At 44.3% G+C, this 57,671-nt stretch carries 56 protein-coding genes and 9 tRNA genes (2 of these 65 only partly in view); 33 read left to right on the top strand and 32 right to left on the bottom strand.

Features of this window, described 5'->3' with window-relative positions; all coding sequences use genetic code 11:
- The 19 genes from FKN05_RS07960 to rraB all read left to right on the top strand — a co-directional run.
- A protein-coding gene (locus FKN05_RS07960) for a GspE/PulE family protein (RefSeq protein ID WP_099611681.1) crosses the window boundary here: on the top strand, window positions 1-182 show its 3' end. Its footprint begins 1,543 nt before the window's first position; 182 of the gene's 1,725 nt are visible here — the last part of the coding sequence; the start codon falls outside the window, past its left edge; it ends in the stop codon at window positions 180-182.
- 15 nt (window positions 183-197) lie between these two features.
- A complete protein-coding gene (locus FKN05_RS07955; protein WP_170887204.1) occupies window positions 198-1,418 on the top strand; it encodes a type II secretion system F family protein in 1,221 nt (406 codons plus the stop codon).
- Between the two features lie 22 nt (window positions 1,419-1,440).
- Entirely contained in the window at window positions 1,441-1,863 is a 423-nt protein-coding gene (locus FKN05_RS07950) for an MSHA biogenesis protein MshF (RefSeq protein WP_157928698.1), read from the top strand.
- Window positions 1,864-1,943: 80 nt separating this feature from the next.
- Complete coding sequence (locus FKN05_RS07945) at window positions 1,944-2,513, top strand: prepilin-type N-terminal cleavage/methylation domain-containing protein (protein WP_161428220.1); 570 nt, start codon at window positions 1,944-1,946, stop codon at window positions 2,511-2,513.
- Between the two features lie 35 nt (window positions 2,514-2,548).
- Window positions 2,549-3,025 carry a type II secretion system protein gene (locus FKN05_RS07940; protein ID WP_170887203.1) on the top strand — a complete coding sequence of 159 codons (477 nt, stop codon included), beginning with the start codon at window positions 2,549-2,551 and terminating at the stop codon, window positions 3,023-3,025.
- A gap of 75 nt (window positions 3,026-3,100) precedes the next feature.
- The gene (locus FKN05_RS07935) at window positions 3,101-3,598 is read left to right on the top strand and encodes a prepilin-type N-terminal cleavage/methylation domain-containing protein (protein ID WP_170887202.1); all 498 of its coding nucleotides are present in this window, start codon (window positions 3,101-3,103) and stop codon (window positions 3,596-3,598) included.
- The gene (locus FKN05_RS07930; protein WP_170887201.1) at window positions 3,579-4,157 is read left to right on the top strand and encodes a type IV pilus modification PilV family protein; all 579 of its coding nucleotides are present in this window, start codon (window positions 3,579-3,581) and stop codon (window positions 4,155-4,157) included. The genes FKN05_RS07935 and FKN05_RS07930 overlap by 20 nt, the downstream gene beginning before the upstream one ends.
- The gene (locus FKN05_RS07925; protein WP_170887200.1) at window positions 4,157-4,954 is read left to right on the top strand and encodes a PilW family protein; all 798 of its coding nucleotides are present in this window, start codon (window positions 4,157-4,159) and stop codon (window positions 4,952-4,954) included. Before FKN05_RS07930 ends, FKN05_RS07925 begins: the two co-directional genes overlap by 1 nt.
- Window positions 4,929-5,390, top strand: a complete 462-nt coding sequence (locus FKN05_RS07920) for an MSHA biogenesis protein MshP (protein WP_170887199.1) — start codon at window positions 4,929-4,931, stop codon at window positions 5,388-5,390. Before FKN05_RS07925 ends, FKN05_RS07920 begins: the two co-directional genes overlap by 26 nt.
- Entirely contained in the window at window positions 5,383-9,405 is a 4,023-nt protein-coding gene (locus tag FKN05_RS07915; RefSeq protein ID WP_170887198.1) for a DUF6701 domain-containing protein, read from the top strand. Before FKN05_RS07920 ends, FKN05_RS07915 begins: the two co-directional genes overlap by 8 nt.
- Before the next feature lie 169 nt (window positions 9,406-9,574).
- Window positions 9,575-10,618 (top strand): rod shape-determining protein, encoded by a 1,044-nt coding sequence (locus tag FKN05_RS07910; RefSeq protein WP_099611689.1) that lies wholly within the window; start codon window positions 9,575-9,577, stop codon window positions 10,616-10,618.
- Between the two features lie 52 nt (window positions 10,619-10,670).
- Window positions 10,671-11,561 (top strand): rod shape-determining protein MreC, encoded by an 891-nt coding sequence (gene mreC / locus FKN05_RS07905; protein ID WP_170887197.1) that lies wholly within the window; start codon window positions 10,671-10,673, stop codon window positions 11,559-11,561.
- A complete protein-coding gene (gene mreD, locus FKN05_RS07900) occupies window positions 11,548-12,036 on the top strand; it encodes a rod shape-determining protein MreD (RefSeq protein WP_099611691.1) in 489 nt (162 codons plus the stop codon). Before mreC ends, mreD begins: the two co-directional genes overlap by 14 nt.
- Window positions 12,033-12,599, top strand: a complete 567-nt coding sequence (locus FKN05_RS07895) for a Maf family protein (RefSeq protein ID WP_099611692.1) — start codon at window positions 12,033-12,035, stop codon at window positions 12,597-12,599. The genes mreD and FKN05_RS07895 overlap by 4 nt, the downstream gene beginning before the upstream one ends.
- Before the next feature lie 22 nt (window positions 12,600-12,621).
- The gene (gene rng / locus FKN05_RS07890) at window positions 12,622-14,091 is read left to right on the top strand and encodes a ribonuclease G (RefSeq protein ID WP_099611693.1); all 1,470 of its coding nucleotides are present in this window, start codon (window positions 12,622-12,624) and stop codon (window positions 14,089-14,091) included.
- A gap of 12 nt (window positions 14,092-14,103) precedes the next feature.
- Complete coding sequence (locus FKN05_RS07885) at window positions 14,104-17,970, top strand: YhdP family protein (RefSeq protein WP_099611694.1); 3,867 nt, start codon at window positions 14,104-14,106, stop codon at window positions 17,968-17,970.
- 18 nt (window positions 17,971-17,988) lie between these two features.
- Window positions 17,989-18,822 (top strand): carbon-nitrogen hydrolase family protein, encoded by an 834-nt coding sequence (locus FKN05_RS07880; RefSeq protein ID WP_170887196.1) that lies wholly within the window; start codon window positions 17,989-17,991, stop codon window positions 18,820-18,822.
- Window positions 18,819-20,264 carry a metalloprotease TldD gene (gene tldD, locus FKN05_RS07875; protein WP_099611696.1) on the top strand — a complete coding sequence of 482 codons (1,446 nt, stop codon included), beginning with the start codon at window positions 18,819-18,821 and terminating at the stop codon, window positions 20,262-20,264. The genes FKN05_RS07880 and tldD overlap by 4 nt, the downstream gene beginning before the upstream one ends.
- 144 nt (window positions 20,265-20,408) lie before the next feature.
- Window positions 20,409-20,825 (top strand): ribonuclease E inhibitor RraB, encoded by a 417-nt coding sequence (gene rraB, locus FKN05_RS07870; protein ID WP_161427129.1) that lies wholly within the window; start codon window positions 20,409-20,411, stop codon window positions 20,823-20,825.
- 201 nt (window positions 20,826-21,026) lie between these two features.
- Here the strand turns inward: rraB and FKN05_RS07865 are convergent, their stop codons facing one another.
- Window positions 21,027-22,049, bottom strand: coding sequence for a Mal regulon transcriptional regulator MalI (locus FKN05_RS07865; protein WP_099611698.1), 1,023 nt, complete (start codon window positions 22,047-22,049; stop codon window positions 21,027-21,029).
- Window positions 22,050-22,285: 236 nt separating this feature from the next.
- Between FKN05_RS07865 and malX the strand changes: the two genes are divergently transcribed.
- The 3 genes from malX to FKN05_RS07850 all read left to right on the top strand — a co-directional run bounded on the left by malX (window position 22,286) and on the right by FKN05_RS07850 (window position 26,172).
- Window positions 22,286-23,857: a maltose/glucose-specific PTS transporter subunit IIBC gene (malX, locus tag FKN05_RS07860; protein ID WP_099611699.1), complete on the top strand. Its 1,572-nt coding sequence runs from the start codon at window positions 22,286-22,288 to the stop codon at window positions 23,855-23,857.
- A 90-nt stretch (window positions 23,858-23,947) separates the two neighbouring features.
- A complete protein-coding gene (locus FKN05_RS07855) occupies window positions 23,948-25,126 on the top strand; it encodes a MalY/PatB family protein (RefSeq protein ID WP_161427127.1) in 1,179 nt (392 codons plus the stop codon).
- A 245-nt stretch (window positions 25,127-25,371) separates the two neighbouring features.
- Complete coding sequence (locus FKN05_RS07850) at window positions 25,372-26,172, top strand: glycosyl hydrolase 2 galactose-binding domain-containing protein (RefSeq protein ID WP_161427126.1); 801 nt, start codon at window positions 25,372-25,374, stop codon at window positions 26,170-26,172.
- Between the two features lie 10 nt (window positions 26,173-26,182).
- Here FKN05_RS07850 and FKN05_RS07845 read toward each other — a convergent pair whose 3' ends face one another.
- The 5 genes from FKN05_RS07845 to argR form a co-directional block, all read right to left on the bottom strand.
- Window positions 26,183-26,587: a DUF2061 domain-containing protein gene (locus tag FKN05_RS07845; protein ID WP_099611702.1), complete on the bottom strand. Its 405-nt coding sequence runs from the start codon at window positions 26,585-26,587 to the stop codon at window positions 26,183-26,185.
- Window positions 26,588-26,721: 134 nt separating this feature from the next.
- Window positions 26,722-27,159 carry a universal stress protein gene (locus tag FKN05_RS07840; RefSeq protein ID WP_170887195.1) on the bottom strand — a complete coding sequence of 146 codons (438 nt, stop codon included), beginning with the start codon at window positions 27,157-27,159 and terminating at the stop codon, window positions 26,722-26,724.
- Window positions 27,160-27,247: 88 nt separating this feature from the next.
- Window positions 27,248-29,827 carry a TRAP transporter permease gene (locus FKN05_RS07835; protein ID WP_170887194.1) on the bottom strand — a complete coding sequence of 860 codons (2,580 nt, stop codon included), beginning with the start codon at window positions 29,825-29,827 and terminating at the stop codon, window positions 27,248-27,250.
- Window positions 29,828-29,994: 167 nt separating this feature from the next.
- Window positions 29,995-30,963 carry a TAXI family TRAP transporter solute-binding subunit gene (locus tag FKN05_RS07830; protein ID WP_099611705.1) on the bottom strand — a complete coding sequence of 323 codons (969 nt, stop codon included), beginning with the start codon at window positions 30,961-30,963 and terminating at the stop codon, window positions 29,995-29,997.
- 348 nt (window positions 30,964-31,311) lie between these two features.
- Window positions 31,312-31,782 (bottom strand): transcriptional regulator ArgR, encoded by a 471-nt coding sequence (gene argR, locus FKN05_RS07825; RefSeq protein ID WP_099611706.1) that lies wholly within the window; start codon window positions 31,780-31,782, stop codon window positions 31,312-31,314.
- Between the two features lie 317 nt (window positions 31,783-32,099).
- On the opposite strand from argR, the gene mdh reads away from it, so the two are divergent.
- Window positions 32,100-33,032 carry a malate dehydrogenase gene (gene mdh, locus FKN05_RS07820; protein WP_099611707.1) on the top strand — a complete coding sequence of 311 codons (933 nt, stop codon included), beginning with the start codon at window positions 32,100-32,102 and terminating at the stop codon, window positions 33,030-33,032.
- Between the two features lie 104 nt (window positions 33,033-33,136).
- Here mdh and ispB read toward each other — a convergent pair whose 3' ends face one another.
- The gene (gene ispB, locus FKN05_RS07815; RefSeq protein ID WP_099611708.1) at window positions 33,137-34,108 is read right to left on the bottom strand and encodes an octaprenyl diphosphate synthase; all 972 of its coding nucleotides are present in this window, start codon (window positions 34,106-34,108) and stop codon (window positions 33,137-33,139) included.
- Between the two features lie 271 nt (window positions 34,109-34,379).
- Between ispB and rplU the strand changes: the two genes are divergently transcribed.
- The 6 genes from rplU to folA all read left to right on the top strand — a co-directional run bounded on the left by rplU (window position 34,380) and on the right by folA (window position 38,277).
- Window positions 34,380-34,691: a 50S ribosomal protein L21 gene (rplU, locus tag FKN05_RS07810; RefSeq protein ID WP_078926510.1), complete on the top strand. Its 312-nt coding sequence runs from the start codon at window positions 34,380-34,382 to the stop codon at window positions 34,689-34,691.
- A 20-nt stretch (window positions 34,692-34,711) separates the two neighbouring features.
- Window positions 34,712-34,969, top strand: coding sequence for a 50S ribosomal protein L27 (gene rpmA / locus FKN05_RS07805; protein WP_078926511.1), 258 nt, complete (start codon window positions 34,712-34,714; stop codon window positions 34,967-34,969).
- A 212-nt stretch (window positions 34,970-35,181) separates the two neighbouring features.
- A complete protein-coding gene (gene cgtA, locus FKN05_RS07800; RefSeq protein ID WP_099611709.1) occupies window positions 35,182-36,351 on the top strand; it encodes an Obg family GTPase CgtA in 1,170 nt (389 codons plus the stop codon).
- A 149-nt stretch (window positions 36,352-36,500) separates the two neighbouring features.
- Entirely contained in the window at window positions 36,501-37,262 is a 762-nt protein-coding gene (locus FKN05_RS07795; protein ID WP_099611710.1) for a threonine/serine exporter family protein, read from the top strand.
- 2 nt (window positions 37,263-37,264) lie between these two features.
- Entirely contained in the window at window positions 37,265-37,738 is a 474-nt protein-coding gene (locus FKN05_RS07790) for a threonine/serine exporter family protein (RefSeq protein ID WP_170887193.1), read from the top strand.
- 38 nt (window positions 37,739-37,776) lie between these two features.
- Window positions 37,777-38,277, top strand: a complete 501-nt coding sequence (gene folA / locus FKN05_RS07785; RefSeq protein ID WP_170887192.1) for a type 3 dihydrofolate reductase — start codon at window positions 37,777-37,779, stop codon at window positions 38,275-38,277.
- Window positions 38,278-38,294: 17 nt separating this feature from the next.
- On the opposite strand, the gene apaH is transcribed toward folA, so the two are convergent.
- The 6 genes from apaH to lptD all read right to left on the bottom strand — a co-directional run bounded on the left by apaH (window position 38,295) and on the right by lptD (window position 45,325).
- Entirely contained in the window at window positions 38,295-39,110 is an 816-nt protein-coding gene (apaH, locus tag FKN05_RS07780) for a bis(5'-nucleosyl)-tetraphosphatase (symmetrical) ApaH (protein WP_161427218.1), read from the bottom strand.
- 10 nt (window positions 39,111-39,120) lie between these two features.
- Window positions 39,121-39,501, bottom strand: a complete 381-nt coding sequence (gene apaG / locus FKN05_RS07775) for a Co2+/Mg2+ efflux facilitator ApaG/CorD (protein WP_161427217.1) — start codon at window positions 39,499-39,501, stop codon at window positions 39,121-39,123.
- A 66-nt stretch (window positions 39,502-39,567) separates the two neighbouring features.
- Window positions 39,568-40,374: a 16S rRNA (adenine(1518)-N(6)/adenine(1519)-N(6))-dimethyltransferase RsmA gene (rsmA, locus tag FKN05_RS07770; protein ID WP_099611715.1), complete on the bottom strand. Its 807-nt coding sequence runs from the start codon at window positions 40,372-40,374 to the stop codon at window positions 39,568-39,570.
- A complete protein-coding gene (gene pdxA / locus FKN05_RS07765; protein ID WP_099611716.1) occupies window positions 40,364-41,377 on the bottom strand; it encodes a 4-hydroxythreonine-4-phosphate dehydrogenase PdxA in 1,014 nt (337 codons plus the stop codon). Before pdxA ends, rsmA begins: the two co-directional genes overlap by 11 nt.
- Window positions 41,367-42,662 carry a peptidylprolyl isomerase SurA gene (gene surA, locus FKN05_RS07760; RefSeq protein ID WP_099611717.1) on the bottom strand — a complete coding sequence of 432 codons (1,296 nt, stop codon included), beginning with the start codon at window positions 42,660-42,662 and terminating at the stop codon, window positions 41,367-41,369. The genes pdxA and surA overlap by 11 nt, the downstream gene beginning before the upstream one ends.
- 311 nt (window positions 42,663-42,973) lie before the next feature.
- Entirely contained in the window at window positions 42,974-45,325 is a 2,352-nt protein-coding gene (gene lptD / locus FKN05_RS07755; RefSeq protein ID WP_099611718.1) for an LPS assembly protein LptD, read from the bottom strand.
- Window positions 45,326-45,472: 147 nt separating this feature from the next.
- On the opposite strand from lptD, the gene djlA reads away from it, so the two are divergent.
- A complete protein-coding gene (djlA, locus tag FKN05_RS07750; RefSeq protein WP_099611719.1) occupies window positions 45,473-46,339 on the top strand; it encodes a co-chaperone DjlA in 867 nt (288 codons plus the stop codon).
- A 118-nt stretch (window positions 46,340-46,457) separates the two neighbouring features.
- Here djlA and FKN05_RS07745 read toward each other — a convergent pair.
- The 12 genes from FKN05_RS07745 to mutY all read right to left on the bottom strand — a co-directional run bounded on the left by FKN05_RS07745 (window position 46,458) and on the right by mutY (window position 50,385).
- Window positions 46,458-46,533, bottom strand: a tRNA-Asn gene (locus tag FKN05_RS07745).
- 11 nt (window positions 46,534-46,544) lie between these two features.
- Window positions 46,545-46,620 (bottom strand) — tRNA-Thr (locus FKN05_RS07740).
- 37 nt (window positions 46,621-46,657) lie between these two features.
- Window positions 46,658-46,733 (bottom strand) — tRNA-Asn (locus FKN05_RS07735).
- Between the two features lie 17 nt (window positions 46,734-46,750).
- Window positions 46,751-46,826: transfer RNA gene (locus tag FKN05_RS07730), tRNA-Thr, on the bottom strand.
- Window positions 46,827-46,878: 52 nt separating this feature from the next.
- Window positions 46,879-46,954 (bottom strand) — tRNA-Phe (locus FKN05_RS07725).
- Between the two features lie 389 nt (window positions 46,955-47,343).
- Window positions 47,344-47,419: transfer RNA gene (locus FKN05_RS07720), tRNA-Asn, on the bottom strand.
- A gap of 12 nt (window positions 47,420-47,431) precedes the next feature.
- Window positions 47,432-47,507, bottom strand: a tRNA-Phe gene (locus FKN05_RS07715).
- Between the two features lie 6 nt (window positions 47,508-47,513).
- Window positions 47,514-47,589, bottom strand: a tRNA-Thr gene (locus FKN05_RS07710).
- Window positions 47,590-47,642: 53 nt separating this feature from the next.
- Window positions 47,643-47,718 (bottom strand) — tRNA-Phe (locus FKN05_RS07705).
- A gap of 108 nt (window positions 47,719-47,826) precedes the next feature.
- Window positions 47,827-48,963: a membrane-bound lytic murein transglycosylase MltC gene (gene mltC / locus FKN05_RS07700; protein WP_170887191.1), complete on the bottom strand. Its 1,137-nt coding sequence runs from the start codon at window positions 48,961-48,963 to the stop codon at window positions 47,827-47,829.
- A 70-nt stretch (window positions 48,964-49,033) separates the two neighbouring features.
- Complete coding sequence (locus FKN05_RS07695) at window positions 49,034-49,309, bottom strand: oxidative damage protection protein (protein ID WP_099611721.1); 276 nt, start codon at window positions 49,307-49,309, stop codon at window positions 49,034-49,036.
- Between the two features lie 20 nt (window positions 49,310-49,329).
- Window positions 49,330-50,385, bottom strand: coding sequence for an A/G-specific adenine glycosylase (mutY, locus tag FKN05_RS07690; RefSeq protein WP_099611722.1), 1,056 nt, complete (start codon window positions 50,383-50,385; stop codon window positions 49,330-49,332).
- A 286-nt stretch (window positions 50,386-50,671) separates the two neighbouring features.
- Here mutY and trmB point away from each other — a divergent pair, with 286 nt between their 5' ends.
- Both trmB and glsB read left to right on the top strand, forming a co-directional pair.
- Window positions 50,672-51,391, top strand: coding sequence for a tRNA (guanosine(46)-N7)-methyltransferase TrmB (gene trmB, locus FKN05_RS07685; RefSeq protein ID WP_161427759.1), 720 nt, complete (start codon window positions 50,672-50,674; stop codon window positions 51,389-51,391).
- 134 nt (window positions 51,392-51,525) lie between these two features.
- The gene (glsB, locus tag FKN05_RS07680; RefSeq protein WP_170887190.1) at window positions 51,526-52,446 is read left to right on the top strand and encodes a glutaminase B; all 921 of its coding nucleotides are present in this window, start codon (window positions 51,526-51,528) and stop codon (window positions 52,444-52,446) included.
- Window positions 52,447-52,478: 32 nt separating this feature from the next.
- Here the strand turns inward: glsB and hemW are convergent, their stop codons facing one another.
- The 7 genes from hemW to FKN05_RS07645 are packed head-to-tail and all read right to left on the bottom strand — an operon-like array spanning window position 52,479 to window position 57,197.
- Window positions 52,479-53,648, bottom strand: a complete 1,170-nt coding sequence (gene hemW, locus FKN05_RS07675; RefSeq protein WP_099611724.1) for a radical SAM family heme chaperone HemW — start codon at window positions 53,646-53,648, stop codon at window positions 52,479-52,481.
- A 9-nt stretch (window positions 53,649-53,657) separates the two neighbouring features.
- Window positions 53,658-54,260 (bottom strand): XTP/dITP diphosphatase, encoded by a 603-nt coding sequence (locus FKN05_RS07670; protein ID WP_170887189.1) that lies wholly within the window; start codon window positions 54,258-54,260, stop codon window positions 53,658-53,660.
- Window positions 54,261-54,284: 24 nt separating this feature from the next.
- Window positions 54,285-54,716 (bottom strand): DUF4426 domain-containing protein, encoded by a 432-nt coding sequence (locus tag FKN05_RS07665; RefSeq protein ID WP_161427755.1) that lies wholly within the window; start codon window positions 54,714-54,716, stop codon window positions 54,285-54,287.
- A 36-nt stretch (window positions 54,717-54,752) separates the two neighbouring features.
- Complete coding sequence (yggU, locus tag FKN05_RS07660; RefSeq protein ID WP_099611725.1) at window positions 54,753-55,040, bottom strand: DUF167 family protein YggU; 288 nt, start codon at window positions 55,038-55,040, stop codon at window positions 54,753-54,755.
- The gene (locus tag FKN05_RS07655) at window positions 55,040-55,597 is read right to left on the bottom strand and encodes a YggT family protein (protein WP_099611726.1); all 558 of its coding nucleotides are present in this window, start codon (window positions 55,595-55,597) and stop codon (window positions 55,040-55,042) included. The genes yggU and FKN05_RS07655 overlap by 1 nt, the downstream gene beginning before the upstream one ends.
- 51 nt (window positions 55,598-55,648) lie before the next feature.
- Window positions 55,649-56,467 carry a pyrroline-5-carboxylate reductase gene (gene proC, locus FKN05_RS07650; RefSeq protein ID WP_099611727.1) on the bottom strand — a complete coding sequence of 273 codons (819 nt, stop codon included), beginning with the start codon at window positions 56,465-56,467 and terminating at the stop codon, window positions 55,649-55,651.
- A 22-nt stretch (window positions 56,468-56,489) separates the two neighbouring features.
- Window positions 56,490-57,197 carry a YggS family pyridoxal phosphate-dependent enzyme gene (locus FKN05_RS07645; protein WP_099611728.1) on the bottom strand — a complete coding sequence of 236 codons (708 nt, stop codon included), beginning with the start codon at window positions 57,195-57,197 and terminating at the stop codon, window positions 56,490-56,492.
- A gap of 26 nt (window positions 57,198-57,223) precedes the next feature.
- Here FKN05_RS07645 and FKN05_RS07640 point away from each other — a divergent pair, with 26 nt between their 5' ends.
- Window positions 57,224-57,671 carry the start of a type IV pilus twitching motility protein PilT gene (locus FKN05_RS07640; protein WP_099611729.1) on the top strand. 590 nt of this gene lie beyond the right edge of the window, so the window shows 448 of its 1,038 coding nt (coding positions 1-448); its start codon is at window positions 57,224-57,226; its stop codon lies off the right edge, out of view.

Below are 57,671 nucleotides of genomic sequence, written 5' to 3'. Positions count from 1 at the left end.
TGGATGCTCTAAGAGCGAACGATACATCGGGCTTTGCTCATGCCGCTCGTTCATCACATCATTATAAACCGCTATTAGCCCGAGCAATGGAATTGGCAATTCAAGGGGTTGTCAGCATGGATGAAGTGATGGTTCTCGGTGAAGGGGATGCCTCCGGTATGGCTCAACCCATCTATTTATAAGCGATAGGAAGGATTATGCCACACTATCAATATCTAGGCCGAAATGCCGATGGCAGTAAAGCCTCAGGCAGTGTTGACGCCCCGAGTGAAGAAATGGCGGCGGAAGCTTTACTCAGCCAAGGGGTGATCCCAACCTCTATCGTGGCAAAAAAATCAGCGAACTCGACCAATATTGACTGGAAAGCCTGGTTAACGCCTGCCGTACCGCTGGAAATCTTAGTGATTTTTTGTCGGCAGATGTACAGTTTGACCAAGGCTGGAGTTCCATTATTGCGCTCTATGCGAGGCTTGACACAAAACTGCACCAATAAGCAGTTGCAACAGGCATTAGAAGAGGTGACCAGCGAGCTTACCAATGGGCGTGGGTTATCTGCCGCCATGCAAATGCATTCCCATGTTTTTAGTCCGCTGTTTGTCTCGATGATTAGCGTCGGAGAAAATACCGGCCGGTTAGATCAGGCTTTATTACAACTGGCAAACTACTATGAACAAGAGGTTGAGACACGCAAACGTATTAAGACGGCGATGCGTTATCCCACTTTTGTGATCAGTTTTATTACCATCGCCATGTTTATTTTAAATATTAAGGTTATTCCGCAATTTGCGACCATGTTCAGCCGTTTTGGGGTTGATTTGCCCCTACCCACACGCATATTAATTAATATGTCGAACTTTTTTGTCAATTATTGGTTAGCCATTATTGGCGGAATAGTTGGCGTGATTATCGCCTTTCGTGCTTGGGTGGCCACGCCGCAGGGGCGAGAAACATGGGATAAGTTTCGGTTACGAATACCGGTGGTCGGCGGCATTGTCAATCGGGCTCAGTTGGCTCGCTTCTCTCGAACCTTTTCTTTAATGCTTAAAGCTGGAGTGCCGTTGAACCAATCTTTGGCTCTTTCCGCTGAAGCGTTGGAAAATAAGTTTTTAGAATCACGTTTACTGAAAATGAAAGGCGAAATTGAAGCGGGCGGCAGCATTACCGCTACTGCGACCAATACCCAGATCTTCACGCCATTAGTGATGCAGATGATTGCCGTCGGAGAAGAAACTGGCCGAGTGGATGAGTTATTGCTCGAAGTGGCTGATTTTTATGACCGTGAAGTGGACTATGATTTAAAAACCCTCACGGCGCGAATTGAACCCATTTTACTGGTGATCGTTGCTGCGATGGTCTTGGTGTTGGCGTTAGGTATTTTCTTACCCATGTGGGGCATGCTTGATGCAATCAAAGGGTAGGGTAATTAAGCAAGCAAGATACATGATGTGGTTTTTGGTCATTGGCATCTTGTTGATCGGCTTATTACAAGCCTGGCCGCCAATACAAGCGGCGTTGGAGCGTACCGCACTAGAGCTTGCCAACCGTGAGATTATTGAGCGAGCGAATGATTATAAACAGCTATGGCTATTAGAAAATCAGCCATCCGATTTGCAATGGCAAGGGCAACGATTGACTTTTTCTGCGACAGGGTGGGTGTTACCAACACAAGTTGATGGCAAGCGGTGTACTCAGCTTTTAAACTGGTTGTACCCTAAACAACACATTTTGCAAAAAAAGTTGCAAGTGGAAGAGCAACCCATACCACAAGGGTATCAGTGTGAGCTATATTATACGCAAGCGCAATTTATAAAAATTACCTTACAGAACAACAGTTTTTCATCTACGGTTTCAAGTTTACAATAGAGCGAAGCTTTATCGCATAAAGGCGCGTTAAGCAAAGTGACAGATACAGGTTTTATGATGCTCTTTAAAGAAGGTGATTCATGAAGAAAAAATACGCTGGCTTTTCCTTAGTTGAATTAGTGATCGTCATTGTCGTGATCGGTCTATTAGCCGTGGCTGCTTTGCCCCGTTTTCTTGATGTGACCGACGAAGCAAAAAAAGCGAGTATTGAAGGGGTTGCCGGTGGCTTTGCAACGGGTGTGTTATCGGCTCGCGCCCAGTGGGAAGCCAAAGCCCGCCCCTCAATCTCGGCAGAGGGACAGACATACAACACAATTGATTATGATGGGGTTGAATTCTGGCTCACTCGCGCCAAAGACAGCAGTGGCGCAGACACAGGATTTCGTGATGGCTACCCGATAGCGATTAATGATGGCGGCGCGTTCCCAACTAGCCTTACCGATCAACAATGTGTCGCTTTAATGGAAAATTTACTGCAAAACCCACCGCAAGTTGCAGTGGTTGGCGGTGATAATAAGGCTAATCTGCGTTATACCGCTCAAGCGAATGGCTCAGATTGGACGTGCACTTATCTTCAGCAAGAAGGTAAGAGTGAACATCAATTTGTTTATGATCTAAAAACCGGCCGTGTCACGGTCACCTTAAATTAATCCGATGGATTTTGATATATAAAGAGAGAGTAGCAATGAAAAAACAAGGCGGTTTCACCCTAATCGAATTAGTGGTCGTGATTGTAATTTTAGGGATTTTGGCGGTCACGGCAGCACCACGGTTTATCAACTTACAAGATGATGCGCGAGATGCCACTCTGAAAGGTTTACAAGGTGCGATTCAAGGCGCATCCGGCATGGTATATGGTAAAGCTGCTATTAAGGGACTTGAATCAGCTGTATCGGGTTCAGTAAAGTCAGGTGCCGGTGAGGATGTAGACATCGTATATGGTTACCCAGCAGCAAGCAGTACAGCCATTGCGGCGATTGTGCAAGGTATCGGTGACGATGGTGATTTTAAATTTATAAAAGGACCCGTAGGTACACCACCTGCAGTGACCTTTGGGATTGAAAACTATACTACTCAGTGTGTTAAGTATACTCAGGCTGAAAATGCGACAACGCCAGCTAAAGTTGAAATTTCAAAAGAAGAAACTGATTGTAAAAAATAACTAAGCTATAGCTAGGCGAGCGATACTACCGTTCGCCTAGCTTATTGGTTTTATCTATCTCCCGGTGAGACAACGATGACCCCATCACCCCGTCGAACATTGGGCTTTACCTTAGTCGAGCTGATTGTGATTATTCTTTTGCTCGGTATTCTGTCTGCCTATGCGGTGAGCCGTTATTCGGGCACCAGCTCGCTTGCCGCGCTCACCAGCCAACAAGAAATTCTCGCCTCACTGCGCTTAACCCAAAACCGCGCCATGCAGCGCACCGGTTTCTGTAATCGCTGGGTTTTAACCGCTAATCAAGCCGGGCCTGTTTCTACTAATCAGTCGGTAGCCAATTGCGCGGAGCAGGGTTTTGAGCAGCAAGATGCTGGTTTTTTTGATGCCAAGCTCAGCAGGGTAAACTTAGCGATGGTGACTGAAACCGGGCAAACCTACCTTGATTTTGATTCCCTTGGTCGGGTTGCTCAATGTGGCACAGAAGTCTGTACGATTTCGATCTTTTCTGCCACCGATCAGCGCCAAGTGTGCATTAATACTGAGGGCTATATCTATGCCTGTGAAGCCCATTAAGCTAAGGCGTGCTTTGACGCGCGGTTTTACCCTGGTGGAAATGATCATTGTTATTACCCTTACCGCGATTGCCATTACTGGCTTGGCGGCAGCGCTGTATCCGCGTTCGCAGCAGAGCGCCGAGCAAGTGATTGCAGTCAAAGCCGCTGAGCTGGGCAGAGCGGTATTGGACGAAATTTTAGGTCGTCAGTTTGATCAGAATTCAGGCCCTAATGGCGGTTTGCCAGAATGTGTGATTGTGGCTACGACAGATAGGCAGTTATGTAGCGCACCGTCTCAACTGGGCGATGATGGTGAATCGATGACTACCGAATTTAACGATGTGGACGACTTTATTACCACTTCACCAAGACCGATTCAGGATGTGCTTGGTCAGACTCTTGATAGCAGTTATCGCAATTTTAAAGTCGCGATTAATGTTTTCTATGAGCAGGATAATAGCGGTCAGTTTACTGGCATTAATACCAATCAGCTCACCGATTATAAACGCATCGAGGTGGTGATTATTGATTCACAAGGCAACCGCTACCCGTTTGCTGCGATTAAGGGGAACTACTGATGCAACGTGGTTTTACCTTAATCGAGATGGTGATGGCGATTATTTTACTTGGCATTGTCGGCCTGTTTCTCGGTAATATTGCTGGTCAAGCCATGGGTATTTACGCCACCAGCACATCTCGTGAAGCGCTGATTCAGCAAGGCCAATTTATGACTGAGCGCTTAAGCCGTGAAATTCGCCAAGCGGTACCCAATAGCGTCATCGTCGAAAATGACTGCATTGAGTTTTTGCCGATCATTAATAGCGGGGTTTATAGTCAATTGCCTCATCAGGCAAGCGGCATAAAAATGTTGCCACTACTTCGGTCAACTCAAGATAACTTGATGCTAGAAGCGGGAGATCGAATTGTTGTTTACCCGACAAATCCAATGATGTTACGTCAATCACTTGATCCAGTCGGCCCTCATCAGCAGGTTGCCGAGTTAACCGATAAGGTGACTTTTTCTGAGGCGAATGCTCACCATGAAGTTGAACTTGATTTCACTCGTCTAACGAGCTTTGAACTGCAATCGCCAGCTCGACGCGTCTATGTCTATCGAGAACCGGTTGCGTACTGCTATCTCAAGGCTGAAAAAAAAATCTACCGTTATCAAGGTTACCCATTAACGCTCAATCAACTTCCCCCACAGCAACCCAATGCCAAGGTATTGATGGCAGAAAAGATTAGCAAAGCTAATTTCGTCGAAGCAGAGCCAGTTTTGCAACGCAACGGTTTAATTAAAATGGAACTAACCTTTGAAGATCGCGGTGAACAGGTGAGGTTTGATCACAATGCACTTATCTATAATGCGCCGTAGCCAGCAAGGCAGCGGCTTGGTGATGGTTATTTTTATTATCGTCGTGGTCGGCTTTGTTGCCGCGGTTGCCAATCGTAATCAGCAGCGCAATAGCCAGCAGTTGGTGTCGATGGTGATGGGTACTCGTGCCGAAATGGCCGCCCGATCGGCGGCGGAGATCGCCATTAGCCGCTATTATCAAGAAAATAATCAACAAAGTAGTTGTCGCGTTGCTCAGTCAAATGCTCAGCTTTCAACACCGGATTATACCCCTGTTACAAGTAACATTGAGTTTCAAGGGGATGGCTTAGCGCAATGTGCGGCGCAAGTTAGCTGTGAATATATCGGTGTATTAGATAATCAGCAAACGGTGCTGCAAATTACCAGCATCGGACAATGCAGCAGTGGCGACTGGCCATGGCAACGGACAATTCAAGTGGGGGTGCGGGGTGAATAAATCGTTAGGTCTACTTCTATTAACGTTGGCTGTTCTGTTATCGTCTTTTAAGGCCGCTGCTCAGCAATATAATTTATCGAATGGGCAGTATCCACCATGTAATACTACATGGCAGGCGAACGGAAATATCTACACCTGCTCTGGAAATGGGAAAGTTACACTGAGTAGTGGTGATATTATTATTGCTAATACTGAGTCGACGATTGTTGCTGATAATGGTTTCGAACTGCGTGGAAATGTTATTGGTAGTCAAGCAAATAAAATTAATCTACAAGCTAACAATGGACAGATTCAAACCTTTACAGCACAAACGACGATCATATATGGAAACATCACTGCTACTAGCTCTAATATTAACCTGAGTTATCTATCCTTGCATGGTAACATCATCTCTGGTGGGGTGATTACCATTCAAGAAGGAAGTGTGGGTGGCGATGTCCGTTCCAATAATCATGGTATTAGACTTGAAAACAGCAATGTTCAAGGTGCGGTATTCGCGAATGGCAATATTATAATTGATGGCTCGTCTGTTAGTGGAAGTGTTGAGACGCCAAATAACGCTTTGACGATTACCGATTCCACCATTACGGGCAGTTTAACCGCCAATGGTGATATTATGGTGACGAGATCAAAAGTGTCTGGAAATATTACAACCCCAAATAATGCTATAACAGTATCAGACTCTGATATAGTCGGTAGTTTAACTGCTAACGGAAATATAAACGTCACGAATTCTGAATTAAAAGGAGATGTTACGACATCAAATAATGGTATTAATATTACCGAAACCAATGTTATTGGCGATCTTTCTGCTAACGCTGATATTATTACGGACAAAAGTTTTATAACAGGAAATATTACTAGTACTAATAACCAAGTAACCTTAAATAATCAATCTTATATATTGGGAAATGTTACTGCAGGACAACCTGATTGGGGAACGGTTAATGTAAATGGAGGCAGCACTGTTACTGGAGTTTGTCAATATAGAACAGTACCTGATAATGCTTGTGGTATCACGCCAGCTCTGAAGTGTTTTAATGATGATTTTAATCACTCAGATTTAACTCAAAATTGGGTTACGTTTAAGAGTAGTGGTAACTTTACACCGAGAATAGTTAGTGACCGCTTGCGTCTTACCGAGGCTATTGGAAACCAAGCGACAGCAGTCACTTATCAACGCATTTTTCCTGCCGCGGGAAACATAGTTCAAGTTGAATTTGAACATTATGCTTGGGCTAATATGTTAGGGGTTGGTGGCGATGGTATGGCAATTATTTTTTCCGATGCATCTGTTACTCCCAAAACAGGAGGATATGGTGGGTCATTGGGTTATGCTCCTCTAATAGAAATGTCAGTTCCAGTAAATAAACCGGGCTTTGCTGGTGGTTGGCTCGGGATTGGTATTGATGAGTATGGTAATTTTTCTAATTTTAATGAAGGGCGTAATGGTGGTGTAGGTTTTCGCTCTCAATCTGTTGCTGTAAGAGGTTCTCAGGCGAGTAATTACCTTTATCTAGCAGGCACACAAGCTAACTTAAGCCCTCCAATAGATGTAAGAGCGTATTGTACTAGAAGTTTCTTGGGGAGATGTACTCAAACAGCTTTTGATGGCGAAGGTCCAAAGCATAAATATTTAATTACCATTGATTCCAGGAATCCTAGTAATGTTACGTTGAAAGTGGAAAGAAAATACAACTCGATATTAGAACCAGAAACATTAATTTATCGAGAACACTTAACTGCTATAAACAACATGGAGACGCCTGAAGATTTGTTCTTGTCGATCACAGCTTCAACTGGTGGTTCAGTAAACCATCATGAAATCGATAATTTCCGTGTTTGTGCGTTAAAATCTCGTGAGGTTGGTGAACAGGTCGATCATTTTCGTTTTACTTTACCATCGTCAGATGCGCTAACTTGTAATGCCGCTGATGTACAAATACAAGCCTGTGCAAATAGCAGTTGTAGCGAGCTTTACCAGCAGCCAGTCAGTGTTAATTTAAGTCCTAATGCATCTCCTTCTGCTAGTGGGGGATGGGTTAATGGCCCGCATATTAACTTTTCGAATGGCATCGCCAATCTAAAACTAAGGCGCAATACTCCAGGAAGTGTGACTGTAGGTGTACAAAATTCCACTCCTACTGCGAAACCTTTTGCTACCAACTTATGCAGATATGGCACTGGTGACTATTCAGCACAAAACTGTTCATTAGTTTTTTCTGATAGCGGTTTCATTATCGATGTCCCCCATGCTTATGCCAATCAATTAGTCACTGGAACTATCACTGCATTAAGTAAAGGAGATAATCCTGAACAATGTATCCCAAGTTTTGCTGGTGTAGACAAAGATGTTTCATTATGGAGTGAATATCTTACCCCTTCGGGAGGACCAAGTTTTTTAGCAATGAATGTTGTCGTGGATGATTCAGCGATTAGCAATAATAGCGCAGCCCCGAGTCATCGTAGCCTGTATTTTGATGAAAATGGTCAAGCGGAATTTGAACTTACCTATCGCGAAGCGGGGAGCTTAGCTTTGCACGCCCGTTTTAATGGCAGTGGCGATGAGCAAGACTTACAATTGACTGGACAAGCGAATTTTATTCGGGTGCCAAGAGCATTGGTGCTTAGAACCGATAGTCGATTCGATATGCCTCCAGTAGACGGTGCATGTGAGACTTTAGATCCTATTACTGAGTGTGCCCCATTTGCTAAATCAGGAGAGGCATTTGATCTCTATATCAAAGCGGTAGCGGCTGAACCGAATGAAGATAATGACTTTACCAATAATTTGGGGTTAACCAATTATCAGCAACAGTCGATTATTCTCAATCATACACTGGTTGAACCTTCCAATGGTTCTGCTGGTTCTATTGGTACGCTAAATTACGATCATGAGCTGGGAGAGGTTACAACCGTTCAACAGAGTGTGAGTGAAGTCGGGGTGTTTGATTTTTCATTAGTGCCACCCACTTCTTATCTTGGCCTTGATTTAGCTGAGGCTAATTTGCCGATCTCGGTCGCCTCAACGGGGGCTATTGGCCGTTTTACTCCCTATTATTTACACCTAGAGGGTAATACCCCTAGTTTTTCTCAAGCATGTAATACTTTCACTTATTTAGGGCAGGCAATGAAATTTGATCGGTTACCTGAAATTTCGGTAGCAGGACGATTTTACGATGAATTGGGTACTAATGGTGAAGGTGAGACGGAGAATTATAAGATTGGTAGCTGGTGGCGATACAGTAATCCTTGGCTCTATCGAAATTTTTCAGCGCAAAGTTCAGGTTTTAATATCACTGATACTGAAACACCGGGATTATTAAATCCGCAAGAGGGATTTGCTTGGCCGGGAAGTGTGGTGATTGATATAAGCGACTTTATTGCTCGGCTTGAAAATGCTCAAATTCGCTATGACAAACCTTACGCTCCGGTAGAGCCTATCGCTGAGGGAGTGATTTTACAGCTCTCGATTGATGATACGAAAGATTTAGACGGTGTGTGTTATCAAACCAGCGCTGGTTCGGGATGTATTGGCTATGATTTTCCGTCTTCAGAGAGTCAGAATCAGCGTTGGGGACGCTTGCTAATCCACGACACTTATGGTCCAGAAACCACTCCGCTTTCGCAAAAAGTGGAAGCGCAGTATTTTAGCGGTGAGCGCTTTCTCACCAACAGCGATGATAGCTGCAGTGATCTAGGGTCGGTTAATCATTTTGATTTCGATCCGACCGACTTTACCGTGCTCAAAAGTGGCACGGCAACTCCGCCCGAAGTGAAAGCGACACTGGCTCCTTCGCTGCTCAGTGCGGGGTTTGCGAATATTAACTTCAGTGCGCCGGGGGCAGAGAACACAGGAACCATCGTGAGTAGTTATGATCTTTCTACTTTGCTGCCTTGGCTGAGTGTGGATGAAGATGGCAACAACAGCTTTGAAGAGAGTGTCTCTGGCCAAGTGCAATTTGGCTTGTACCGTGGCAATGACCGAGTCATTTGGTGGCGGGAGCTAAATTAGCAAAGAGATGTCTGTTCATTTATTCCGATTTCACTGTTTAAGTTAGGAATCTGTTAGATATTCTGGGTTTTCCTTCATATTTATGGATCAACGCCTTGCTGTGATTGCAAGGCGTTGGTACATTTAGTGCAATTTTCATTTTATTCATCTTGCAGGACGAACGAAGATTATGTTTAAGAAACTTCGTGGCATGTTTTCCAATGACCTATCAATAGATTTAGGTACAGCCAACACACTTATTTATGTAAAAGGACAAGGGATTGTTCTTGATGAACCTTCTGTCGTTGCGATTCGCCAAGACAAAGGCCGCGGTGGTAAAACGGTCGCCGCAGTTGGACATGCGGCAAAGCAAATGCTGGGTCGTACGCCAGGTAATATTTCAGCTATTCGTCCCATGAAAGATGGTGTAATTGCTGATTTCTATGTCACCGAGAAAATGCTGCAGCATTTTATTCGCCAAGTGCATGACAACAGCGTACTAAAACCCAGCCCACGCGTATTAGTGTGCGTGCCTTGTGGTTCAACGCAAGTTGAACGTCGTGCCATTCGTGAATCAGCCCTCGGCGCTGGCGCGCGTGAAGTTTATCTAATTGACGAGCCGATGGCCGCCGCGATTGGTGCAGGTTTACGTGTTTCTGAGCCAACCGGTTCGATGGTGATCGATATCGGTGGTGGGACCACTGAAGTTGCGGTTATCTCACTCAATGGGGTGGTTTATTCTTCTTCCGTACGTATCGGTGGTGATCGTTTTGATGAAGCGATCATTAACTATGTGCGTCGTAACTACGGCAGTTTGATCGGTGAAGCCACCGCTGAAAAGATCAAGCATGAGATAGGTTCAGCTTATCCGGGTGATCAAGTCTTAGAAATAGAAGTTCGCGGTCGAAACTTAGCAGAAGGGGTTCCGCGCAGCTTTACTCTTAATTCCAATGAAATTCTCGAAGCGCTGCAAGAACCATTAAGTGGCATTGTTTCTGCGGTGATGGTGGCGTTAGAGCAGTGTCCACCAGAGCTAGCGTCGGATATCTCAGAAAATGGCATGGTGCTGACCGGCGGTGGCGCTTTATTAAAAGAGCTGGATCGTCTATTAACCGAAGAAACGGGAATCCCAGTGGTGATTGCTGAAGATCCGCTGACTTGTGTTGCCCGTGGTGGCGGTAAAGCTTTAGAAATGATCGATATGCATGGTGGCGATCTGTTCAGCGACGAATAATGGCTTTTTGGCAGGATCACTATGCCAGAATACAAATCTAGGATTGTTTAAGATGAAGCCAATATTTGGTCGAGGGCCTTCTCTTCAGCTACGTCTATTTTTTGCGATCATCGTATCAGCCAGCCTCATGCTGGCTGATAGTCGTTTAGATGTATTTTCTCAAGTTCGTTTTCTACTCAATAGCATGGTCGCTCCAATTCAATATGCCGCCGACTTGCCACGCAGTATGTTCGATGGTTTTTATGAACGATTTAGTTCTCGACAACAGTTGATGGACTCTAATCGCAGTCTAAAACGAGAAGTGTTAGCACTAAAAAGCGATTTGATCTTACTGGATCAATATCGGGAAGAAAATCAACGGTTACGTAAGCTGCTTGGTTCGTCTTTTGTGCGAGATGAGAAAAAAGTCGTGGCTGAAGTTATGGGGGTCGATACCTCGCCTTATCGACACCAAGTGGTGATCGATAAAGGGCGATTGGATGGTGTTTATGAAGGTCAACCGGTGATTAATGAGAAAGGGATCGTCGGTCAGGTGACTTTCGTGGCGGCACATAATAGTCGGGTATTATTATTAGTCGATCCCAACAGTGCTATACCCGTACAAAATATTCGTAATGATATTCGGGTGGTTGCCTCTGGTAATGGACAAACCGATGAAATCCAGTTAGAGCATATCGCAACCAGCACCGATATGGAGGTGGGAGATATGTTGGTGACTTCTGGCCTTGGTGGTGTTTACCCAGAAGGATACCCTGTTGCTTATCTTTCGCACGTTGATAAAGACACCCGACGTGAATTCGCTTCAATAAAAGCGTCACCCGTGGTGGATTTTAATCGTCTGCGCTACTTGCTATTAATTTGGCCAAATGAAGATCGCCAACAAAAAGTATTACAAGCGAATCCGGAGCAAATGACCAAGGAGAGCGATAATGGCGCACAATGATTGGACCAGTCGTAGCGTTATTTGGGGATCTTTTTTACTGGCGTTAGTGGTGCAAACCATTCCTTGGCCTGGGACGCTTGACCTATTGCGTCCTTCATGGCTGTTACTGGTGACTTGCTATTGGGTGATGGCTTTGCCACATCGCGTGAATGTTGGTACTGCTTTCACTCTTGGATTGTTTTGGGACTTACTGCTTGGTTCAACTCTGGGTATTCGCGGTATGATGATGTCGATCATCATTTATCTTGTCGCGATGAACTTTCTGGTCTTGCGTAATATGGCGTTATGGCAGCAAGCGATCATTATTGCGTTATTAGCCATGGGGTTGGAAGTTTTGATTTTTTTTGGCGAATATCTCATTCAAGATGTGGCTTTTAATCCTCTCTCTCTTTGGAGTGGCGTGATTAGCTGTATACTTTGGCCATGGATGTTTTTACTGCTGCGTCGAGTTCGACGCCATTGGCATATAAAATGAGTGAGAAAAAATTAGTATTGGCGTCCGGCTCACCGAGACGCCGTGAGTTGCTCACCCAATTGGGTTACTCCTTCGATATTGTCGTTCCGAACGTAGAGGAATCACGCCAAGTAGGGGAAACTCCCCGAGCATATGTTGAACGTTTGTCGCAAGACAAAGCCTATGCAGGTCTGACATTAGCGGGGGCTAACGCTATCGTTATCGGCTCAGATACCATTGTTGTGCTTGATGATCAGGTGTTGGAAAAACCCAGTAATTTTATTGATGCCCATCGTATGTTGCAGCAGTTATCTCAGGCTCGCCATCAAGTCATGACGGCGGTAACGGTGGCGACGATGGCGCGTCATCGTACTGTGGTTGTCACGACGGATGTTTGGTTTAAGCCGCTATCTGAACACGACATTGAACAATATTGGCAAAGTGGTGAGCCATGCGATAAAGCTGGCAGTTATGCTATTCAGGGATTGGGTGGAAAGTTTGTAACTAGGATTGAAGGTAGCTATTACGCGGTCGTTGGGTTACCGCTATATGAAACTGACCAGCTCTTGCACGAATTTTTATAATTTTAATCATTGAGGTGCGCTCATGAGTGCGGAGTTGTTGTTAAACGTGACACCGAGTGAGACTCGGGTCGCTATGATTGAAGGTGGTGTTCTACAGGAAATCCACATTGAACGTGAAGCTAAACGCGGTATTGTTGGCAATATTTATAAAGGAAAAGTGAGCCGGGTATTACCGGGGATGCAGGCGGCATTTGTTGATATCGGGCTAGATAAAGCGGCTTTTTTACATGCCTCCGATATTGTTCCTCATACTGAATGTGTGTCAGAAAACGAGAAACAGCAGTTTAAAGTTCGTGATATTTCAGAGCTGGTTCGGCAAGGGCAAGATATCGTAGTACAAGTTGTTAAAGATCCACTTGGTACGAAAGGAGCTCGCCTGACCACTGATATTACTCTTCCTTCGCGCTATCTGGTTTATATGCCAGGCGCAAGCCATGTTGGCGTTTCTCAACGGATCGAAAGTGAAAGTGAGCGAGAGCGCTTGAAAAAAGTGGTCGCTCACTATTGCGATGAACATGGCGGCTTTATTATTCGTACCGCAGCCGAAGGCGCAAATGAAAAAGAATTAGCCCAAGATGCCGCTTTCTTAAAGCGCTTGTGGAGCAAAGTGATGGAGCGCCGAGCGAAATATAAAACGCGTTCAACGCTCTATGGTGAGCTAGGGCTTGCACAACGAATTATCAGAGATTTTGTTGGTACAGACTTGACTAAAATTTTAGTCGACTCACGGATTGAATACGATAATCTGATTGAATTTACCTCTGAATTTGTTCCGGAACTGACGGATAAACTGTGTTTGTACGAAGGGGATAAACCTATCTTCGACATGTACGATACCGAAAATGAAATTCAACGCTCATTAGAGCGAAAAGTGGAGTTGAAGTCGGGTGGTTATCTGATCATTGATCAGACCGAAGCCATGACAACGATAGATATTAATACCGGCGCTTTTGTAGGGCGGCGAAACTTAGAAGAAACGATTTTTAATATCAATGTCGAAGCAACGCAAGCTATTGCTCGCCAACTACGACTACGCAATCTTGGTGGGATTATTATTATCGATTTTATCGATATGGCGTCTGATGAACATCGTAAGCGAGTGTTAATTTCTTTAGAAGCCGCATTAAGCAAAGATAGAGTGAAAACCAATATTAATGGGTTTACTCATCTCGGTTTAGTTGAAATGACCCGTAAACGTACCCGAGAAAGTATTGAACATGTGCTCTGTTCTACTTGTCCAACTTGTGAAGGTCGCGGCACAGTGAAAACCGTGGAAACCGTTTGTTTTGAAATTCTGCGTGAAGTAACACGAGTCAATCGTGCTTATGATGCGGATAAGTTTGTGGTATATGCCTCACCTGCAGTGGCTGAAACTTTACAAGGGGATGAGTCCCATTCTCTTGCTGAGCTTGAAGTTTTTATTGGTAAAGAAGTGCGCATTAAAGCGGAATCTTTGTATGTTCAAGAGCAATTTGATGTTGTCATGATGTAAGTAGGATTGTGGGTGATTTCGAGTTTAACTCGCCTTGGGCGGATGGTGTTATGGCTACTGATTAGTGTATTAGTGGTGCTGGCTTTGCTTGTCACCTTGCTACGCGTTCTGTTGCCAGAAATGAATCGTTTCAAAGACGAAATTCAACATTGGGTGAGTGACGGTACTCAAATCCAATGGGTTGTTTCAGATGTGCGTGGCTTTTGGCGCAATACTCACCCTTCGTTGTCATTAGAGGGGGTGCAGGCTAATTTGCCAGACGGAAGTCAGATCCAGTTTCAGGCTCAACGTGTGGATGTGGAATTTGATTTATTACAAAGTCTACTGCAACGTCAGCCTGTGGTTGCCAACCTTATTATCCACCAACTGAACTTAGATATTCGTTCGATTGATTGGTTAGCATTACAGCAAGCGGAATCTAACCCTTCATTTAATAGTCAAGGTGTGATCCTGCAGCGTATAGATAACCTATTTTTACGTCAACTTGATGATTTTTCTATTCAAGATTCTAGGGTTTTTTACCAAACGCTGGCGGGCGATCTGCGCCAGATTGAAATTGAAAAACTCCATTGGCAAAACCAAGAACAACAGCATCGAGCGGAAGGGATCGTTAGTTTAGCCGATAGTGAAATCAATTCATTAAATGTACGGGCCGATTTTCAGGATCATGGTTCATTGCGTGATATCTCAGGCAATTTTTACATCAGTGCTGATCAGTTAAGAGTGCGTCCATGGCTGACTCGATATTTCACCGATGAAGTCGGTATTGAGCGCGGCGTGGTGAGTTTTAATGCTTGGGTGACACTTGAGCATAACCAACCGATTGACGGCTATGTGGAGCTAAAACCCTCGGAAATTTCTTGGCATGGGCAAGAACAGCATGAATTATTATTAGAGTCAGGAATACTCAAACTATCTCCGACAGCGAAGGGATGGCAGGTGAGTGCTCATGCCTTGAATTTACGTACCGATCATACACCTTGGCCTAGCCTTGATGTGGCGTTTGATTGGCAGCCTGATCGTTGGCGAGTTAATGTTTCTCAGTTGGCGCTAGAAACGTTATCCCCCTTTATGACGCTAGTTCCAGAGAAAAATGAACTTCGAACTTGGGTTGCTAAGCTTAACCCACACGGCAGGCTCGAAGATATTCGTATTAGCAAACACATCAATCAACCGATTCATTATTCCGCTAAACTCAATCAAGGAATGATTGATCAATGGGCATTACTGCCGGAAGTTCATCACTTACAAGCTTATATTTCAGGTACGCCAGATCAAGCTGTGATTCATGCTTCATTGATCGATGACACGCTTCCTTATGGGGAAGTTTTTCAAGCTCCTTTATCTGTTCGTCAAGCCGCGCTTGATCTTGTTTGGCAGAACAATGAACAAGGTTGGTCTTTATGGGCGGATAAAATCACTGCCGCTACGCCAGATTTACAAGTATTAGGGGCTTTTCGGCTAGACTTTCCGCATCAAAGCCCACCTTTTCTCTCCTTCTATGCTGAGGCTGATTTATACAATGCCGGTGAAACTTGGCGTTATTTACCCACTTTAGCATTAGGGCAAGAGTTAACCGACTACCTCTCGACCTCAATTCAGGGCGGCAAAGTAAAAACAGCAAAGTTACTTTGGTATGGAGCATTGAATGAATTTCCTTATTCGAAGAACAATGGCGTTTTTCAAGCTTGGGTCGGATTAAAAGAGGCACAATTTAGTTTCGATACGGCTTGGCCAACGATCACCGATTTACAGCTCGATTTACTCTTTGAAAACGATGCCATGTACCTCGACTCACGTTCTGCGACCCTGATGGGAGTGAAAGCTCAGCGGATTGTTGGACAAATAGCGGAACTTGCCAGTGACGGAAAGTTAGAACTAAATGCCACTGTCGAAGGGCAAGGCAATGCCGTACGAGACTATATGACCGCCACGCCATTAGTTGATTCGGTTGGCGCAGCGTTAACAACCATTGAGGTGAATGGTTCGGTAAGTTCTGAGTTTCAACTGAGTATTCCATTTGAGCATACCCGAGATATTCGAGCTTGGGGATGGGCTGATTTAAAGCAGAATCATGTCAATATTCAAACACCCTCGATGACGCTAGAAACCGTATCTGGACGCATCCATTTTGATAATGATAGAGTGACGGCGGCTGGATTATCGGCTCAATTGTTAACCCAGCCGATCTCTTTTGACTTCAAAGGCGAAAGTGCTCAGCAAGGTTATAATGTGGCGATTGATCTGCTTGGTGACTGGGAAACATCGCGGCTTAAACCTTATGTGGGTGAGTCCTGGCTAGCCCCTGTATCTGGCCATGCCGCTTGGCAAATGGGAGTCGATATTCAGCTTAGTGATGTGGGGTTTACTTATCAGATTGATACGCAGGTAAACCTACGCTCGATAACCAGTGACTATCCTTACCCATTCACAAAATCATTCAATACGCCTGGCGTTGCACGTTTACAGGCTTCAGGTAATCAACAAACGATCTCAGCACGGCTACAGCTTCCTGAGGCCAAATATCAAGCAGAAATTGACATCACTCAGTCAATGCCTGAACTGAAGGCAAGTTATCTTTTACTTGGACAAGGTAGCTTTAAGATGAGTCCGGTTGTGGGACATCAGGCTCAAATACGGAGTGAACGGTTCAATGTCGATCAGTGGTTAGCGCTTGTTCAGCAAATATCACCCTCCTCTTCTGGTGCTAGATTGAATTCGATCAATCCCCCACCAATACCATTACCTGAGCGCATCGATGTGCATGTCAAGGAACTCACATTAGGGGAGTTAGAGTGGCATGATGTTGAATTTTCAGCTCGACAAAAAAATCTTGGCTGGCAGGCAGAGATCAATAGCCAAGAAATACAAGGACAGGCCAGCTATATTGAACCTTATGATCTCAGTATTTCGTTGCAACGTTTGCATATTTATCTCCCCCAACTTGAGATGAAACCTAGTGATGGCAGTACCTTGCTCGTGGATAGATTAAAGCAACAAGCGCCGTTAATTTCTGAATTTGATCGTCAATTCCATGCGTTGATGCCCAATTTAACCTTACTGATTGATGACTTTTGGTTACAGGGGTATAAGGTCGGTACGCTTAATATGGATTTTCAACGTCAAGGTGAAACTCTCGCGTGGAAGCGAATTGACATCGTCAGCGGGTCAAACCAAATACATATCAATGGTGAGTGGACACTCACGGAAAACGACAGTCAAACCAGTATGAATTTGGCGATGAAGGGTGAAAATAACAGCGATTTAATGGAGCGGTTCGGAATTACTTCTGGTATCCAAAAAGCTCCATTTGAGATCACTAGCCAGATGCAATGGCAAGGCTCTCCTTGGTCGATGAAGGTTAATACTTTACAAGGTCAATTGGCAACCAAATTAGGTAAAGGGGTGATCTCTAATGTCAGTGGCGCATCTAAGCTACTAGGCATCTTTAGCCTTGATTCGATCATTCGTAAAATGCAGCTAGACTTTAGTGATATTTTTGATAAAGGCATGGCATTTAGCCGCATCACTGGCAGTGGTGAGTTTTCGCAAGGTATTTTTGTCACGAATAACATCAAAATGGATGCGATTGCCGGTGAGATGACGATTAAAGGCATGGCGGACTTAAATACGCGCACGGTCGATGCTGAGGTGAATTTTATTCCAGATATTACCTCCGGACTCCCAGTGATGACCGCTTTTGCCGTTACTCCCGCTACGGCTTTGTATGTGTTGGCGATTACTACGGTTATCTCTCCTGTGGTGGAAGTCTTTACCCAAGTTAATTATCAAGTCATTGGTCCGATTGACTCGCCTACGGTGAAAGAGTTATCGCGCAGTAAAGGGGAGTTTAAGTTGCCAGAAAAACTGAAGAAATAACCGAATAAGGAGTTTAGTATGGCAAGGTTAGGTTTAATACAAATGACCTCAGGCTCATCGGTCAGTGACAATCTTCAGGCGATTGAACGGCAATTAGCCCAGTTAGCGAAACAAAAAGTAACATGGGCGTTCACACCAGAAAACGCCATTCTATTTGGACGACATCTGGATTATCGGCAACAGGCTGAGCCTCTACTTCAAGGGCCTATCCAACAAAAATTGGCAAAGTTGGCGAGACGTTATCAAATGTGGTTTTTGGTGGGTAGCTTGCCTATTCGTCGTCAAAATGGCATCACCAGCAGCTCGATACTGTTTAATCCTCAAGGTGAACGGGTAGCTGATTATGACAAGTTACATCTATTTGATGTGGAGATCGCAGATAGCCATCATCGTTACCGAGAATCGGCCACATTTACGGCTGGTAACCGAGTGGTGGTCGTAGACACACCTCTCGGTATGTTAGGCTTGTCGATCTGTTACGATCTGCGTTTTCCTCAGCTATATTGTCAGCTACGTCAGCAAGGGGCTCAAGTGTTATTGGTGCCTGCCGCCTTTACTGCGGTAACTGGCAAAGCTCACTGGCAAATATTGTTGCAGGCAAGAGCGATAGAAACTCAGTGCTGGGTTATTGCCGTCGGTCAAACGGGCCGTCACCCCTGTGGTCGTGAAACATGGGGACACTCCATGGTTGTCAGCCCATGGGGAGAGGTGATCGCTTCACTTTCTCAAGAGCCCGGATGTTTAGTGGTAGAGATTGATGTCAAGCAGATAGAATCCATTCGCCGTACCATGCCTGTTATGGAACACACACGTTTTTATAATCAATTGATAGAGAAAAAGAATCCGCTATGAGTATTACCCGTATAGAAGAGGCACTACTAACCCCTACCGGCCTCAGTGAACAAGATATTGCTGATACTTTGGCCAGTATCACCACTCGTGACATTGATTATGCAGATATTTATTTTCAGTCCAGTTGGCATGAATCTTTGGTCTTAGAAGACAGCATTATTAAAGATGGCTCGTTTAATATTGATTGTGGGTTAGGCGTCAGAGCGATCAGTGGCGAAAAAACTGGTTTTGCGTACGCTGATCAAATTCAATTAGAGGGTTTAAAGCAGAGTGCAATCGCCGCACGAGGCATTGCTCAGCAAGGAAAAAATGCGCATGTCAAAGCATTTCATCGTACCGAAAATCAGCACTATTATGCAGCCGCTAACCCGTTAGACAGTTGGGAAAAACAGAAAAAAACCGAGTTATTACAGCAGTTAGATGCTTATATCCGTACCAAAGAACCTTTGATTCAAGAGGTATCGATCAGTTTAAGTGGAGTACATGAGCAGATGCTAGTCGCCGCGACTGATGGGACGTATGCGGGTGATACCCGTCCATTAGTACGCCTATCGATTTCGGTACTGGCGACCAAAGGTGAGCGTCGCGAGCGTGGTAGCGCCGGTGGCGGTGGTCGATTTAATTACGATTACTTTCTCAATGAGGAGAATGGTCAGAAAATTGCCTTTGCTTATGCAGATGAAGCCATTCGACAAGCGTTAGTCAATTTAGAGGCGGTTGCCGCTCCGGCAGGAACCATGCCCGTGGTACTTGGTTCTGGCTGGCCGGGGGTTCTACTACATGAAGCTGTCGGACATGGGTTAGAAGGTGATTTCAATCGTAAAGGATCATCGATGTTTGCTGGAAAAATAGGCAAAAAAGTCACCTCAAACCTTTGCACAATTGTTGATGATGGCACGTTAAAAGATCTGCGAGGTTCACTTAACGTTGATGATGAAGGTGTCAATGGACAATATAATGTGTTGATTGAAAATGGTGTACTCAAAGGGTATATGCAAGATAAGTTGAACGCACGTCTTATGGGGGTTGCGCCAACAGGGAATGGTCGCCGTGAATCTTATGCGCACTTGCCGATGCCCCGCATGACCAATACCTATATGTTGCCAGGCCAACATACACCAGAAGAGATCATCGCCAGTGTCAAAAAAGGAATTTACGCCCCTAACTTTGGTGGGGGGCAAGTTGATATTACTTCAGGAAAATTCGTGTTCTCAGCATCAGAAGCTTACCTAATAGAAAACGGTAAGATCACTCAACCAATTAAAGGAGCCACCTTGATAGGATCTGGCATCGAGGCAATGCAGCAAGTTTCTATGGTTGGTAACGATCTGAGCCTTGATCGTGGTGTCGGTGTCTGTGGGAAAGCTGGACAGAGTGTGCCAGTTGGGGTTGGGCAACCGACATTGAAACTCGATGCGTTAACTGTTGGCGGAACGGAATAAGCGATATTGGAGAGAGCCTCATCTATTCCTGACCGAGCGAGAGAAAAGATCGGTAGAAGATCATTTTGCTGGTGGTAATTTATGAGGAACCGTGCGATATTTCGTCGCACAAAAATTTAAGCCTATTTACTTGGAGCCACAGCTATGTCTCATGATGATGACTATCTCTCTGTTGAAGCATTTATTGAAATGCAAAAAGAAGAGACTCGTGAAATTATTCAAGCGCTACTCGATGACGGCAGTGATCCAGAAGCCTTATATGAAATTGAACACCACTTCTTTTCAGAAGACTTCGATAAGTTAGAAAAAGCGGCGGTTGAAGCATTTAAACTTGGCTTTGAAGTACTGGAAGCTGAAGAAGCCGAAGATGAAGAGGGTAATAAGTTACTCTGTTTTGATGCGACCATGTCATCGGTACTAAACCCTCAAGCTATTGATGAACAAGTTGAAAAATTAGTCAATCTGGCCGAAAAATTTGACGTTATTTATGATGGATGGGGAACCTATTACGAAGGTGACGACGCGTTATACGATGAAGAAGATGACGATAACGAAGAATAGTCATTATTAATCAAGGCCTTGCCATACATGGTGAGGCTTTTGCGCTGATACCTCTCTCCGTTAAGCACTCGCTCTAACTCTTAATTACTTTTTATAAATGAAGAGATTTGGTTAACAGATAACCATTAGGATGGTGGGTCATTTGATACTGTTAACCAGCGGAGCCATGCTTAAAAACAGTGGAAAAATGATGTAGGGGCGTCACGCCGACTCACGAATAATGAGCTTTGGTGGAAGGATTAAGCTATAAGGTTCATCGTCTTCTTGTTTCAGTTGATTGATCAATCGTTTTGCGGCTTGTCTTCCCATCTCGCGCGCATTGGAATTAACAAAAGTGAGCGACGGCTCAATCAGTTCTGCTTCTTCAACATCATCAAAGCCGATTACCGATATTTGCTCACCAATAAACTGATCTTTACCGATTGAGCGTCCAGCTCGATGTATGCCATAGACAGCGCCCAGTGCTGTTGATGAATGATGGCAAAGCATTGCGGTGATTTGTGGATGTTCTAACAACAATTGCTGCACGGTTTGTGCTGCAGAGGCTTGGCTTTTCTCACATTCAACGATCCACTCTGATTTAAAGGGTAAACCAAATTGCATCAGAGAAGAACAGTACCCGCCAATACGCTCAGCACGGCACAATGAACTACTTGCGCCACCAACATATGCAATTCTTCGATGACCTTGCTGAATTAGATGTTCTGTCGCAAGTTTAGCAGCGTACATATTGTCTGGGCCTACGTAGTCGATTTGCTTATCCACTGAGGCTCGTGAAATGCATACCATTGGTAGATTATGCTGTCTTAAGTTTTCTGCGTTGAACTGTTGGTTTTCACCCACTGGACAAAATGCGATTCCACCTACGCCTTGGTTTGCCATAGTGAAAATACATTTTTCAAATTTTTCTTGGCTATCACCACTTTGAGCTAAAAATAACATGTAACCTTGTTGCTCTATCTCTTCACTCAATCCTGCAGCGATTTCCGCATAGTAAGGATCGCTGATGTCTTTGAGAATCAGTCCGATAATTTCACTTGAGTTAGAGCGTAAGTTGGCAGCAGTACGGTTGCGGATATAGCCGAGTTCCTCCACCGCAGCGTTGACCTTTTCTATTGTGTCTGAAGATATCCGTCCTTTATTCCCCAGCACCATAGAGACAGTAGTAATTGATACGCCTGCATGCTGAGCAACTTCTGTGATAGTCACTTTTTTGGATAACATAAATTCACTTTATCGATTGAAAAAACGTTTTATCAGTAAACTTTAACCCTATTAGCGTTAACTTGAAAGTCCCACACGGTTTATGTAAAGAGTTATTTAACTGGATCACAGAATGTTGGTAAAACGTTTTATCAAAATTTTTATCTATGTATATTAAGCGCATAAAAATAATACTTAATGTGCACATAATGTGATGTGCATGAGCCCTACAAGCTTTTAAATTTCGGAGACAAACTATGTCTAAAAGTAATAAATCGACGATGTGGGAGTTCTTACAAAGCCTCGGTAAGACCTTCATGTTACCCGTCGCGCTGCTGGCATTCTCAGGCATTCTTCTTGGTGTCGGTAGTTCGTTTTCCAGTTCAGCCATCAAAGAAGCCATTCCATTTTTAGATAATACCCTTTTGCAATACCTGTTTATGTGGATGACTAAAATTGGTCTTGTCGCATTTATCTATTTACCCGTGATGTTTGCGGTTGCGATTCCTCTTGGTTTGGCGCGTGAAGAAAAAGGCGTGGCAGGTTTTGCAGGTTTTGTTGGTTATGCAGCGTTCAATCTAGCGATCAACTTTTTCTTAACCGTAGCAAATGTATTGGATAGTGAAACAGAACGTACAGCTTATGGTGTGAAAAGCATTATCGGCATTGAGTCGATTGATACGGGGATTCTCGGTGCGGTTATCGTTGGTGTGATCGTTGCGAAGCTTCATCAACGCTTTTATACCTTTAGAATGCCTGATGCGCTGGCATTTTTTGGCGGCGCTCGCTTTGTTCCGATCATTTCAGCATTGGTGTTGGGTGTTGTCGGTGTGTTCATCCCATTCGTATGGCCGTATTTTGCTGCGGGTATTAACGGCATCGGTCATGTAATTGAAGGTGCTGGCGATTTCGGTCCAATGCTGTTTGGTACAGGTGAACGTTTACTGCTGCCAATCGGTCTTCATCATATCTTGGTGGCGTTGATTCGATTCACAGAAGCGGGCGGTACAATGGATGTGTGTGGTCAAACGGTGTCTGGCGCGCTAAACATCTTCTACTCTGAATTGTCTTGTCCTGATACGAAGGCGTTTACACCGGAAGTCACGGCATTCTTGTCTCAAGGTAAAATGCCAACTTTCTTAGGTGGTTTACCGGGTGCGGCTCTTGCGATGTATCACTGTGCTCGCCCTGAGAACCGTTCAAAAATTAAAGCGTTGCTTATCTCTGGCGTTGTAGCTTGTGTGGTTGGTGGTATTACTGAGCCGCTTGAATTTTTGTTCCTATTTGTTGCCCCCGTGCTTTACTTCGTCCATGCGATTCTAACGGGTCTAGGTTTTATGATCATGGGCTTACTTGATGTAACCATCGGTAACACAGACGGCAATCTGATTGACTTTTTGGTATTCGGTATCTTGCAAGGCACAGCGACGAAATGGTACTTAGTGCCGTTGGTGGCAGGTGTTTGGTTTGTGGTTTATTACTCGGTGTTTAAGTTTGCGATTACTAAGTTCAACCTAAAAACACCAGGTCGTGAAATCGATACCACGGAAGTAGACAAAGAGCTTGAGGCCGCATTCATCAACGAATCCGGCAAAGGTGCTGCGGTACTGGCAGCACTCGGTGGCAAAGAGAACATTATGGCATTGGATAACTGTATTACTCGTCTTCGTTTGTCTGTTAATGATATGAGTTTGGTTGATGATGCTAAGTTGAAAGCCAACGGCGCGCTAGGTGTAGTGAAGCTTGATGAACACAATCTGCAAGTCGTAATTGGTACGCAAGTTCATCTAGTGAAGAACGAAATGCAAGCCATCATGTCAGCTAGCTAATCATTACTTTGATAGATGCTCCCCCTCGTCACAATCGAAAGAACCCCCAAATGTGATTGTGATGAGGGATCTTAATATTGGAAGATTCGTATGACTCAAAATTTCGATTTTGATACCCCCATTAATCGCACCGGAACTTACTGCACACAATGGGATTATGTTCAAGATAGATTTGGTAAAGCAGGTCTATTACCATTCACGATTTCAGATATGGATTTTGCTGCGCCAGAGCCGGTCATCAATGTGCTTAAACAACGGCTGGAACATCCGGTATTAGGTTATAGTCGCTGGAATCATGATGATTTTAAATCAGCAATTCGCTATTGGTACCAAACTCGTTTTGAATGCGAAATTGATACTCAGCAATTGGTGTACGGCCCATCGGTTATCTATATCGTATCAAAATTGATTGAACAGTGGAGTCAGCCTGGGCAGGGCGTAGTGTTCCATACACCTGCTTATGATGCGTTTGACAAGATGATTGAAGGGCAAGGTCGGACGTGCGTTCGTAGCCAGCTTATCCGGCAGCAAGGTCGATTTGATATTGATTGGTCAGATCTAGAAACAAAGCTTGCTGACGTGAATAACACCGTGCTGCTGTTGTGCAGTCCTCATAATCCAACTGGGCGAGTTTGGTGCCAAAGTGAGCTGGAACAAATGGCTGTACTTTGTGAAAAGTATCGAGTCAAAGTGATTTCCGACGAAATTCATATGGATGTGTGCTTTAAGCGTCATATTCCATACGTGGGATTTGGAAACACGCAAGATTGGGCTGTGGTTACTTCTGCGTCTAAATCATTCAATATTCCCGCATTAAACGGAGCTTATGCGCTGATTGCAGATTCACAAACGCGTGAACGTTATCTGCATAAACTCAAGGAAGTGGATGGACTTTCATCGCCTTCTATCATGGGCGTTCTCGCGACGATGGCGGCTTACCAGCATGGTGAAGCTTGGTTAAATGCGCTCAATAATTATGTATTGGCTAATCATAAATACGTGAAAGAAACGCTACAAAGTACATTTTCTGACGTGATCTATCTGGTGCCAGACGCGACGTATTTGGCGTGGATCGATTTGTCTGTTCTGAATCTAGATATGGTGATGCTTAATCAGGCGTTAATTGAACAATTCAATGTCGCTATTATGTCTGGTGACGTTTATGGCGATTCAGGTAAAGGTTACCTCAGACTCAATCTAGGTTGCCCAAAAAGCAAAGTCGAGCAGGGTATTTCCGCCTTGATTCAAGCCATCAAATTGCAGCGATAAATCGATCGTGGCAGTGTTTGAGAAATGGCTACTTAAACATAGAGTCTGTTATTTAAAACTGTGTTGTAGAAGAAATAGAGTTTCAAACTATTTGGTATCGGCCATGCTAAACATCAAGTTTAAGCTCATATTTGGCTAGTGGTATGCTGGTGTTTTTTCTATACGATAAATACCAGCGACTTGGCTGGTATTTTTGATCTAGATCATGTATACATGGCGAAAACAGATTAACCTTGATAACCATTATGCAACTTTCTCTTGCCGGATTTTGGCAGCTTTCTCCCTTGACCGATTTATCTATTCCACAGCAGGATCTCTGTTTTCCTGCACCACTTAGTTCAGTTTTACCTGAATCACTTGATGAATCTATTATTGCAGCACAAGAATGGCATTTAATGCACGATATTGAGGTTGATGAGCAATTGCTGCGTTATCCTGCGATCGATCTGGTGCTAGAAGGGATCGATTATCATGCAGAGGTGCGGTTGAATGGGGTGGCTCTGTTTGATTGCGATGGTACTCAGGCAATCTATAAAAAAGAAATTCGCTCTTTGCTTAATCTAGGTAGAAATCGGGTCGAAATTCTATTTCTTTATCCAGAAGAAGAATCGTTGATTGATCATGATGAGGTGGAGCAGTGTGTATTAGGTGAGTTAATACCCCAGCGTTACGACGAGCGAATGGGAATATGGCGTGCGCCTTATTTACAATGCATTCGTCATGTTCGGCTTGAACACATTACCACTGAGCAAATTTGGCATCATGGTGGAGGATGTGAACTACTGATTCGCTTATTTTTTACATCGTATGCGGCTGGGTTGATTTCTGCAGTGGTCAAGTTTGATCATATGACTTATCAGTTACCGATTGATGTTCGTAGTGATTGTGTGAGTGCGCTATTTCAAGTTGAGGCTCCCAAGATTTATCGGCCTGAGAACCCTGATTCTGCTGCGCTTTATACCATCAATGTTGAGTTAGATGGACAAAAAGTAGCGCTGAAATTAGGTTTAAATGAGCACCTTTGTGTCACTCACTTTCCTTTATAATCCTTGATGATTAATGGGCACAGCCCCAATGATTTTGCTCTGAACTTTTGGCCTGTGGATGCATACTTTGCCACAATCTTTCGTGGAAATAGTAAGCGCAGGTATTAAAGCTAGGTTCAATCATCGCCATCACGCCACCAACTAACCAACTGCCAGTTAATAGGTAAGCAATACTAAAGGCAACACTGAAGTGAATCACAGCGAAGCTGGCGGTTTTTAGCTGTGGCTTACTTGCATATCGTAGTAAGAATGGATGTTTGGTCCATGCTTTTTCGTGGAAATAAAAAGCAACGGTGTTCACCATCGGCTCTAACATTGCAATTAAACTTCCGAGGATAATGTCGCCAGTTAGGATGTAAGCGATAGTGAAAGCGATGGTAAAGTGTATAGCAGCAAAGCTTAATGTCTTTTTCATAATGTCTACTCGCTCCGTTTCTTTTTGATGTAATCATTATTGATAATTATTCTCAAAAAGAAAAGGGGAATTGAACAATTAATTTGATAGGTAATAACGAACAAAAAAAGGCGCATGAAGCGCCGAGGTATTATCTATCCTTGTGGTTTGACAACCAGCACATTGATGGGTGAGTGTTCAACCACTTTGCTGGCCACAGACCCCAGCATCACTTTATCCATGCGTGAACGTTTATGGCTCGGCATAATAATCAAGTCGGCGTGAAGTTTAGCGGCATGTTCCAGAATGGTCGCGTATGGTTTTCCTTCTGCGACATGCAGTTGATATTCAACGTCAGAGGCAACATTTTGCTGAGCAAATTGTGCCAACCTTTCTCGCACATCCTGCTTCATTTTTACTGCAGCATCACGGGGAAAGTAAGTGGCCACCATCGACATATGAATACCAGGTAAAACGGTTAATAGGTGTAGTTTAGCGCCACTTTGTTGGGCGTGCCATACGGCGAGTTGGGTTGCTTTATCTGCAAAGCCCTGCTCATTTAAATCGACAGGAACCAAGATATGGTGATACATAATTCATTATCTCTGTGTTAGTACTGATGAAAACTATACCCAAGCGTGGCGTTATTGCTTGGGTATAGGTCTGATTATTATCAATATATTAAGCGGCTAAGGCTTGTTTAGCTGCTCGTCTTTTTTGGTTCCACCCTAATAGTAGAGTAAAGAAGATGGCAGGGAGGAATACCCACTCTTTCATGGGCCGGTCGCTGTCGACAATTATCGAACGAACTTCCCAATCAAAATCAATGCCTGCCGCTTCCGCGGGGCTACCAAATTCAACCATATCAATCAGCATGCGATTATTGGCTTTATTGATGATTAGCCCCATTGAAGCAATACGTTGTGCTGCATTGGTTGCTTGGTCATCAAAGGGCAGCATGACGGTTTTAGAAACGTAGTTCCCCGTTAAGGTTTCTCCTGCGACAATCATGGTAAGTGGTTGACCAACCGGGGTTTGTTCAACAAGTGATTCAAGTTGTGTTCCAGGATAAATGTGTTGTGCGGGATAAATCATATCCCACCAAAAACCGGGTCGGAAGAAGGTAAACGTTAGTAATAATAGTGCGACCACTTCCCACCATTTTGTTTTAGTAAACCACCAACGCTGTGTTGCCGCTGAAAATAGTAGCATCGCGATGATGGCGGAGGCGATGGTAAGAGCAAGATGCCACCAGGTATCAATCCCCATCAGTAATAGCTGGGTATTAAACACAAACATAAAGGGCAAAATCGCGGTACGGATATCATAAGCAAAGCCTTGAATACCTGTACGGATAGGATCGGATTGAGCGATGGCAGCAGCGGCAAAAGCGGCTAAGCCGACTGGAGGAGTATCATCCGCTAGAATACCAAAATAAAATACAAATAAATGGACTGCTATCAGTGGAATAATTAAGCCGTTTTGTGCGCCTAAAGTGACGATCACGGGGGCCATTAAGGTCGAAACTACAATATAGTTAGCCGTTGTTGGCAACCCCATTCCCAGTAAGAGGCTGATCACGGCAGTAAAGAGCAGCATTAAGATAATATTCCCGCCAGAGACAAACTCAACGAAGTCGGTCATGACTAAGCCTATTCCTGTTAAGGTGACCACGCCAACCACTGTTCCGGCAGCGGCGGTAGCGACACCAATACCAATCATATTTCTGGCACCGGAGACTAGGCTTTCAAGCAAATCATTTACCCCCACTTTGGCTTGAGTGGAAGCATCCCCCGCCTGATTAAACCAAGCCATCAAGGGACGCTGGGTCAGTAAAATGAAGATCATAAATATGGTCGCCCAAAATGCCGAAAGTCCTGGTGAAAATCGTTCAACGGTTAAGCACCAGACTAATACCACAATAGGGAGTAGATAGTGTAAGCCAGATTTAATGGTTGGGCCAACTTCAGGGATCTCTTGTATATTTTGATCGATGTTGGGTGCTTTTTCATGGTTAAACTTTGCCGCAACTCGCACTAAGAGAAGGTACGTAACCAGTAGAGCGGTTCCCACTATCGGTGTTGCAGCAGCACCAAATGCCTCTTTAGTCCAACCAATACCATAGTAAACAATGGCGCTTAATACACATAGGCCCAATATTGTACCGGTAAATGAGAGCAGGCTTTGTATTAATGTCGTGGTTTTACGTCGTGGAAGCCCCGTCATACCTGCTTTACAAGCTTCCAAATGCACAATATAGATCAGCGCAATATAGGAAATCAGCGCAGGGAGTAATGCTGCTCGAATAACTTCAACATAGGAAATACCAACATATTCCACCATTAAAAAAGCCGCAGCCCCCATGATCGGTGGTGTTAGCTGACCATTAGTTGATGCTGCAACTTCGACGGCTCCCGCTTTAGTGCCCGGAAAGCCAACTCGTTTCATTAATGGGATGGTAAAGGTGCCGGTGGTTACGACATTAGCAATGGAAGAGCCTGAAACTAAGCCGGATAAGCCGGAAGCGACAACGGCTGCTTTTGCTGGGCCACCGCGCATATGGCCAAGTAAAGAAAAAGCGACGTTGATAAAGTAAGCGCCCGCTCCGGCTCTATCAAGCATGGCTCCAAATAGCACAAATAAAAACACAAAAGAGGTAGATACGCCTAAAGCGACCCCAAAAACCCCTTCAGTGGTTAGCCATAAATGTGACATGGCTTTTTGTACGCTAGCTCCCTTATGAGCAATCACGTCTGGCATGTAAGGGCCTGCAAACGTGTAAAAGAGAAATAACCCGGCGACACACATTAGTGGAGGGCCTAATGCTCGGCGAGTGGCTTCTAGTAATAACAGCATACCTGTTACCGAGATTATAATATCCGGTGTAGTGGGGGCTCCAGATCGGCCAGCTAATGAGGCATAAAACAAGTAAATGTAGGCGGCTGAAAAACTACCTGCTAATGCGAGTAACCAATCGGTGAGAGGGATATGCTCTCTCGATGAATTTTTTAATGCGGGATAAGCCGTAAATGCAAGAAAGACGGCAAAGCTTAAATGGATGGAACGTGCCTGAGTATCGTTGAGAATGGCGAAGTCAAAGATAAAAGGCAGAGGTGAGGCATACCAAAGTTGGAAGAGTGACCAACAAAGGGGCACAAACCATAAAATACGGCCGGGCAATCCTTTAGGGTTTCTTGCTCCGGTATCTGCTTGTGCAACCATCTCTTGCACATCTTGTGACGGGATATTGGCCTGCGTCATGTACGTTATCCTTATTATTGATGGTCTTAATTGGGTAGACAAAAAATGTGGCTTTACTAACGGAGTGAAAGCCAAGGGTTTATCTGAGGGAAAAAGCCCGGAAGGTTCCGAGCTTTTTCTGCTCTCGCATGAGTGCTCATTGCGAGATGGGAATGGATGTTAAGCCATTATTTCAAAAGACCCACTTCTTTATAGTACTTGACTGCACCAGGATGAAGAGGGATTGAAAGTCCGGCTTTGACCATGTCTTCTTTTTTCAGTGTCGCAAAAGCAGGGTGAAGGCGAGTAAAGGTATCAAAATTTTCAAATACTGCTTTTGCGACGTTGTAAGCCACTTCATCGGACACGTCGGTACTGGTCACTAATGTTGCTGCAACCCCAAAACTGGTTACATCAGTATCGGTTCCGCGGTACATGCCAGCAGGTACTGTGCTATAGGCATAGTATGGGCGTTCTGCAACAATTTTGGTGATTTTGGGCCCCGTGGCTGGAACGAGTTTAGCATCACAAGAAGTAGTGGCTTCTTTGATTGAACCATTTGGGTGGCCAACCATGTAGATAAAGGCATCAATTTTGTTGTCACACAAGGCTTGTGAACGCTCAGAGCCTTTAAGTTCTGCCGCAAGCTTAAAGCTGTCGTTAGTCCATCCAAAAGCCTCCATGACGACTTGCATGGTTGCGCGGTCACCCGAGCCTGGGTTACCAATGTTGACGCGTTTACCTACCAGATCGTTGACATTTTGGATTCCTGAGTCAGTGCGAGCAATAATATTAAAAGGTTCGGTATGAAGAGAGAACATCGCCCGTAGATTTTTATTTGGCCCTTGTGCCTTAAATTGGCTGGTGCCGTTATACCCATGATATTGCCAATCGGATTGAACAATACCAAAATCTAACTCGCCACTTCGAATCGTATTGACGTTATAAATAGATCCACCCGTGGATTCAACAGAGCAACGAATATTATGCTGCTGACGATCTTTATTCACCAAGCGACAAATAGCGCCTCCAGTAGGGTAATAAACGCCTGTGACTGAGCCTGTACCTATGGTTATAAATTCCTGCGAATAGACCGTGCTTGACCCCATCACTACTGCGGCAATTGCCCCGATCTTAATGATTTTATTCAATACCATGAATGTCCCTTCCTTTTTGTTATTACCCGAACATTGAATAGAGAATGTCGGGGTGTTTCTTCAGTGAGAAACCGAAACTTTTTCAATCCATATACCGAAAAAGCGACTGAATAATAGCAAAAAATGGCAAAGTAATTATAGAATTGTAAAATAATATAGTGAGGCAAGTTAGTGAAAGAGTGGGGGGAACCTAGCTGATTAACTGGATAACTAATTGATGAATAAAGAGTTGGAAGATAAGTTATACGGCTTGATAACTTATCCGATATGTGAGGTGGATCACGTTGATTTGGTAATCAATCCACCTGTTTTCATCCTTATTTTATGCACTCATGGTATGAAATGCCATTAACCGGCATATTCAAAAAGTTCACAAACTGAGGTGAATAACTGCTTGGTTGTTATATTGAGAGTCGGGGTAATAAAGATGGTATCATCACCCGCAACGACACCTAATATACCTTCTGATTTGCCAAGCGAATCGAGTAATCTGGCGATAAGTTGTGCCGCTCCTGGGCCTGTATGAATCACAACTAAGGCATTATTGTGGTCGATATCTAGCACTAGCTCGCGTAAAGAGCTTGATACTGTCGGTACTCCCAGTTCTGCCGGAAGACAATAAACCATCTCCATTTTGGCATTACGAGTACGAACAGCCCCAAATTTGGTCAGCATGCGTGATACTTTTGATTGGTTAATATTATCAAAACCTTCATTTTTTAAGGCATCAACAATATCGCTTTGAGAGCCAAATCGCTCTTCTTTTAGTAGCGCTTTAAAAGTGCGAACTAAATTATCTTGTTTATCCATATGGCGCATTATTCTTCTTACTTTCGCTCAATCAACCATGAATGGGTATTTTCACATAGCCGATACTAGGGTGGCAAATTATGATACAAAACTGTCTAAAAGGTCACTGTAAAAATTTCCGATTTTGGTTTAGATAGAGGGTAAATTTTTGTTATTAAGTCATTATGACGTCATAATCGAACCTTAAGTTGTAGCACGGCTTCAGGGAGTTGCGCAAAGTCGCAAAGCTGAAGTTAATTGATTGTAATCAAGTTGTACTTGCTATAGCGTTTTAAATCTACCCTACTAAAACATTTATAAGAGATTAACTCTCAAGGAGAACCACGATGAAAGTTGCTGTTATTGGTGCCGCTGGCGGTATCGGTCAGGCCCTAGCTCTGTTATTGAAAAATCGTCTTCCTGCTGGTTCAGATCTTGCCCTTTATGATATCGCACCGGTAACGCCTGGTGTCGCAGCAGATTTGAGCCATATTCCAACCCCAGTTTCAATTAAAGGTTATGCGGGTGAGGATCCGACTCCTGCCCTTGATGGTGCTGATATAGTGCTTATCTCTGCTGGCGTCGCTCGTAAGCCGGGTATGGATCGAGCGGATCTCTTTAATGTGAACGCAGGCATTGTTAAATCGTTAGCTGAACGTATTGCCGTGGTTTGTCCAAATGCATGTGTTGGCATTATTACCAACCCAGTTAATACAACCGTTCCTATTGCTGCAGAAGTGTTGAAAAAAGCCGGTGTCTATAACAAAGCGAAGCTTTTTGGTGTAACAACCCTTGATGTTATCCGCTCTGAAACCTTCGTTGCTGAACTGAAAGATAAAGATCCAGGTCATGTGCGTGTACCGGTGATTGGCGGGCACTCTGGCGTGACTATCTTGCCGCTTCTTTCTCAAGTGGAAGGGGTTGAATTTACGGCTGAAGAAGTTGAAGCGCTTACAAAGCGTATCCAAAATGCAGGAACAGAAGTGGTCGAAGCGAAAGCGGGTGGCGGTTCAGCAACGCTGTCTATGGGACAAGCTGCTTGCCGTTTCGGTCTGTCTTTAGTGAAAGCACTGCAAGGCGAATCGGTCATTGAATATGCTTATGTTGAAGGGGATGGCAAACACGCTCCATTCTTTGCCCAACCGGTTAAACTTGGTAAAAATGGCGTAGAAGAAATCCTTAGCTATGGAGCGCTTAGCGAGTATGAGCAGGCCGCGCTGGATGGAATGCTGGAAACGCTAAATAAAGATATCGAAATTGGGGTCGATTTCGTTAAATAGACCAATATCCATCGTGAAAAAAAATGCCGCTGAGTTATCGCGGCATTTTTTTCATCTGATTTTATGAATTAACATAGTGATTATAAATTAACACAGTGAAAGGGCTATTTATTCCGTTTCACTGCCATATGAGCCAAAGCAATTAGTGCTTGTTTATAGTCACTTTCAGGGATGATTGCTAACTCAGCAATCGCTTTATCCGCTTCTTGTTGCGCTTTGGCAGTTGTATATTCTAGTGAGCCCGCTTGATGCATGGCGGCTAAAATAGCGTTTAGTTTGTCCATACCATTGGCTTTTTCAATCGCTTCACGGATCATCGCTGCTTGTTCTGGGCCGCTATGATGCATGGCATGTAGCAAGGGGAGCGTTGGTTTACCTTCAGCTAGATCGTCTCCGACGTTTTTACCCATCTCTTTGCCGTCGGCGGTGTAATCCATCACATCATCGATTAATTGAAAGGCTGTTCCTAGGTATCGGCCGTAGTTCTGTAGTGCTTGCTCAACTTCTGGTGAAGCAGCTGACAATACCGCACCAATCTGCGTTGCAGCTTCAAATAAGCGTGCGGTTTTTGAGTAGATCACCTGCATGTAACTTTCTTCAGTGGTATCAGGATCATTGCAATTCATTAACTGAAGTACTTCTCCTTCGGCGATCACATTAACCGAGTGGCTCATCAGTTTTAGGATCTTCATTGATCCTAATTCGGTCATCATCTGAAATGAGCGGGTATAAATAAAATCGCCGACTAAGACACTGGCAGCGTTTCCAAACATCGCATTGGCTGTCGCCTTGCCACGGCGCATATCCGACTCATCGACCACATCATCGTGCAATAATGTTGCGGTATGAATAAACTCAATAAAAGCGGCAGCGAGCGTGTGCCCTTGGCCTTGGTAACCTAATGCTTTGGCCGATAAAATGGCGAGCAGCGGACGCAGACGTTTTCCGCCTCCGCTGACAATATAAAAACCGAGTTGATTGATCAGAGAGACATCAGAATTGAGTTGAGCAAGTATCGTTTCATTCACTTTTGCCATGTCATCGGCAGTAAGCGCTTGGATAGCTTTAAAATCCATTATAAATCCGGCTGAAGTTAGAGCTTGTAAGGCATAATGTTCTTCGTTAATTGATCAATAATACACTAAAAAATATTGATTAATATATGGCTTAAAGGCATGATTGCGCCACTTTTGTTTGGCGATTAGCTTTTCGCCAATTTTTTTCAAATATGGCTTGTCATAGGAACGCCATTCACGTAGAATCTGCGCCCTATTGATGATTAGTTTAGCGCACACCCTTTTTGCTCAAATTACAAGCATAGGCTGTGCGGAAAGAGCGGAGTAAAATATGTACGCTGTTTTCCAATCTGGTGGTAAACAACACCGTGTAAGCGAAGGTCAAACTCTTCGTTTAGAGAAATTAGACGTTGAAACTGGTGCGACAGTTGAATTTGATAAAGTTCTTCTTGTTGCTAACGGTGAAGAAATTCAAGTTGGTGCTCCTCTTGTAGAGGGCGGTAAAGTGACTGCTGAAGTGGTACAACATGGTCGTGGCGATAAAATTAAAATCGTTAAGTTCCGTCGTCGTAAACACTCTCGTAAGCAACAAGGTCACCGTCAGTGGTTCACAGAAGTGAAAATCACTGGTATCAACGCTTAAGTTATTAGGAGAGTTTAACAATGGCACACAAAAAAGCTGGTGGTTCTACTCGTAACGGCCGCGATTCAGAAAGTAAACGTCTTGGTGTTAAGCGTTTTGGTGGTGAGTCTGTATTAGCAGGTAATATCATCATTCGCCAACGTGGTACTAAGTTCCACGCTGGTAATAACGTAGGTATCGGTAAAGATCATACTCTATTCGCTCTATCTGATGGTAAAGTGAAATTCGAGACTAAAGGTCCTAAGAACCGTAAATTCGTTAGCATCGAAGCTGAATAAGTTTAGTTTCTCGCTGAATGTAAAAGCCCTGCCATTTTGGTAGGGTTTTTTGTTTATAAATAGAGCAGATAACACGTCATCTATAAGTTAGGGTGACTTGTTATGTGTTCCTAGGCAGCAAGCGGGGGAGGTGTCCAGCTACCTTAAGCTTCTGCTAAAATAGAGATCATGGGTACCCAATGATAGTGCACGCAAGTAATGCGGAGTAAGAAATGAAATTCGTTGATGAATCGGTAATAAAAGTTCAGGCCGGCGATGGTGGTAACGGGGTTGTTAGTTTTTGGCGAGAAAAATTCGTTACTAAAGGCGGCCCGGATGGTGGTGATGGTGGTGATGGCGGTGATGTTTACATGCTTGCCGATGAAAACCTCAATACATTGATCGATTACCGTTTTCAGCGCTTCTATGAAGCAGAACGGGGTGAAAATGGCCGTGGGGGGAATTGTACGGGTAAACGAGGTAAAGATAAGATTTTACGCGTTCCGGTCGGTACTCGTGCGGTTGATATTCACACGAATGAAGTGATTGGCGAAGTGGCTGAACACGGTAAGAAAGTGATGATCGCCAAAGGTGGTTGGCATGGGTTGGGTAATACTCGCTTTAAATCTTCCGTTAACCGTGCACCACGGCAGAAAACCATGGGGACCAAAGGCGAAGTTCGCGAAATTCGCTTAGAGCTATTGCTGCTGGCTGATGTAGGTATGCTTGGCCTGCCAAATGCAGGTAAATCGACCTTTATTCGTGCGGTATCGGCTGCAAAACCTAAAGTGGCTGACTATCCATTTACCACTCTAATTCCAAGCTTAGGCGTGGTGAGTGTCGTGCCAGAAAAGAGCTTTGTAGTGGCCGATATCCCAGGCTTAATTGAAGGAGCGGCGGATGGCGCAGGTTTGGGGATTCGTTTCCTAAAACATCTAGAGCGTTGTCGTGTTTTGCTACATATGATCGATATTATGCCGATTGATCAAAGTGATCCCGTGCAAAATGCACTTACGATCTTGGACGAGCTTGAGCAATACAGTGAAAAGTTAGCCCAAAAACCTCGTTGGCTTGTGTTCAATAAAGTGGACTTGATGCCAGAGGAAGAGGCGAATGAGATTATCCAAAATGTACTCGATGCATTAGGTTGGGAAGATCAATATTTCAAAATTTCCGCGCTTAACCGCCAAGGCACTAAAGAGCTATGCATGAAATTGGCTGATTTCATGGCTACTCTTCCCCGTGAGCAGGAAGTGGCCTCTGCTGAGCAAAAAGTCGAGTTCATGTGGGATGATTACCACAAAGATGCCATGTCTGGTCAAGATGTTGTCACTGAAGATGATGATTGGGACGATTGGGATGACGAAGAAGATGACGGCCATGTTATCTATGTTCGAGAGTAATCAAAGCCATATGATTAGGCTGTACTGAATATCTATTATCGTTAGCCGCAATCTTGATTGCGGCTTTTTAATATTCTAAATCATGTTGTTGTGATGAAAATTATTGCAAAATACGACAGTTATTTCTCTCGATGGTTAGGAATGGAATCATGACATCTAAACAAAGGGCCGTTTCTCGATTAATTGCTCAGGCTGGACAAATGTTACATGCACATGGTGCGGAAAGTACCTTGATCGGTGATATTATGCGCCGGATGGGCTTTGCATTGGGCATGAATGAAGTTGAAATTTCATTGTCTGCTAGCTCGTTAGTGGTCACTACCGTTTATCAACAACATTGCATTACCACCGCTCGGCGCTGTGCTGACCGAGGGATTAATATGCGGGTGATTACTCAGATCCAACGTATTTGTATTTTGATGGAAAGAGGCTTACTCGATTATTCGATGGCCCAGCATAAGCTCAATCGTATAACTCCAGAGCGCTATAATCGTTGGTTGGTGGTGGTGATGATCGGGTTGTCTTGTTCAGCATTCAGTCGATTAGCGGGGGGAGATTGGATTGTTTTTGCTATGACCTTTCTCTCTTCGGCGATCGGGATGATCGTTCGTCAGGAAATTGGTCATCGTCAATTTAATCCGCTATTAAATTTTGCCGCGACCGCTTTCGTGACTTCTCTTATTTCTGCTCAAGCGGTGATGTATCAATTGGGAAATAAACCCACGTTAGTGATGGCGTCATCGGTGTTGATGCTCGTTCCTGGTTTTCCTCTGATTAATGCCGTTGCTGATATGTTGAAAGGTTATATTAATATGGGGATCGCTCGCTTTGTGATGGCGAGTTTATTAACTTTTGCCACCAGCTTAGGCATCATCGCAGCAATGAGTGTAACCGGAATTTGGGGGTGGTAAGTATGCCGACATGGTCACTTTTTTGGGGATTACTCAACGATATGTTGTTTGCTTCTATTCCCGCAGTTGGGTTTGCTCTGGTGTTTAATGTGCCTGTCCCCGCTTTAAAATATTGCGCATTAGGGGGGGCGATAGGGCATGGCTCTCGCTATCTAATGATGCATTTTGGCATTCCAATTGAATGGGCGACGTTTTTTTCTGCCACTCTGGTTGGGATGATTGGTGTACAGTGGTCTCGTCGTTTTTTAGCTCATCCCAAGGTGTTTACTGTGGCGGCCTTAATTCCGATGGTTCCTGGTGTTTTTGCTTATAAAGCCATGATTGCTATGGTGGAAATTAACCATTTAGGATTTACTCCTGAGTTGCTGGGCACCTTGATGGAAAACTTTTTAAAAGCCATGTTTATTATTGGTGGTTTAGCCGTTGGTCTTGCCGTTCCTGGGCTGTTATTTTACCGTCGTAAACCCATCGTATAATATCGAAAGTAGCGCTTAAACGAGAAGAGGATCTATTGATGATTATCAGCATGATTGCCGCGATGGCCAACGAGAGAGTGATAGGTAAAGATAATCAAATGCCGTGGCATTTACCCGCTGACTTTGTTTGGTTTAAGCGTTGTACGATGGGGAAACCGGTGATTATGGGGCGCAAAACTTATCAGTCGATAGGGCGTCCATTACCGGGACGGTTGAATATTGTGATTAGCCGCGATCCTCACTTGATGATTGAAGGTGTGGCGGTGGTTTGTTCACTGGAAGCCGCATTGGCGAAAGCGGGAGAGGTACCTGAAGTGATGATTATTGGCGGTGGAAGTCTCTATGCTGAGTGTCTACCCTATGCCAGTAAGCTGTATATTACCCACATTGATGCTCAGTTGGTCGGAGATACTCAGTTTCCCGATTGGGGGGATGATTGGCATGAGTGTTATCGTGAGCACTATGCTGCAGATGAGAAAAACGCCTATTCAATGGACTTTACCATTTTAGAACGGAAGTCTGTAGAACCTAGAACCTAGAACCTAGAACCTAGAACCTAGAACTTCTTGCCTAATGCTGGCTGCTGGAAGTACTGCTTATCTTCCCAACGCAACATGGTTAATGGGCCTCCCCATACGCAGCCAGTATCTAATCCGATCACCTGTTCATCTGCATAGCCTTCAAGCGCGGCCCAATGGCCGAATAGTACGGTCTTTTCCAGTTGGATGCGTTGTGGTAGGGCAAACCAAGGCATTAAATTTTCGGTGGGTACTTGTGCTGGAGGAAGTTTGCAGGCCATATCTAACCGTCCATCGCTAAAGCAAAAACGCATACGAGTGAAGGTGTTAATAATATAGCGATAACGTTCAATGCCTTGTAAGTTTGTATCCCAGAGATCGGGCGTATTAGCGTACATATTCGCTAATAACCATGGAAACTTCGGGCTGCGTAACAGCTGTTCGACTTCTTGAGCTGAGGCTCTTGCCGTAGCTAAATCCCATTGTGGGGAAATGCCCGCATGTGTTACGACAAATTCAGGGTGCTCTACTAATAAGGGAAGATGGCGTACCCAATCTAAAAGTTCATCGGCATCGTCAGCTTCAAAAATAGCCAGAGTTTTGTCTTTACTTTTAACAGGGTGAATCCCCTGTGCAACCGCCAATAAATGCAAGTCGTGATTACCTAGAACGGCTTTTGCTGAATCACCAAGCCCTTGGATAAAACGTAGTGTTTCTAATGAGTTCGGACCTCTAGCAACCAAGTCACCGGCTAACCATAAAGTATCCTGCTCGGGAGTAAAGTCGGCCAGTTTAAGCAGTTGGTGTAGTTCAGCTACGCATCCTTGTATATCACCGATAATATAGTTCGCCACAATCACTCCGTTAATTTAATACGTTAGGGACAGCCAAGCGGAATGGTTCAATTTCCGTGATAAAAGTATCGCCCACTTGGTCAAGAAATGTGTAATGTCCTTGCATGACACCAACCGGAGTTGCTAGCGCAGTACCACTGCTGTATGTGTATTCATCATTGGCGGCAATAACTGGTTGTTCACCGACGACACCTTCGCCTTCCACATGCATTTGTTTGCCATTGGAGTCCGTAATTAGCCAATGGCGATGAGTCAATTGCACCGTTTCATGACTGAGATTTCTAAGGGTAATTAAATATGCGAAGACATAACGGTGGTGGTGCGGTTCTGACTGCTCAGCGATGTATTTTGTTTGAACCTGAATCTTGATACAAGGTTGCGAAGTCTTCATAAGCGCTCCTTATTCTTCTATCCAAACGAAGAAAATAAGGATGGTGTGTTGACCATCCTTACCCTTTTAAGCTTGTTGAGCATCAAGCCAGTTAGCCATGGCAACGAATTGTGCCAACGTCAGGTTTTCAGGCCGCATGCTAGGATTGATATCCAATTTAGCAAAAGTATCATCATTCACGAGGCCTTTATAGCAATTACGCACAGTCTTACGTCGTTGGTTAAAGCCTTCTCGTACCACTCTATCTAGCCATTTTAGGCTGGTCGTTGGGTGTGGAAGTTGTTCATAAGGAACGAGCCTGACTACTGCTGACTCCACTTTTGGTGGTGGGACAAATGCGCTAGGCGGCACCTCTAATACGGGAACGACTTTGCAGTAATATTGTGCCATAACGGTTAATCGTCCGTAGGCTTTACTTCCCGGGCCCGCCGCTAAGCGATTGACTACCTCTTTTTGCAGCATGAAGTGCATATCTTGAATATCTTTGTGGTATTCAAACAAATGGAACATCAATGGCGTAGAAATGTTATAGGGTAAGTTGCCAAAAATTCGTAGCTTGTTGTTGGACTGAACCAATTGGCTGAAGTCGAAGCGCATGGCATCGCCTTCGTGAATCGTCAACTTGCTCGATAACTCAGGATGGTTGCGTAAACGCTCAGCGAGATCACGATCGAGCTCAATGACAGTAAATTTATCGACTTCACGACCCACGGGCTCAGTAATTGCCCCCAAACCTGGCCCAATCTCAACTAGGTTTTGTCCAGGCAGAGGATTGATCGCAGAAACAATACCATCGATGATATAAGGATCGTTTAAAAAGTTTTGACCAAAACGTTTACGCGCTTTGTGCCCTAAATGGACATCATTTCTCATAGTTTTCTCGAATTATTGCATTTTTATCAACAAGCGCTATTGCGTGAGCGAGAGCTGTTTTAAAACTACCCACCTCGGCTTTCCCACTTGCGGCAAGATCTAATGCTGTACCGTGGTCGACTGAGGTACGAATAAAAGGCAGGCCTAAAGTAATATTAACTGAACACCCAAAACCTTTATATTTTAACACAGGTAGCACTTGATCATGATACATGCCTAATACGGCATCAGCTTGCTGTAAATATTTGTCATTAAAGATAGTATCAGCAGGTAATGGCCCGATCAGATTGATACCTTCTTGCTGACGTAGTTTTTCCAAGGTTGGGGTGATGGTGTCGATCTCTTCATGACCAAGAACACCCTCTTCTCCCGCATGTGGATTGAGGCCGCAGACATAGATGGCTGGTTTTTCAATCGCAAACTTCTCTACTAAGTCCTTGTGGAGAATATGAATAATTTTTTCTAACCGCTCAGCAGTCACCGCTTTTGCTACATAAGCTAGTGGGATATGAGTCGTCACCAAAGCGACACGAAGCCCTTCTGTTGCTAGCATCATCACCACTAGGGGGGTATTAGATTGCTCAGCAAAAAACTCAGTGTGGCCACTAAATGCTACGCCTGACCGGTTAATTACCCCTTTATGCACAGGGCCGGTGACAATAGCATCAAATTCGTGATTCATACAGCCTAAAGCGGCTCTTTCTAATGTTTTTAAGACATAATGACCATTCGCGGTATTGAGCTGACCAGGAATAACCCTTTCGGCCACTGGAATATGTTCTACGACTAAAGAACCCGCTTGTTGAGGCTGAGGTGAGTCAGTTGGATCATAGTCAATTAGCTCGACAGCAATACCCAGAGCCTGAGCCCGCTGTATGAGCATGCTTTTATCCGCACAGACGACCACTTGATGAGGCCAACTCTCTTTAGACAGCTCAAGTACAAGATCAGGGCCTATGCCAGCTGGCTCTCCTGCCGTAACAATAATGCGCTTAATCGTCATCTTGATTATCCTCTAACACTTCGACAAAGGCGGCGGCTCTTAACTCTTGTAGCCAAGCGCTGGCTTCTTCATTGAATTTTCGGTTAAATAGAATACGATAAGCTCGATTTTTCAAGGCCGTATCGGTTCGATCGACATTACGGCGATCCAGTACTTCAACAATATGCCAGCCATGGACGGTCTTAAAGGGTTGACTAATACTTCCTACCGCGAGTGTTTCAATTTGGTGTTTAAACTCAGGAACATAGATATCAGGGGTTTGATAGCCTAATTCACCGTTTTGCGCTGCCGAGCCAGGATCTTGACTGTATTGTTGGGCTAATTCAGCAAAGCTTGCTTCTCCGGCCTGAATTCGGCGAATAAATTCCTCAAGTTGCTTCTGGGCACCTTCATCACTCAAGATAATGGTCGGTTTAATCAAAATATGTCGCGCATTAACTTCGGTTACTGCAACCGTTTCTAACCCTTTTACATCATCAATTTTCAGGATATGAAAACCGACACCACTGCGAAATGGGCCAATAATACTGCCTTTATTTTGCATTTTTATCTGGTCGGCAAAAATGGTTGGCATCTCTTCTTTACGCATCCATCCCCAATCTCCGCCTTGTAGCGCTTTAGGGCCTTTGGAGTAGGTGATCGCTAAAGTTTTGAAGTCTGAGCCGTTATTGAGTTGTTCGACCAGTTTTTTGGCTTGCTCTTCAACCTGTGATTTTTCTTGATCTTGATTGAAACGTAGTTGTATGTGGCTAATTTTATATTGAACGGCAGCGTTGGTTTCTTGGGCGAGTAATTCAGCCAATGTTTCCACTTCTGCGGGAATAATATTAATTCGGCGACGCACTAAAGCATTACGCGCTTCACTGGCGGCCATTTCTTTTCTCACTTGTTCGCGAAATTCAGCGTAGGTTAACCCTTCTTCGGCAAGGGAGGCGCGAAATTGTGTTGGGGTTTGCTGATTATTGTCAGCAATTTCAACGATGGCATCATTTAAGCGATTATCGTCAATACGTACCCCAATGCGTTGCGCTTCTTGTTGTTGTAGGGTATCTATAATCAGCTTTTCGATAACCTGTTCACGTAAGACATTTCCTGCTGGAAGTGTTTGTTGATTTTGTTTTGCGTTCGCTTTAACTGTTAGCAGCGCACTCTCAATCTCACTTTCTAAAATAACACCACTGTTGACGATGACGGCAACCCGATCTAATTCAACGGGCTGTGCCTGTACGGCGGTCGTACCAAGCAGCGTGATTAACGTGCATAATGCGGTGGTCCACAATTTCATTCCATGTCCTATCAAAATCGATGAGCCTAAAGCTAGGGTCTGTTGACCTTTCGCGGTTAAATTTTGTTCGAGATAAAAGCGTTTTAATCGCGGCGAGAGGTTTGTCGCCTAGTTATTCTAAGCAAAATACCTCTCAACAAGGAGTAAAACGCTTTTAGCCGAACCCTTCGGGCAGCATTTGTGGCTCCTTTCTACGGCGTTATCGGCTTCTCGAGTAGAGTCACTACATTTCAAAGCCTCTGCCTTGTATAAAGAAGCCACAAATTGCTGCAAAAATCAGCTCGAAAGGTCAACAACCCCTAGGTTCGTCATTAGTTATTTAAAAAGAAAGGGCGGCCATAGCCGAGCGAGTTATTTGACCCTTTGTTGCTTGCCATACCTTCACTCGATTGAACACTTGTGCCAAAGCCAATGATACCAATATTAAAGCTAAAGTTATTTTCATAGTCAGGTGTGGCATGTTCATCGGTAATAAAGTCACCTTGCCAACTTTTCAATTGATTACTATAAGCAAAGCCCATATACCAGCAGTCCGAGGTGTAGCGTAATCCGATTAGCCACTCGAGTGCTTCTCTCGTGGTTGTGTCGTAAAAATATTGCCCGTTCATTTGCCATTTTCGGGTTAATTGATAGCCACCGAGTAACCCAACTTGTGAAATACCATTTTTGGTGATTCGATTCACAGGAATCGTATCGCCAACCGTATTCTCGATATATTCTTTAGTGACATAACGGTAGTTGGTCTGTAGATAGCCATCCGTAAAACGGTATTCCAATGTACTGTTGGCTAATTGCATGGCGCTAGTATCAATATCATATTGCATGCCACCATGGTAGAAGAGGTAGTCGTTATAATTAAAATCCATTTCTACCGCCCAAGCGGAATAGCTGCTTTGTGATTCTTCTTCAGCTGGTGAAATTAGATTGCTGGCTTTTAGGCTTTTATCCAGATAGAAAATTTGCCCAAAGGCAATATTTAGCCGCTCTTTGTATTGATCATCAAAGAAACGAGTGGATGCTCCATAGCTTATTTGGTTCGCTGGCGCGATATAGTCAACACTGCTGTATTTACGGCTGCGGAACAAACCATAGTAATCGGTTTGCAGCAGGGTGGTGTCATACAGAGCGATTTTTCTCTGATCTTCTTTTGGAACATACAAATATTGAATTTGCGGCTCTAGTGTTTGGGTATAGTCATTAAATAACACGGTATCGCGCTCAAGAATAATTCCAGCATGAGTTCTGAACTCAGGAATGACTCGTGAAACCTCTTCCTCAAGATCTTGATAGTCACTGTTGTTGACTCCTTTTAAATCTTGTTTGTAATACGTGCCAAGTACCCGAGCTTCAGTTGTCCAGGTTCCCCATGTATTGCCGAGTGGAATGGTTATGCCCGGCTCGATATGAGCACGCGTTGCTGAGGGTTTTCCTGGGGCATCGGTGTCAAAACGAGAAATATGACTTTTTACATCCAAATTTAGGTAGCGTAATACTTCAGGCGCATAATAATTAAACGCAATTTGAGGCATTAAACGATAGGGTTGGTTATCGCCCGTCGTTAAGACTTGAAAATCTCTCGCGAGTAATGATGCATCCCATGTCGCACTTCGATAAGTAACTCGACCTTGTTGAATGAGCTGGCCATCTTCACGATGACCAACACCAGAGCTGAGATCTGAGAAATATTCAATATCACTTACCCGAGAGTAGTCGAGATCGAACTTCCATGCTTGTTGATAAATACCGCTATGTTTGTATTGGAAAGCCCAGCGATCGCCTTTTTCTGGGTAAAGGTTATCATCCGGTAAATACTCAGCTTTAATATCACCTTGTCCAAATGTGGTGAGATAACGAAATAGTGCATTCAATTGGGGGCCACGATTCTCCATATAGCGTACTGACGTTTCTAAGTCATAATCGGGCGCTAAGTTCCAATAAAAAGGAACATTGATCTCAAAGCCATCACGCGATCCGTATGAAAAACTCGGATAGAGGAAGCCGGTTTTTCGTGTGTCACCAATAGGAACGGTTAGGTAGGGTAAATAAAAAATAGGAATATTTTGCACTTCCAAGCGTGGATTATAAAAAGTCGCTCGCTCTTCATTTTGATCCACATCGATGCTCGATGCCCGCAGTCGCCAAGCATTATCGCCTTCAGGACACGAAGTAATCGAACCGTCATCAATTTCGTATATCGCTTTGCCTGTTTTGGCAATATAGGCAGCATGCCCTCTACCGGGCTGACATAAAAATTGATATTGGGTATTTTCCAATGTCATCTGATCGGTATTTAAATTATTGGTTGCACGATCAGAGGTCGCTTTGACTTGGCCATCACTAAATTTAACCTCACCTTCAGCAATCACAATATTGTCTTGCTGGTGTAAAGTTACGCTGTTGGCATGAATCTGCTTTTGCCCCTGAATCACCACGACGTTACCTGAATAGGTCGCTCGTTCACCATGAATTGCTTCTAGCTTATCCGCTTCGACATTGATAGGCTGTGCGCTCGGATTTTCCGATTCAGGTTGGTCAACTAAGCATTGATCGATAGTGAGCAGTTCCTGCACACTCTCATCCACCGTAGTGTCTGCTTGAGTTTGTGGCGCAAAGAGCGCGGCGCTAATGGAAGCGGCTAAAAATGTGCGGGAAAAACGTGACATCGAGTTGTACTATCCTGTTGAGCTTGTTTGATTCCGACTTTAGGAGTGATAAGTCAATAAAATGTTCCTTATCATAAAGGAATTTAACGCTCCCGGCACTATCAGACCACAGCACACCTAAAAAATTCATAGATTGAGAGCACATAAATGCATATTTTTGGCAAAATACTTGGCGCTTTCTTCGGCTTCCTGTTTGGAGGACCGTTTGGCGCAATCTTTGGCCTTTTTCTTGGCCATCAGTTTGATAAAGCTCGTCAGCGTAGCCAGAACCCATTTGGTGGTGGAAGCTTTAATACTTCAGGGCCCAGCCAATCGGAACGGCAAGAGGAGTTTTTTAAAGCTGCTTTTGCTGTTATGGGGCATGTCGCAAAAGCCAAAGGGCAGGTGACTCAACAAGAAATTCACCTTGCCAGTGTGATGATGGAGCGTATGAACTTGCATGGTGAACAGCGTCGCGCTGCACAAGAGGCGTTTCGTGAGGGGAAAAGTGCTGATTTCCCGCTGCAAGAAACCCTAGAGAATGTGCGATTTTTTACCGGGGGGCGTTTTGACTTATTACAATTCTTCCTTGAGCTTCAGATTTCAGCTGCCTTTGCTGATGGCTCATTACATCCTAGTGAGCGGCAGGTTCTGCACAAGGTTGCCCAAGGGCTTGGTTTTTCTTCGGATCAACTAGAGCGTCGTCTGCGTATGCAAGAAGCGGCTTTCCGTTTTCAATCTGGTGGTGGCTTTGGCGGTTTCGGTCGTGAACAAAACCATCATTCTGGCTCTCATCAATGGCAGCAAGCAACAAATCAAGATCGATTAGCTGATGCTTTTTCTGTTTTGGGTGTGAGTGAGGACGCGGATGCCAAAGAAATTAAGCGGGCTTATCGTAAGTTGATGAATGAACATCACCCTGACAAGTTGATGGCAAAAGGGTTACCGCCTGAAATGATGAATATGGCAAAAGAAAAATCACAAGAAATCCAACATGCTTATGATCTGATAAAAAAAGAGAAGGGGATCAAATAAGGTTTGATACTCTATTTTAGTGATAGGTTCAATTCTCGGTAGCCGGTGACCGAGAATTGATTATCGTCGATTTAGCTGAAAACAAAAAAAGCCCAGTCATTGACTGGGCTTTAAAATTTGGCTCCTCCTGCTGGGCTCGAACCAGCGACCTGCGGATTAACAGTCCGTCGCTCTACCAACTGAGCTAAGGAGGAATAAATTTTAATGGTGCCGACTACCGGAATCGAACTGGTGACCTACTGATTACAAGTCAGTTGCTCTACCTACTGAGCTAAGTCGGCTTAATTAAACAAGGTAGTTACCCTATTTAATAAGATTTGGCTCCTCCTGCTGGGCTCGAACCAGCGACCTGCGGATTAACAGTCCGTCGCTCTACCAACTGAGCTAAGGAGGAACAAACTTTTAGATAAATGGTGCCGGCTGCCGGAGTCGAACTGGCGACCTACTGATTACAAGTCAGTTGCTCTACCAACTGAGCTAAGCCGGCGCATATTTATCCTTTCATGATATCGGTATTGCACCCATATTCATTTGAATAATGGTGCCTCGAGGCGGAATCGAACCACCGACACGAGGATTTTCAATCCTCTGCTCTACCGACTGAGCTATCGAGGCAACGGAGTGTATTAAACGAGTTTTCCGATTCTTCGTCAACAGTAAAATGCAAAAAAAAACTCGTTTGGTGATTTTCTATACTCAGTGGGCTGTTTTTATCCATTTTTAATCGGAATCGTTAGGGAAACGGGCCACTAAAGATAAGCAGAATCAAGCAAGAGGCAGCAAAATTTACCCAGCAAATAGAGAAAAGTCACCTAACGAGGCTTTTCTTTTTATCAGAAAGCTTAGTTTCTCTAACGTCATTATTGATGTTGATTTATTGAGCAAGCAGGAAAGTACATCAAGGCGATGATGGAAGCGTTGAGCAACGAAGGAATAAGCGATTGAGCGGGCGTCATAAAGAATAAAAAAAACAAAAGCCCAGTCAGTGACTGGGCTTTGAATAGTGGCTCCTCCTGCTGGGCTCGAACCAGCGACCTGCGGATTAACAGTCCGTCGCTCTACCAACTGAGCTAAGGAGGAACAGCTTTAATATGGTGCCTCGAGGCGGAATCGAACCACCGACACGAGGATTTTCAATCCTCTGCTCTACCGACTGAGCTATCGAGGCAATAAATGGTGCCGACTACCGGAATCGAACTGGTGACCTACTGATTACAAGTCAGTTGCTCTACCTACTGAGCTAAGTCGGCGCACTTAATTTATTGCTTGTTGCTACTGAAAACAGCACCAACAATAAAATTTGTGGTGCCCGGAGGCGGAATCGAACCACCGACACGAGGATTTTCAATCCTCTGCTCTACCGACTGAGCTATCCGGGCAACGGAGCGCTATTAAACGGATTTTCCTCTGCCACGTCAACTGGTTTTTAGAAAAAAACTGAAAAACCGCTTCAAGCGTCGCTATTTTAGGCAATTTTGTGGTTTTTCTTATTTCTTATGAAAATCTTGTTTATAGCGAGTAACTTTTTCAAGGTAGCGTCTTGCTTCTGCATTGGGATGTTTTTTAGTTAATGCCCAATAAACTTGATTGGGTTGTAAACGATTTAAATCATTCATTGCTCGTTGTCGATCTCGATGGAATGTTCGGAGTACCCCGCCAGCGCCTCCGTTGTAAGCAGAAATCATGCTGTATTCAAGAGAAAGGGGATGACGAACATCTTTCAAATAACGATTTTTAAGGAGGTAGAAGTAGGCTGTGCCGGTATCAATATTATTTTCAGGGTTAAACAGATATTCTGGTGAAGGTTCTCCAGCACGATTTTTGACTAAATTAAATACGTCACGCCCTGCGGTTTTAGGTACAACCTGCATCAAACCATAGGCATTGGCCCAGCTGACCGCGTAAGGGTTAAAACTACTTTCGGTTTTAATGATCGCGTAGATCAAATCTTCTGGGATGTCGTATTTACGTGAAGCGCGACGAACAATATCGGCATATTGATAGCTGCGGATCTGCATTTGGTCTTCAACCATTGGAATTTCTACGTAATAGGATTTTTTAAAGTCGACTTGCTTGACTTTGAGATGATGCGCTATCAAGTAATCAGCAAAGCGGTTTGCGCGCCAGCGCCATTGGATCGGTTTTTTATCTTGATCGAGCACTTGTTGGTATAAAAAAGGCTGGCCCTTTAATTCAATATTTTTGGAAGAAAAAAGATCGACACTGGCTGGATCGTCGGGTGTTAGTAGTGTGGTGATGATCGCTTGTTTTAAATGTTCTTTTGGATCAGTCGGTGAGATGGTTTCGACTAAAATTTTACCGTCACTAAAATTCACTTCGGTACGACTGAGGTAGTTATCTATGTATTTAACATAGTTGCTTTTTCCCGCAATCTTGATTGCGTTGTGTCCCCAACGTTTTTCGATATTACCAGAAAAGGAATGAATCAGTGCATCCAGTGCTGCGGTGTCTTTTTCAAATTGACCGGGTAATTGGGCAAGATTTTTCGCAAATCGATTGGTTGGTTCATAATTAATATCATAAATACGTTCGATAAACTCTCGGCTACAACCGACCAATACCAATACCAATAGCGTGGCCAGACAATAAAGACACTTTTTCATGCATTTCTCAGGTAAATATAGCGAGGAAATTAGGGCGATAGCCCAAATTTCCAACGGTGATCAATGAAGATTATGCTTCGCTTGGTGGGGTATAGCCTTCGATATGGACTTCTTTTCCTTCAAAGAGAAAGTTGACCATCTCTTGCTCAAGCAGTTTGCGATGTTCAGCATCCATCATATTTAATTTTTTTTCGTTGATGAGCATGGTTTGTTTGGTTTGCCATTGGGCCCAAGCTTCTTTAGAGATGTTATCGAAGATGCGTTTGCCCAATTCTCCTGGATAAAGCTGAAAATCCAGACCGTCAGCTTCTTTTTGTAAACGAGCACAAAATACCGTGCGACTCATAATTATTTCCTCTTGATGAATTATGAATGAATTTCAAACGGCAGGCCGCTGATTAACTGCTTAACGGGGGCAGCTAAACCGACTTCTTCCGGACGAGTTAAGTTATACCAAAGACCTTTGTTTCCTTCCATGATGATGTTGGGTTTATCGGTCAATTCTAATAGAACAGGGGTGATATCCAAATGGTAATGACTAAAAGTGTGTCGAAAGGCAATTAAGGTTTTTTGATGCTGGATTTGAGTATTGCTGATTCCACGCATTGCTAGAGTGTGTTTTATATCCATATCACTGTGTTGTGGAAAGCAAAATAATCCGCCCCAAATCCCGATTTGTGGGCGTTGTTCAAGCCATACATCCCCTTGATGATAAAGTATAATGAAGCAAGTTTGTTTGGTCGGTTTGTCCGTTTTTGGTTTTTTCGCTGGGTAATCTAATGGGTTACCTTGTTGTTTGGCGATACAGAATGACGCGACAGGACATAGTGTGCACTTAGGTTTGCTGCGAGTACAAATCATTGCCCCCATATCCATCATTGCTTGGTTATATTTATCAACATCCGTAGTTGGTGTATGTTGCTCTGCGTATTGCCATAGCTGATTTTCTACGTTTTTTTTACCTGGCCAGCCTTCAACAGCAAAGCAACGAGCTAAGGTTCGTTTTACATTACCATCTAAAATCGCGTGGGGTTTGTTAAAGACAGAGGAAAGTACCGCTGCTGCGGTGGAACGACCCACTCCCGGTAACGCATTCATCTGTTCAAGTTGGGTTGGGAAATGTCCATTATATTCTTCCACCACGATTTTAGCGGTTTTGTGCAGATTACGAGCTCTAGCGTAATAACCAAGCCCTGTCCAATAATGAAGCACTTCATCTTGTTCAGCCCGTGCCAATTCTTCTACGCTGGGGAAGCGAGTGATAAACTTTTGATAATAAGGAATTACGGTTGTTACTTGCGTCTGTTGAAGCATGATTTCCGATATCCAGACACTATAAGCGCTTTTGTTCTGTTGCCAGGGAAGGTCTTTACGACCGTAAGCGTTGTACCAAGTAATAATAGCCTTAGCAAATGGAGTCACAACTTACTCAATGATAATAAAATAATGGGACAAAATTGCACCATAGAATGGCATCAAAGTACAACCGATAAATTATAGGGTTATCAATTTGGCGATTAAGGATAGTGATTACTCCCCTCTTATTTTTATGAACCATGGTTATTCACGAACCATAGTTATTCACGAACCATGGCTATTCAGGAACCATGGTTATTCACGAGTGAAGAATAACACTTGCACGACACGCAATTCTTTGGATAATCACACTCCCTTTCAGTCAAGATTAAAAAATAGACAGGCAATATCAATGAGTGAAGTCACCACGAACGAACGGAATGAAGACGGTAAAGTAATGCGTAGAATTCGCAGTTTTGTCCGTCGTGAAGGTCGGTTAACCAAAGGTCAAGAAGCCGCAATGAAAGCGTGTTGGCCAACCATGGGTATTGATTATCAGGATCAGCGGCTCGATTGGGTTGAGGTTTTTGGTAATGATCATCCTGTTGTATTGGAAATCGGTTTTGGGATGGGCGCTTCTTTGGTTGAAATGGCCAAAAATGCGCCAGAGAAAAACTTTATTGGTATTGAAGTACATAGCCCAGGTGTAGGGGCTTGTTTAGCGTCGGCTCGTGATGCCGGTGTAACTAATCTCCGTGTCATGTGTCATGATGCAGTAGAAGTTTTTGCTCATATGATTCCAGATAACAGTTTGGCGACCTTGCAGCTATTTTTCCCTGACCCTTGGCATAAAAAACGCCACCATAAACGTCGTATTGTTCAACTGGAATTTGCCGAGATGGTTCGTCAGAAATTATTGGTTGGTCAAGGCGTTTTCCATATGGCAACCGATTGGGAAAACTACGCAGAGCACATGATTGAAGTGATGAATCAGGCTCCCGGTTTTATTAACCTTGCTGAGAATGGTGATTATATCCCTCGTCCGGAAAGTCGTCCTTTAACCAAGTTTGAACAGCGTGGCCATCGATTGGGGCATGGCGTTTGGGACATTCAATACCAACGCATCAGTTAAGGCTGGACAAACTAGCAAGGTGCGAAAGATACTAGTTTCAGCACACAAGAACAGTAAAGCCAACATTGTGCTCATCATGGTGTTGGCTTTTTTAATCGCTCGATTCGACAATAATAATCAGTAAAGCTCAGATCATGAAACCGACAAAAGATATTTTGACGCATATTCTGGATGAAGTTCGTCCATTAATTGGTCAAGGAAAGGTGGCCAGTTATATACCTGCCCTAGCGCGGGTTGCGAGCCATAAATTAGCCATTGCGGTTTATACCAACCGAGGTGAAGTGATAAGCGCCGGGGATGCCGATGAAGGTTTTTCAATTCAATCGATTTCTAAAGTGTTGAGTCTCACCTTAGCGATGGGGCTTTATAAACCAGAAGAACTTTGGCTTCGCGTTGGTAAAGAGCCCTCAGGGCAAGCATTTAACTCTTTAATTCAGCTCGAAATGGAGCAGGGCATTCCGCGTAATCCTTTTATCAATGCCGGCGCGATTGTGATTGCAGATATGCTGCATAGTCGCTTATCGGCTCCTCGGCAACGGTTACTCGAATTTGTACGCCAACTCAGTGGTGAGCCACAAATTGTGTATGACAAAGTGGTGGCTGCATCAGAAATGCAACACAGCGATCGTAATGCGGCGATTGCCTACTTAATGCGTTCATTTGGTAATTTTGACAATGATGTTATTCCCGTACTGAACAATTATTTTCACGCTTGTGCGCTGAAAATGAGTTGTATTGAACTGGCGAAAACGTTTAGTTATTTAGCGAATAAGGGCGTTTCTGTACAAACAGGGCAGCGTGTGATCAGCGCTACGCAAAGTAAACAATTAAATGCATTACTGGCGACCTGTGGTCTTTATGATGAGGCGGGAGAATTTGCTTATCGAGTCGGCATGCCTGGCAAATCAGGCGTTGGTGGTGGAATTATTGCGATAGTCCCGGGAGAAATGACTATTGCGGTTTGGTCACCTGAACTTAATTCATCGGGGAACTCACTGGCAGGCACTAAAGCGTTGGAATTATTGTCTGAGCGGATAGGGCGATCAATTTTCTAAGATCCTCACCAATAGTGAGGATCGAATGAACGTTAATCATCGGTCATGAAGGCGGCGAGTAGATCGTTGAGGAAAAGTTTTCCTCGTTCAGTGATTTGCCAATCCAACGGGTTATCCTGCACATAGCCCATCTCGACCGCCCAGTGCATGGGTTTTGCAATTGCATCCAGAGCTAGCCCTGTACTATCAATAAAGGCTTGTTTTGGGCAGGCTTCAAGCAGACGAAAGCGATTCATAAAAAACTCAAAGGGTCTATCAACCATTTCAACCTCATGTTCGCTATCTAAATACGGTTTTACCATGTTTTGATAAGCGGCTAAATACCCTCGTGGGTGTTTAATTTTGGTGGTACGAATGATTCGTCCGTCGGCAAAGCTCACTTTGCCATGAGCACCGCAACCAATCCCTAAGTAATCACCAAACCGCCAGTAATTGAGGTTGTGTTGGCATTGATAATCTGGCTTGCTGTAGCCAGAGATTTCATACTGCACATAGCCGGCTTGGGTTAATTTTTGATGGCCAAGTTCAAAAATATCCCACAGTGCATCATCATCAGGTAGCACGGGAGGCTGATAATGAAAAACGGTATTTGGCTCAATGGTGAGTTGATACCAAGAAAGGTGTGGCGGATCGAGTGCGATGGCTTGATCGAGATCCGCTAGCGCTTGTGCTACGGTTTGATCCGGCAAACCATGCATCAAATCCAGATTAAAACTGGTTAAGCCAATCTTGTGTGCCAACTGAGCAGCGTTGATCGCTTCCTGCTTGCCATGAATTCGTCCAAGCCGCTTCAGCTTTTCTTCGGCAAAACTTTGTACACCAATGGAGATCCGAGTCACTCCCGCTTTCTTATACCCCGCAAAACGCTCGGCTTCTACCGTTCCCGGGTTGGCTTCCATGGTGATTTCAATGTCAGGTTGAAAGGGTAGGCGTTGCGCTATTCCTTTCAGCAATTGCCCAATTCCTTGTGCTGAAATTAAGCTGGGTGTGCCACCACCAATGAAAATGGAGTGTAGGAGACGTGGCGCATCATTAAGGCGATATTTTTCAATGTCAGTATCAAGATCTTCCAATAACGCTTGTAGATATTCCTGTTCAGGAATCTCTGCTTTTAAGGCATGAGAGTTAAAATCACAATAAGGGCATTTTTGGACGCACCAAGGAATGTGGACATAGAGGCTAAGAGCGGGAGGAGTAAGCATTATGTTCTCTTATTGGAGCGGATGTTCAGTGAGCAAGGTAAACAGTTGTTTGAGTGCTTGACCACGGTGAGAGAGCTGTTTTTTACGCATTGGCTCCAGTTGCGCTGAGGAGCACTGTTCTTCTGGCACCCAAAACAGAGGATCGTAGCCAAAGCCGTTACTACCTTGAGTTTGGGACAAGATAAGGCCTTCCCACTGACCATGGCAAACGATCGGTGTCGGATCATTAGCATGGCGCATCAAAACTAATACGCAATGGAAGCGAGCCGTTCTTTGCGCTGGTGGTAGCGCTTTGAGAGCCTCAAGTAGTTTGGCGATGTTCTCTGCATCACTGGCATGCTCTCCGGCGTAGCGGGCAGAATAAATCCCTGGTGCTCCATTGAGATAGTCCACTTCTAAACCTGAGTCATCAGCAATGGCTGCAAGCCCGGTCTCTTTCGCGGCATGGCGAGCTTTGATGATCGCATTTTCAATAAAAGTGGTGCCTGTTTCGGCGACGTCTGAGACATTGAATTCACTTTGTGCGACAACGTCAAAGCCAAAATCGGCCAGTAAACCGGCCATTTCTCTAACTTTACCTTGGTTTCCCGTGGCTAATACTATTTTCTTCATACTTTTCTCGTGGAGAGGGTTGAGTTATGGCTGTACGTAAAACTTTTGCGTAAAACGCAGTTTTCCAGCGCCTTTATTTCCTGCTGAAACATCAATATCAAAGGTAAGATTTTCTTCATGGCTGATAGCAAACTCAGCAAGGTAGTAAATCGCTTGTCCTTCTTTGATGGTTCGAAATTGGAGTGGGCGCGTTTGACCGAGGAGGTTGCGAGCGTGTCCGGAAATTTGTGCCTCTACAGCAGGCTTTCCTAACGAGGCGTTGTCCAATACGCTGATATTTAAAATGGCTGAATAACCATTGCGCGTGAGCTGATAACTTTGTGCCACCTGTGGGGTTAAAAATGTCGAATTAAAGGCAGAGTAATGAACCTCAATATCTTTCATTCGGATCGATTGCTCTGCACTACTTGGTAGGGCAAAACAAGCGAGTAGTAGCGCATATAACCATTGACGCATGGGATCTCCTGATAAAAATGCCCCCCAAACGAGGGGTCAGAGTAACGCTTGGATCTCGACTGGAATGATACAAGGAGAGTGGATGCGTACCTGTTTATGGCGTCCCAATTCTCCTTTTTCTATCTCAATGGCTCCTTTGGCCACTTTGCACTGTTTGGCTAAATATTTGATTAAATGAGCATTGGCTTTACCATCGACCGGTGGTGCGGTGATGGCGAGTTTGAACTCATCGCCATGTAACCCGACCAGAGCATCTCGGCTTGCTTTTGGTTGAATATAGAGTTTCAAGCAGAGATCGGCTCCTTCACACCAAACGGCCTTCATTATAGTTGATACCAAAGAGGGCCGATAATATCGCCCATCAAAAAGTTAGCAAATTGTAATACAATAAACAGCACTAAGACGCTGAGGTCAAAACCACCCATCACCGGAATGATGCGACGAATCGGTGCCAGCATGGGTTCGGTTAATTGATGGAAAACATATTCGATAGGGCTGCGGCCTTGGCTGACCCAACTGAGGATCGCGCGAATCAATAGTACCCAAAACAGTAAGCCGCCAGCCGCTTTAATTAACGAAAGCAGTCCTAAGAATAAAAAGTAGGCACTAAAGCTGGCAGAACCGTTTGAAGCGATAAAAATCAAGGCGAAAAATTTTACGACACATAGCACATAAGCAAACAGTATAGTAGCAAGATCAACGCTACCAATGGAAGGAATCAAACGTCGTAGTGGGCCGACAACCGGCTGTGTCGCTTTCACAATAAATTGTGAAAATGGATTATAGAAATCAGCCCGTGCAGCCTGTAACCAAATTCGCAAAATAACCACCATGATATAAATATCAAACAGGGTGGAGACTAAAAAACTCATTGCATTCATAAGATGCCCTTATTACAAATTTATCGATAGAGTACTGAAACCGTCATTCATTTAAAATAGTTTTTCCATCTCTTGTGCTCGTGTTACTGCGGCACGCATCGCTTTAGCCACAATGTCAGACAATTGATGCTCATTAAAAGTGCGGATCGCTTCCGCGGTGGTGCCACCTTTTGAGGTGACTTGCTCACGTAAAGTGGCAAGCTCAATCTCTGGGTTGGCCTGCACCATTTCCGCTGCCCCGAGTGCGGATTGTTGCACGAGCAGACGAGCCGTTTCTTGATCAAACCCTTGTGCGATTGCTTCCGCTTGCATCGCTTCCATAAAGAGGAAAAAGTAGGCAGGAGCACTGCCTGCAGCAGCAATCACATGATTAATTTCCGCTTCGTGTTTGACCCAACAGGTTTTTCCAACCGCCGACATCAGTTGACGGGTGAATAGTTTGTCCTGCTCTTGAGTGCCTTCCGCGGCAAATAAGCCAGCCATCCCGCGATTAACCAAAGAAGGCGTATTAGGCATCACTCGTACTAAAGCGGGCTGGCAAGCCAATAGTTGATTTAGCCGTGCCACCGATACCCCAGCAGCAATGGAGATCACCAACTTGTTTGAAAAGTCGATAGCTTGGAGCGGTTGACACACTTCTGCCATCAACTGAGGTTTGACCGCTAATACCACAACATCAGCTTGTTTAGCGGCAGCAAGATTATCACTGGTAGTCTGTACGGCATATTTTTCTTTCAGTGAGGTTAAATGTTCTTGCGAAGGGGCACTGGCAATGATGCGCTGTGGATTATAGCCGCTGGCGATTAAACCGGCGATAATCGCGTGTGCCATATTGCCAGCTCCGATAAAAGCGATGGTTCTCTGTTCCATGATTAATCTGTACCCTAATGTTTTATGCTGTGCGGTAATCTCGTTGGCCAAAAATAGCGGTTCCGATACGAACAATCGTACTGCCTGCCGCGATAGCGGCATCCATATCGCCGCTCATTCCCATTGATAATGTGTCAAGATGCGGATAGGTTTTGCCCAGTTGTGTTTTTAATTGCGCTAAACGCTGAAATGCGGCCAGTTGAGCGGAATAGTCTGCCACATTCTCCGGTATCGACATCAACCCTCTTAACGTGAGGTTAGGAAGATGAGAAATCAACTCCGCCAACGGGAGAAGTTCATTTTCAGAAATACCTGATTTCGACATTTCACCGCTGGTATTCACTTGAATTAACACTTGTAGCGGGGGCTTATTGGCTGGGCGCTGCTCACTTAACCTTTGGGCTATTTTGGCCCGATCGATGGTGTGCATCCAATCGAAATGCTCAGCAATGAGCCGTGTTTTATTTGACTGTAGTGGGCCAATAAAGTGCCACTCCAATTTGAGTTCAGGGTGATGTTCGGCAAAATACTGGATCTTATTAACTCCTTCTTGCACATAGTTTTCACCAAATGCGATTTGCCCGGCTTGAGCCGCTTCGAGAATTGCCTCGACAGGTTTTGTTTTACTGACCGCTAAAAGTTGCACAGAGCTTGGAGAGCGTCCACACTTTTGTTGTGCGCTATTAATCTGTGAGGTGATCAGTTGAAGATTTTGTTGAATACTACTCATAGCTCGACTTAACTTAAGGAAAATAAATGGATATTTCAGAGTTACTGGATTTTAGTGTAAAGCATAATGCTTCGGATCTACACCTTTCTGCAGGCGTTCCACCGATGGTTCGCATTGATGGGGAAGTAAGAAAGCTCGGTGTGCCTGCTTTGAACCACTCTGATGTGCATCGATTAATTTTTGAAATCATGAACGATGCTCAGCGTAGTGAATACGAAGAACGATTGGAAGTGGATTTTTCTTTTGAACTTCCTAATGTTGGTCGTTTTCGTGTCAATGCTTTTCATCAAGCTCGTGGCTGCTCTGCTGTTTTTCGAACCATTCCGACGGCGATTCCAACCCTGGATCAGCTCGATGCTCCTGAAATCTTCAAAAAAATTGCCAATTATGAAAAAGGGCTGGTCCTCGTCACCGGGCCAACCGGGTCAGGTAAATCAACCACGCTAGCGGCTATGGTTGATTATATCAATACTC

The organism is Vibrio sp. 1-1(7) (assembly GCF_013048485.1).
GTDB lineage: Bacteria > Pseudomonadota > Gammaproteobacteria > Enterobacterales > Vibrionaceae > Vibrio > Vibrio fujianensis.
Note: the sequence above shows the minus strand (reverse complement) of the source record. Positions and strands in the feature narration are given on the sequence as shown.

Coding starts and splice junctions, on each gene's coding strand:
- FKN05_RS07955 (WP_170887204.1), top strand. CDS start 198: ATGCCACACTATCAATATCTAGGCCGAAATGCCGATGGCAGTAAAGCC.
- FKN05_RS07950 (WP_157928698.1), top strand. CDS start 1,441: ATGATGTGGTTTTTGGTCATTGGCATCTTGTTGATCGGCTTATTACAA.
- FKN05_RS07945 (WP_161428220.1), top strand. CDS start 1,944: ATGAAGAAAAAATACGCTGGCTTTTCCTTAGTTGAATTAGTGATCGTC.
- FKN05_RS07940 (WP_170887203.1), top strand. CDS start 2,549: ATGAAAAAACAAGGCGGTTTCACCCTAATCGAATTAGTGGTCGTGATT.
- FKN05_RS07935 (WP_170887202.1), top strand. CDS start 3,101: ATGACCCCATCACCCCGTCGAACATTGGGCTTTACCTTAGTCGAGCTG.
- FKN05_RS07930 (WP_170887201.1), top strand. CDS start 3,579: ATGCCTGTGAAGCCCATTAAGCTAAGGCGTGCTTTGACGCGCGGTTTT.
- FKN05_RS07925 (WP_170887200.1), top strand. CDS start 4,157: ATGCAACGTGGTTTTACCTTAATCGAGATGGTGATGGCGATTATTTTA.
- FKN05_RS07920 (WP_170887199.1), top strand. CDS start 4,929: ATGCACTTATCTATAATGCGCCGTAGCCAGCAAGGCAGCGGCTTGGTG.
- FKN05_RS07910 (WP_099611689.1), top strand. CDS start 9,575: ATGTTTAAGAAACTTCGTGGCATGTTTTCCAATGACCTATCAATAGAT.
- mreC (WP_170887197.1), top strand. CDS start 10,671: ATGAAGCCAATATTTGGTCGAGGGCCTTCTCTTCAGCTACGTCTATTT.
- mreD (WP_099611691.1), top strand. CDS start 11,548: ATGGCGCACAATGATTGGACCAGTCGTAGCGTTATTTGGGGATCTTTT.
- FKN05_RS07895 (WP_099611692.1), top strand. CDS start 12,033: ATGAGTGAGAAAAAATTAGTATTGGCGTCCGGCTCACCGAGACGCCGT.
- rng (WP_099611693.1), top strand. CDS start 12,622: ATGAGTGCGGAGTTGTTGTTAAACGTGACACCGAGTGAGACTCGGGTC.
- FKN05_RS07880 (WP_170887196.1), top strand. CDS start 17,989: ATGGCAAGGTTAGGTTTAATACAAATGACCTCAGGCTCATCGGTCAGT.
- tldD (WP_099611696.1), top strand. CDS start 18,819: ATGAGTATTACCCGTATAGAAGAGGCACTACTAACCCCTACCGGCCTC.
- rraB (WP_161427129.1), top strand. CDS start 20,409: ATGTCTCATGATGATGACTATCTCTCTGTTGAAGCATTTATTGAAATG.
- FKN05_RS07865 (WP_099611698.1), bottom strand. CDS start 22,049: ATGTTATCCAAAAAAGTGACTATCACAGAAGTTGCTCAGCATGCAGGC.
- malX (WP_099611699.1), top strand. CDS start 22,286: ATGTCTAAAAGTAATAAATCGACGATGTGGGAGTTCTTACAAAGCCTC.
- FKN05_RS07855 (WP_161427127.1), top strand. CDS start 23,948: ATGACTCAAAATTTCGATTTTGATACCCCCATTAATCGCACCGGAACT.
- FKN05_RS07850 (WP_161427126.1), top strand. CDS start 25,372: ATGCAACTTTCTCTTGCCGGATTTTGGCAGCTTTCTCCCTTGACCGAT.
- FKN05_RS07845 (WP_099611702.1), bottom strand. CDS start 26,587: ATGAAAAAGACATTAAGCTTTGCTGCTATACACTTTACCATCGCTTTC.
- FKN05_RS07840 (WP_170887195.1), bottom strand. CDS start 27,159: ATGTATCACCATATCTTGGTTCCTGTCGATTTAAATGAGCAGGGCTTT.
- FKN05_RS07835 (WP_170887194.1), bottom strand. CDS start 29,827: ATGACGCAGGCCAATATCCCGTCACAAGATGTGCAAGAGATGGTTGCA.
- FKN05_RS07830 (WP_099611705.1), bottom strand. CDS start 30,963: ATGGTATTGAATAAAATCATTAAGATCGGGGCAATTGCCGCAGTAGTG.
- argR (WP_099611706.1), bottom strand. CDS start 31,782: ATGCGCCATATGGATAAACAAGATAATTTAGTTCGCACTTTTAAAGCG.
- mdh (WP_099611707.1), top strand. CDS start 32,100: ATGAAAGTTGCTGTTATTGGTGCCGCTGGCGGTATCGGTCAGGCCCTA.
- ispB (WP_099611708.1), bottom strand. CDS start 34,108: ATGGATTTTAAAGCTATCCAAGCGCTTACTGCCGATGACATGGCAAAA.
- rplU (WP_078926510.1), top strand. CDS start 34,380: ATGTACGCTGTTTTCCAATCTGGTGGTAAACAACACCGTGTAAGCGAA.
- rpmA (WP_078926511.1), top strand. CDS start 34,712: ATGGCACACAAAAAAGCTGGTGGTTCTACTCGTAACGGCCGCGATTCA.
- cgtA (WP_099611709.1), top strand. CDS start 35,182: ATGAAATTCGTTGATGAATCGGTAATAAAAGTTCAGGCCGGCGATGGT.
- FKN05_RS07795 (WP_099611710.1), top strand. CDS start 36,501: ATGACATCTAAACAAAGGGCCGTTTCTCGATTAATTGCTCAGGCTGGA.
- FKN05_RS07790 (WP_170887193.1), top strand. CDS start 37,265: ATGCCGACATGGTCACTTTTTTGGGGATTACTCAACGATATGTTGTTT.
- folA (WP_170887192.1), top strand. CDS start 37,777: ATGATTATCAGCATGATTGCCGCGATGGCCAACGAGAGAGTGATAGGT.
- apaG (WP_161427217.1), bottom strand. CDS start 39,501: ATGAAGACTTCGCAACCTTGTATCAAGATTCAGGTTCAAACAAAATAC.
- rsmA (WP_099611715.1), bottom strand. CDS start 40,374: ATGAGAAATGATGTCCATTTAGGGCACAAAGCGCGTAAACGTTTTGGT.
- pdxA (WP_099611716.1), bottom strand. CDS start 41,377: ATGACGATTAAGCGCATTATTGTTACGGCAGGAGAGCCAGCTGGCATA.
- surA (WP_099611717.1), bottom strand. CDS start 42,662: ATGAAATTGTGGACCACCGCATTATGCACGTTAATCACGCTGCTTGGT.
- lptD (WP_099611718.1), bottom strand. CDS start 45,325: ATGTCACGTTTTTCCCGCACATTTTTAGCCGCTTCCATTAGCGCCGCG.
- djlA (WP_099611719.1), top strand. CDS start 45,473: ATGCATATTTTTGGCAAAATACTTGGCGCTTTCTTCGGCTTCCTGTTT.
- mltC (WP_170887191.1), bottom strand. CDS start 48,963: ATGAAAAAGTGTCTTTATTGTCTGGCCACGCTATTGGTATTGGTATTG.
- FKN05_RS07695 (WP_099611721.1), bottom strand. CDS start 49,309: ATGAGTCGCACGGTATTTTGTGCTCGTTTACAAAAAGAAGCTGACGGT.
- trmB (WP_161427759.1), top strand. CDS start 50,672: ATGAGTGAAGTCACCACGAACGAACGGAATGAAGACGGTAAAGTAATG.
- glsB (WP_170887190.1), top strand. CDS start 51,526: ATGAAACCGACAAAAGATATTTTGACGCATATTCTGGATGAAGTTCGT.
- hemW (WP_099611724.1), bottom strand. CDS start 53,648: ATGCTTACTCCTCCCGCTCTTAGCCTCTATGTCCACATTCCTTGGTGC.
- FKN05_RS07670 (WP_170887189.1), bottom strand. CDS start 54,260: ATGAAGAAAATAGTATTAGCCACGGGAAACCAAGGTAAAGTTAGAGAA.
- FKN05_RS07665 (WP_161427755.1), bottom strand. CDS start 54,716: ATGCGTCAATGGTTATATGCGCTACTACTCGCTTGTTTTGCCCTACCA.
- yggU (WP_099611725.1), bottom strand. CDS start 55,040: ATGAAGGCCGTTTGGTGTGAAGGAGCCGATCTCTGCTTGAAACTCTAT.
- FKN05_RS07655 (WP_099611726.1), bottom strand. CDS start 55,597: ATGAATGCAATGAGTTTTTTAGTCTCCACCCTGTTTGATATTTATATC.
- proC (WP_099611727.1), bottom strand. CDS start 56,467: ATGGAACAGAGAACCATCGCTTTTATCGGAGCTGGCAATATGGCACAC.
- FKN05_RS07645 (WP_099611728.1), bottom strand. CDS start 57,197: ATGAGTAGTATTCAACAAAATCTTCAACTGATCACCTCACAGATTAAT.